The following is a 48,704-nucleotide window of genomic DNA, read 5'->3' as shown; positions in this document are numbered from 1 at the left end:
CGCTTGGCACTCACACTTATCGGTAATCTGTTCTGTTAAAGAGCGTTGCTTTCGACTGCGTTCTACTTTAAACTGTGCGTTTGTTTCGTGTCGCGTCATCAGCGAAGAAGGCGAACTATACGCCTCCTCAAATCCCCTGTCAACTCCTGCCTGCATTTATTTTTGACTTTCTCTTCACTACTCTGTTTTTCCTGAGTTTATTTTTGGTGCCTTTGACTCAGTTTGATTATTTTTCAAACTTTCATGACTTGCTTTGTCTGTGTGTTTATTAAATGAGTTGTGTATTCATATTCGTTAGTTCTAAAGATTAATACTCTTTAGTTTGCGAACAGGTATCATTGTTTATAATTTGTATTACTATAATTTGTATTACTATAATTTGTATTATTGATATAAAAATTGGTGTTTACAGATTTATTTAAATGTATGGCTTATAGATTAGGTATTTTTATACTTGTTTTTGTATTTCTATAAACAATTAGAATAGTCATTTAATTTTTTAAATGTTAATCCGGCTATTTTTATTCTCTGGATTATTGATTGATTTTTTTACTACTATTATGCCCCGTTTTTATTTACCGCCCAGTGTTTTAGTTTCAGATGCATTCTCTTTACCTGATACGGCTGCTCGCCATGTACAGGTGTTACGCTACCAGCCAGGTGAGGTAATTGAGCTTTTTGATGGGCTTGGAAAGGTCTATCAGGCTGAAATTACGTCAATGGGTAAGAAAAATGTGGATGTACTGATTCGTGAAAGTACAGATATTAATTTAGAGTCACCATTAAATATTACATTGTTGCAATCCATATCAAGTAGTGATCGTATGGATTTAACTATTCAAAAGGCTGTGGAACTGGGTGTAACTATGATTCAGCCAGTACTAACGGAACGCAGTAGCCAGCGCTTAAGTGGCGAACGGGCAATGAAAAAACTTGAGCGCTGGCTGGATATCGCTATTGGTGCCTGTGAGCAATGCGGCAGAACGGTAGTACCTCAAATTCAACCGATAATGGGATTGTCAGATGCATTGTGTGCTCTGGGTGTGGATGATTTAAAACTGCTGATGAGTTTAAACCAGCCCCGAGCATTAAATCAGTTTACACAGCCACAGGCAGTAGTATTGCTGGTTGGTCCTGAAGGCGGATTAAGCCAGGCTGAAGAAGAGCTGGCAATTAATCATGGCTTTGCTGCAATCAGCACAGGACCCAGAGTATTACGGACAGAAACAGCATCTTTGGCAGCTATTGCGGCAATGCAGTTGCTATGGGGAGACTTTCGCGGGTGAATTAGAAAAATCCGGAACTGATAATAAAACCAGCCAGTTTAGTCTGCTATCTGGCTGGTTCTGTATTAATATTCTTCTGGTATATAACGATAAGGATAATTAGGTTCCTGATAATCACCCTTATCCTGACGTTTTGGTAATTCGACCTTTTTCCGTGGTGTCTTTTTATACGGAATTTCACTCAATATATGTTTAATGATATTCAGACGCGCTTTCTTTTTATCATTAGAATCAACCACGTACCACGGTGCCCATGAGGTATCAGTTGCCATGATCATTTCATCACGAGCCCGGGAGTAATCATACCAGCGACTGTAGGACTTGATATCCATAGGAGAAAGCTTCCAGATTTTACGCGGGTCGTTAATTCGCCCAAGCATACGTCTATGCTGTTCTTCCATACTCACTTCAAGCCAGTATTTAAGCAGGATGATACCGGAATTAACTATAGCTTTTTCCATAAATGGAATAACTTCTAGAAATTCCTTACTTTCTTCTTCGGTACAGAATCCCATCACGCGTTCTACACCAGCACGGTTATACCAGCTACGGTCGAAAATAACGACTTCTCCAGCCGCAGGTAGATGAGGAATATAGCGCTGCATGTACATTTGTGACTTTTGGCGTTCACTTGGTGCCGGCAAGGCAATAGTTTGAAAAATACGAGGACTAACTCTCTCAGTGACAGCTTTAATTGCACCACCCTTACCTGCTCCGTCGCGACCTTCAAAAATAATACATACTTTTTGTCCGGAGGCTTTTACCCATTCTTGCAGGGCAACCATTTCACCCTGAAGTTTTTCCAGCTCTTTGTAGTATTTCTTTTGGGATAATTTTTTATGTTTAGTATTTTTATCTTGATTATGTTTGGTACTTTTATTCGGACAAGTGTTATTCTGGCTTTCTCTCTGCTCAGTATCAGGTATTTTGGTTTCAGATTGCTGCTGGTTTGCAGTCATAATACTTCCCCTATCTGTTGTTATTAATAATTAAAGTAAATTTAATATTAACAGATTATTAATGTTAACAGTTATTTGCAACATCAGTTACATGTTTTTACAATATTATTTTCTGTTCTGTATACATGAATAAACTTAGTTATTGCAGATTTGCGGCAGCAGTGCGCTGTTCATCTTTTACTGTAAACCACCATACGATTAAACCGATGATAGCAAGAGCAACGCCAACCCATGCTGTACTTGTCCATCCCCAGCCGGCGGCAATGGTTAAGCCGCCTAAATAGGGTCCTAAGGCATTGGCAGCATTAAAAGCACTATGGTTGAGTGCTGCAGCCAGTGTCTGAGCTTCTTTAGCTACATCCATCAAACGAATTTGTAATAATGTACCTACAGCACCGCTCATGCCGATTAGTACAACCTGAATACATATCCAGTAAGGATGATGCACTGCAAAAGGATATAAGGCCAGCATAACAGCAGACCAGGCCAGTAAGCATGCTAATCCACCCATTACATGGCGACCGGCCAGGCGTGGCACGATAATATTGCCAAGAGTCATGCCTACACCGTAAAGACACATCACTAGTGGTACGCTTTTAGGTGACATACCGGTAATATCTTCGAGTGTTGAAGCCATGTAAGCATATATGCCAAACATACCGCCAAAACCAATGGCTCCTATAGCCAGTGTTAGCCATATTTGCCGGTTGGTCAGTGCACTAAGTTCACGCAGCGCATTGCTACCGCCTCCCTGCATACAATTTGCCGGTAAAAAAAGAGCTACCAGTATCACTGTTAAAGCAGCCAGTATGGCAACGATAAGAAAAACAACCCGCCAGCCTACTGCTTGAGCCAGCCAGCTACTTAAAGGTACGCCGATGGTGGTAGCAATGGTTAAACCGATCATCATTAATCCTACAGCCTGAGTTCTCTTATCCGGAGGCACCATAGCTGCGGCAACCAGTGCACCAACACCAAAATAGGCACCATGCGGCAAGCCACTTAAAAAGCGAAATAACATCATACTGCGGTAATCTGGAGCCAGCATCGTGCCGAGATGTGTCAGAGAGAAAAATGCCATAAGCACCAGTAACAGGCTGCGCCTGCTAAAGCGTGCACCAAATATGGCAATAACCGGAGCGCCTATGACAACACCCAGTGCGTAAATGCTGATTAGATGTCCTGCTACGGGTTCGCTTATATTTAAACCACTGGCGATATAGGGCAAAACACTCATGGTGGCAAATTCTGTAGTGCCGATTGCAAAACCGCCAACAGCAAGAGCAAATAAAAGCCAGCGGGGATGAGGAATGCGATTAGGTTCTGTGTTCATAGTTGTGTGATTAGGCTGGTCAATAGTAGCCAGTAAAATTGTGTGTTTATTGTGATTTAAGTCTAACTGATTGAGAAATATTAGTAAAAATTGATTTTAGTTTTTTTGCATAAGTCTATTGCGGATAATTAAATATTGTTTAGTTTTGTGAATATAAAATTTTATTTGGTTAGGGTGCAATCTATATATTGTCAGTGAATAGCTAAGCCAATATGTTTTACACATTTTCTATTTTTAAATTAAGTGCAAAGATAATTGAATATTGAGCAGATAATGGTTTTATCAGGTTATTAGGTTTTGTTTGTTACGGTTTTGATGCTTTAGCAGGATATAATAGTATTAATTATGTACTTTTTATTAAGATGTTTTATTTTAAATGAATGGAATAAATGATGAGTAAGCCTAGTGCTCAAACACTTGTAAATCGTCCTGATGATGCACAGTTACTGGCAGATGAAGCAAAGTACTGTTCGTTTGGTGATACGGTACATTATGTGAATCCGCCAAAAATCTTTGATGGCTGCGAAGGCAGCTATATGTACGATAAAAATGGTACACCTTATCTGGACTTACAGATGTGGTATTCGGCCTGTAATTTTGGCTATGCTAATGAACGGCTGAATGCTGTGCTGAAGCAGCAGGTTGATACATTACCTCAATGCGCCAGCCAGTATCTGCATCCTACTAAAATTGAGCTGGCTAAAACCATTGCTCTGGATATGAAACGTAAATTTGGTCATGATGGTCGTGTGCATTTCAATGTTGGTGGTTCTCAGTGTATTGAAGATTCATTGAAAATTATCCGTAATGCATCTGAAGGCCGTTCATTAATGTTTGCCTTTGAAGGTGGCTACCATGGACGTACTTTAGGTGCATCTTCGATTACATCCAGCTTCCGTTATCGCCGGCGTTATGGCCATTTTGGTGATCGCGCTATGTTTATTCCGTTTCCTTATCCGTTCCGCCGACCTAAAGGAATGACGGCAGAAGAGTATGGCGAACATTTGGTGGCAGATTTTGCCCGCCTGTTTGAAACAGAATACCATGGTGTGTGGGATCCGAAAGCCGGACAAGCTGAATATGCAGCATTCTATGTGGAACCACTGCAAGGAACAGGCGGATATATTGTACCGCCACGCAACTACTTTAAAGGACTGAAAAAAGTTCTGGATCAATATGGTATTTTGCTGGTTGTTGATGAAATTCAGATGGGTTTTTATCGCACCGGTAAATTATGGTCAATTGAACACTTTGATGTAAAACCCGATATGCTGGTATTCGCTAAGGCACTGACCAATGGCATGAATCCGCTTGGTGGTCTGTGGGCGCGGGAAGAACTGATTAATCCTCAGGTATTTCCGGCTGGTTCTACTCATTCTACTTTTGCCTCAAATCCATTAGGAACAGCGGTAGGTCTGGAAGTATTCAAGATGATGGCCGAAACTGATTATGAAAAAATGGTTATGGAAAGCGGAGCATATTTCCTTGAGGGCTTAAAAACACTGGAACAGCGCCATAAGGAAATAGGTGAAGTAGACGGTCTGGGGCTGGCTTTACGTGCCGAAATCTGCACAGAAGACGGATTTACTCCGAATAAAGCTCTGGTAGACAAAATGGTGGATATTGGTATGTCCGGCGATCTGGACTGGCAGGGTCAGAAAATGGGGCTGGTACTGGATATTGGCGGTTATTACAAAAATGTCATTACTTTCGCGCCTTCATTACATATTACCAAACAGGAAATTGATCAGGGTATTGATTTGCTGGATCAGTTGATTACACGTGCTAAAAAAGAACTAATGGCTTAGGGTTGGTAATGGCAGCCGGCTGATATTCAGGCTGGCTGCCGTATTAGTAAATTATGAATTATCTGACTCAACTGGAACCGAATGAACTGGTCGATACTTTTCTGACCAGTCCGCCTCAGGATTTTACAGCATGGCAATTAACAAGCGGGGTACCGGCATTTGCTGCACGGTTTGATTTACTGACTACCGCAGAATCTGATTTTCAGCAAAAAATTCGCCATTGGCCGTTATTTAACTGGTGGCAGCAGTTTCTGAAACCTGAAACTTGTTTTATTGGTACTACTGTATCGGAATATGCGCTGTTTACTCAACAACAATCTGTGCAGCAGTTTGCTACAGAAATTAAACAGCATTATGGCAAAAAATATCCGCTGCTGATTGTGAAAGATATTCCTCAGCAATCACCATTACTGAATCATCAGGCAAATGAATATGCTGCATCGCTGATACAGGTATTGCAACAAGAAGGATTTATTGCAGTAGAAGGTCAGGCATTAGCCTGGGTACCGATAGATTTTAATGATATTGATGAATATCTAGGCCGTCTGTCTTATCAGCGGCGTAAAAACTTCCGGCGTAAATTAAAAACGCAATCGCTGGTAGAAATCGGTTGTCTGCATAGTGGTGATGCCTATTTTCAGAATAAGGCCGTTTTAGATGAGTACTATCAGTTATATTTGAATGTTTATAATCAAAGTGAAATCCATTTTGATTTATTAACCAAAGATTTTTTTGTGCACCTGCTACAGGACAGCAGCAATCAGGCCAGGATTTTTACCTACCATTATCAGCAAGAACTAATTGGTTACAATATCTGTTTTGTTCTGAACGGTATGCTGGTAGATAAATATATCGGTTTTGTTTATCCTCAGGCACGGGAACTGAATCTGTATTATCTGAGCTGGTTTTACAATCTGAATTATGCCAAAGAGCATGGACTTAAAATTTATGTCGCCGGCTGGACGGATCCGCAAGTTAAAGCATCTTTAGGTGCACAATTTACTTTTACCAAACATATGGTATATGTCCGCAATCCTGTTTTAAGAAAGCTACTGGCAAAAATCAGTACTCGTTTCGAACAGGATAAAATCTGGCAGGAAAATAGCAATCAGCCTACTCAGGATAGTAAAAAACATGAATAAAACGGTAATTCTGGATTTTGACCACAGTACAGGATCTATACCAGATGCAGTAAGAATTGAACTTGGTCAATGGCAGGAAGTTATTCGTTTTGGTTGCTCTCAGACCAGTTTTAAGAAATTACAGGCTGAACTGAATCAGCAATTACCCGAACATTATGGTACGGTATTAACCGGCAGTGGCGACTATCATCATATTTCACTATTGTTGATTAACCGTTTACAGCAATTTTTTAGTGCCTCCAATCCGATACAAATTATTATTTTTGATAATCATCCGGATAATATGCGTTATCTGTTCGGAATTCACTGTGGTTCGTGGGTCAGCTATGTGGCGCAATTGCCTTTTGTCAGCCATGTACATGTATTAGGTATTACTTCAAATGATATAGGGGTGGCACACAGCTGGGAAAACCGGCTGGCGCCATTATTTCAGGGTAAATTAACCTACTGGTGTATGGATGTGCGGATTGGCTGGGCAAGAACAATTGGTCTGAAACAGGCTTTTCGGGCATTCTCCTCACCAGAAGAACTGGTAAGCGCCTTTATCCGGACACAGCAACAAACTAATGAACCTGTATATATCTCGATAGACAAAGATGTTCTGGATAAAGACGTAGTACAAACCAACTGGGATCAGGGGCGTATGCAACTGGAACATTTATTAACTGTGATTAACGCTATGAATCAGCGGATTATTGGCAGCGATATTACTGGTGAAGTATCTCAGTGGGAATATACCAGCCTGCTAAAACGCTTACTGAGTGCAATGGACAAACAGGAACCCATTCCGGCTACTACACTGACTGCATGGCAAGAAAAACATCATGCTGTTAATCAGCAATTGCTTGCCGCTCTGGCTCAGAATCAGCGCACAGCATCCTGAATAACTTCACATATCCGGGAAAATTGAGCATCAGTAAGCCACAGGCTGTTGGTAATAGTTAACATACGTGCAGCAAAATCTTCAGCATTCGGCATGGATGAAGCTGGTACAATCGGCTGCAAATAATCGTATTGAGACAGTGGGTGAATAAATAACCGCGTTACCCCCAGCGGACTAGTCCATAGCTGTTTTAATACAGCATCGCGATGTTGGCATGCAGGCAATAACACCATTAGAAAAGGCCATACCCCCCGACCATGCTGATCGACGATCACCTCTATTCCGGAAATACTCTGCAATTGTTCAATACGCTGGTAGGCCTGCTTTTGCAACATATCTAGAAATGCCGGTAAACGCAGGAAAGCATTAGCAGCTACATGCTGACGCCAGCGACTAACCCGATGCATTGGAATATCAAAATCAAAATCATCTCCAACGGCTGCAATCCATTGCTGCCGGCGCAATGCCTTTCTCCTGCCTTGCCCATAAACAAAATGTAAACCGGCAGGATTATACAAAGCAGTGTATCCAAATAATTCGAGAGTTCTCAGCAACTCCCATTTGCACCGGCGTGGCAATAATTTTTCGGACATAGCTTGTAAATTACTGCGTAATTGCATATCACTGGCGGTTAACAAACCGCCTTCATACATAGTTAGCCCTTTACCAGCCGCCAGACTGAACAGCACAATATCGCCATGCTGCCCTACTTCTGCACCCAATGCCTGCGCTGCATCCTCTATCACACTAATCTGACAGGACTGAGCCAGTTGTTTAACGGTACTGACATCTGTCACCCGGCCGCCCAGGTGTGTAGGTATCACTGCCAATACCTGCTCATTTAACAGAGTACTTAACTGAGCGATATCCATATCGATACTACCGGGTTTTAAATCACATAACTGTAACTGTAAACCACAATGATGAACGGCCAGCGCAACCAGCGGACAGGTATATGCCGGTACAATTACGGTTTTACGCTGTGGCTGTTGCTGTGCCAGTGTTGTTAACGCAATAATCAGTGCTGCAGTACCTGAACAGGTAAGCTGTAAGGGCGGCAGATGCAATTGTTCGCTGATTCTGCTCGTAAGTGACTGACCAGCCGGCCACCAGTCAGACCACTTTAGCGGTAATCCGGCAGTGGGCGGGTTCTCATAGTAGTATGACATATATAATACTAATCTTCTGAACCGGAAAAGTTAACACGGCTCATCATCTTTACTATGTTTCTCGGTTTCCATGATCTCTTTTTCAGCCAGTGCTAAAAAGATAATACCAGCCACAATAAATATCGCGCCGAGGATACGAATGTTTGTGATGTGCTCATGAAACAGAAAAGCTGAAACCAGCATTACTGTAACCACTTCCAGATGCGATGCAGCAAATGCCGGACCAACTGGTGCTTTTTTCAACAACATCATCCAAGTAAAAAAAGCGCCAATATAACCGGCAATGGCAATATATACCCACGGCTGAGTAAATACGCGGGAAATCCAGTCCCAATCCGCAGCAAGTGGCTGCGCATGAATAGCAGTTAATTTAAAACTACTCTGCCCCAATGTATCAAACAATAATAAGAGCGCAAAACCAACTATATAAAATTTACGCATTATGACGCTCCTACCAGTACTACTCCGATGGTAATACAAAACATACCGGCTAACCGGAAACGGGTAAGCTTTTCCTGAAACAAAACCCGTCCTACCAGCATCAGCACGATAATGTTAATTGAGCCAAGTAAAATACCCTGTGACAATGGTACCTGACTTAAAAATGCCAGCCAAAGCAAAAATTCAGCGACATAGGAACCAATCCCAATCCACAACCAGTAATTACTGAACAGATCAATCCAGTAATACCAGCCATTGCGGTTATCTGGCGCAATGGCTGCATATTTAAATGCTATTTGCCCGAGCGTATCAAAACAGATATTGGCAAACCATAAAATGAATACAAGCATCGTCATATAATATTTCCTTTGCTGCGAGATAGATATTCACTTACGCTGTTTGCGCTATATGCTCGAAAAAGGCAACTGATTCATTGATTACTTCGCGCCGCTGGCGATCAATGGTAATCAGGTGATAGCTGTCATCCAGAACGATAAATTTTGTTACTCCGCTGACATACTTTTCTACCAGACGCGCATTAGTTTTGATATTGGCAATATCATCATGACCGGAATGCATAATCAGACAGGGAGCTGTAACCTGTGGCAATTGTCGCCGCACTATTTTGGCCAGTGCCTGCATTTCTGCCAGCGCCGGAAACGGATTACCGGCCAGACCGGCACTGGCACTATCGCCACTGAACATGCTGGCAGCAACAGTTGCACGAATACGTTCATCTTTCAGCCCATACGGTGGTTTCTCTATAAATGAGGTTTTCTGAAATAAATGAAATTTTTTAAAAAACGGTAATAGCACAAAAGATTGTTTTGCCCAGAATGGAATGGACCAGCCATCGTAACTGAATGTTACGCCATAGACACCTACACCCCGTACCAGCTCAGGCTGATCGGCCGCCAGTTTCAATGCTAGCAGCGCACCCATTGATAATCCTGCTACAAACAGACAATCAACTTTTTGCTTTAGAAATTGTGCAGCCTCCTGCACACTGGCATACCAGTCACGCCAGGTAGTCTGACATAAATCAGCTTCATCACCGCAATGACCAGCCAACTGCATGGCATAGACAGTAAAACCTGCCTGATGCAGCCCTTTGGCCAGAATACGCATTTCATTGGGGGTACCGGTAAGACCATGTACCAGCAGAACACCATTGCGATTACCGGGTAAAAAATAGGAAGAATCTTGAATCATAATTATAAATCAGGTATTAATGCCTTATGCTGGAATCAGGCAGCTATTCTCGGTCGGAGCTTTAAGCAACTCAGGCAAAATGGCAGTAACATCGCCAAAATTCTTGATTGGATAATACGCAATCCGCTGTTGCTGACAAAAATCAATTAATTTATCTTTGGCAAATACCATATCTACTTTATCTGCCACACAAAAATCCGATGTACCATCACCAACATAAAAAATCTTTTGAAAACCAGTCAGTTTCCGGCGGTGCTGACATTTACAATTACCACTGGCTTTAAGGCAGCGATCATTGGCATAAGGAAAATCCAGTGCCCAGTCTTGCTGTTGATTATGCAATAAGCGATTGGCAAAAACCGGTAAAAAGTTCAGATTATACCGCTTAAGGATGGACTGAATGGCATAGTCCAGTCCATCACTGACAATATGTACATTTAAATTTCTGCTTTGTGCAAAGCTGATAAACTCACTAAAAGCAGGATCAATTTTAATTTGTGCCAGCACACTGTCCAACTCAGCCTTACTGGCCTGTATATTAGCAATCTGCTGATGCATGCATTCCCGCGAACCAATAATACCTTCCTGCCACTGCTGCTCCAATAAGGCACATTTCTCATTACCAAAATGATTCAGTAAGGTATCAGTAACATCTTTTTCACTGATGGTTCCGTCAAAGTCACACAATACTGTATACTGACTCAAATCGTTAGCATAAAAAAGTGACTGATGATTTTGCGGGCTTTCCGCAACGGGGAAGAAACAACTCATATTGTTCCATATAAAAAATTACAAATGAAAACAGGCTGGCATTGTAACAAGGAAAATGAAAGATAACGCAAGATGCTTGAATATCTTAGTGTGTAAAGGCTAAACGTAAATAATTTCACTAAATTTTAGCCAATTACCCTAACATGATAATTGACTAAATATGGCTGATAGATCGGAGATTAAGGGTACTAAATATATATTCTATCAATAGAATAATACCCGTTCACTTTGAACACTAATTTCAGTTTAATATAAAATAAACGAAAATACATGTCAGAAATGTATCTTATACTTCGCTGAAACTCAGATTACCTGTCTGCTATACCAAGCCGCCAAATCTGTCCACAACAGAACTAATCTATACAGATAGCTGATATGTCTAGATATTTTAACCGAATAATTGTTCTATTTTAAAACATTTCTGCCAGAAATTAAACTGACTGGATTTAAGTATCCTTAATGCAATATCAATATTGGAAAGAAGTAAGCTAATAATTGTTATTTTTTCACAATAATTTAAATTATATAGATAATTTACTTAATTCAAATGGCATAAAATAATCAGAACGGATTCTCAGCAAAGACGATTCAGAAACAAATAATTGTTTATCCGATATTTATTATTCTGATAATTATCGGATAATAAGCATAACTGCTATTTTTAGTAGCAGAGAATTTTGATATCTATGCTTATAAAGAGCAATAGATAAAACTATATAAAATAAAAGTGCGGATATATCCGCACTTTTATTCCATTCATTTCATCAGCAATACATTTTTTACCAATATATTATTCGCTGTTTCAATTAGTGAATTTCTTTGAATGAATTGATTAGGTAAGTTGAGTCCTGTGTAACATCATCCAGATCATGACCCGGGTTCATTACTAAATCTCCTATCTGCACAGCTTGAGATGCATTAATAATAAGAGCTGAAGACAAATTATCACTTACCCGATAAATCAGTGCCAGGCCAACTTCCTCTGCCGGAATACTCAGATATTTAACCACACTGCGTGATTTCTTAGGCTCATTAGATAAATCAGCCTTAAGCTGGCGACTTTTTTTATACAGGCTAACTACGGTACCTTTATCAACTCCGTCATTAGTACCTAAATTCAAAGTAATTGTCTGGTAAGGACCTGCTTCCTGAATACCGTCCATTACAGAAACAATTTTACCTTTAATCTGAGTAGTGGGCGCATGAGGCATCATTTGGAACGGATCATGCTCATCTGTAATTTTTAACAGATAATCACCCTTATTAATTTCTGACGCTGAATTGGTAATAACCATTGGCTGAGCTGTACGCGTAGGAACCTTAATCAGTGATGTCTTACGGGTATAATACTCATCTTCGGGCAAGCTGGCTGCATCCTTTGGACTGCGTTCAGCCAGAGCAGTGTTCTGTCCGGCCAGCGTTGCTGCTTCACCACTAAAACGTACCAGCTGTCCCAGATATTTATGGGTATCAGGATCAGTAATATTCTGTTCTATACGGTAAATCAGATAGCGACCAGGCTCTAACTGACGATCCGCATAGATACGGTCACCTGTAGAATAAATAACCCGGTTATCCGGTCCGGCAATCAGACGTGGTGCCTCTCTGGTTTGTTCTTTACTAATTACTTGCGGATGCTGCATAAACATACGGAAAAAATCGACATCTATGGTACTGATGCCATAACCAGAAGACAGATTACGTATTTGTGGCTGCAGTTTAATGGTTGGAATACCTCCGCTGTTATCAAAACCCAGACGCGGCTGCCCGTTAACATAGCGCAGACTTAAAACCTGTCCCGGATAAATTTTTTGCGGATTCCGAATCTGATCCCGGTTAGAACCCCACAGTTGCGGCCATTGCCAGGGGCTGTAAAGATACTTACCGGATATGCTCCACAAAGTATCACCACTTTTCACTACATATTGTGCCGGTGCATCCGGACGTAATTTTAATTTGGCCATTACCGGTGCAGATATTGCCATACTTAGTGCACACAGCAGAGTTATAATATGTTTATGCATGTAAGGTATCCTTAGGGAGTTTGCTATTTTAAATGATTGTGATATGACATAGTATGGATATTAGTATCAGTTTACCTGAATCCATATCAACAATCTTTAAAAAATCCATATTGCCATCATGTACTCAGGTCAGATTGATTGAACAAGGAATTAAACACATAATGGCTCTCTTAAACATTTTACAATATCCTGATGAGCGTTTACATACTGTTGCGCAACCTGTTACAAAATTTGATGACAGAATTCGCACGCTGGTACAGGATATGGCGGAAACTATGTATCAGGCACGCGGTATCGGACTGGCGGCAACTCAGGTTGATGTGCATGAACGTGTAGTAGTAATGGATCTGTCTGAAGAACGTAATCAGCTGCGTGTATTTATTAATCCGGTTATTACTTACAGAGAAGGTGATACCGAGTACGAAGAAGGCTGTTTATCTGTTCCCGGTATTTACGAGATGGTGCACCGCTCTGAGCGCATTACCGTTGAAGCTTATGATGAACATGGTGAAAAATTTACACTGGAAGCAGACGGATTACTGGCCATCTGTATTCAGCATGAACTGGATCACCTTGCCGGCAAGGTATTTGTCGAATATCTGTCGCCACTGAAACAAAACCGTATCAAAACTAAGCTTAAAAAACGCGCACGCGAAAGAATGTAACAAAACCTCCTGTTGTCAGAATTTTTTATTGGCATAGCGATAGCTGTTATGCCTGTTGTGGATTTATTGCATGAAGCCTTCTGTTATTTTCGCCGGAACCCCTGATTTTGCTGCGGCTGCACTCAATGCTATTGTTGCAGCCGGTTTTAACGTACCTCTGGTACTAACCCAGCCAGACCGCCCTAGCGGCCGCGGGTTAAAGTTACAATCCAGCGCAGTCAAAAAAGCAGCACTGACACACGGTCTTACCGTAATGCAGCCAACTACATTAAAAACGGCCGAAATTCAGGCAATATTGGAAAATCAGCAGGCTGATGTCATGGTTGTAGCTGCTTACGGGCTATTACTGCCACAGGCAGTGCTTAACATTCCCAGATATGGCTGTCTCAATATTCATGCGTCTCTGTTGCCGCGCTGGCGTGGTGCCGCGCCGATTCAGCGTGCAATTGAAGCCGGCGATCACGAAACCGGGGTATGTATCATGCAAATGGATGCCGGTCTGGATACCGGCTCAGTAATCAGTCGTCATAAATATACTATTAAAACAGACGATACAGCGAGTGAAGTCCATGATGCATTAATGCAGCTGGGTGCTGATGCAATTGTTGCTGATTTACAACAAATTAACCAGCTACAGCCAATTCCACAAAGTGAAACAGGCGTTACTTATGCTCATAAATTAAGCAAAGCTGAAGCACAAATTAACTGGGCCCGGCCTGCTGCAGAAATTGTACGAAAAATTCGTGCTTTCAATCCAGTACCCGGAGCATGGACTGTCTGGCAGGATAAACCGCTTAAAATCCGGCGCGCTAAAATAGTTTCATACACAGGCATACCGGGAATGGTTTTACACAGTAATGAACATGAACTGATTGTAGCCTGTGGCAAAGACTCCATCAGTATTGAAGAAATTCAGAAAGCGGGTAGCAAAGCCATGTCTGTAAACGCATTCCAAGCCGGTAATATCTTGCAACAGGGTACATTACTCGCTTCAGCGGAGACTGATGCATGAGTATGGCTCGCGCCCAGCAATTAGCTGCAAATATCATCGGCGAAGTCCTAAACGGATGTAATCTCAATGAAATTCTGATTCAGGTAATACAGCAACATCCTGAACTGTCAGCCTCTGACAGAGCTGCCTTGCAAGATCTTACTCATGGTAGCCTGCGTTATTTAGGTCTGTTGCAACAACTTGTACAGCAAATGACCACAGCTTCACCACCGGCAGATATTCGCCATCTTCTTATCATTGCTTTATACCAATTACATTTTACTCGCAATGCACATCATGCCGTTGTGAATGAAGCTGTGAATCATGCACGCCGATTGCACGGTGGTCGTTACCAGAAACTGGTTAATGCTCTGTTACGGCGCTTTCTACGCGAGCATGAGGACTTATTAGCCAATGCACTTAAACAGGATACAGCCCGTTTCAATCTGCCTGCATGGTGGTTAAACTATCTTAAAAAGCATTATCCTCAGCATTGGCATAATATGGTTACAGCAATGGCTCAGCATCCGCCTATGACATTGCGAGTTAATCGTCGCTATACTGATGCTGAGCAATATCAAACCAAACTGGCCGCAGCCGGTATACCAGCCAGAATTCTCGATACACACAGCATTATGCTGCAACAGGCAGTAGCCGTATCAAAGCTACCGGATTTCGCTTCAGGACATGTGTCTGTACAGGATTTTGGGGCTCAGCAAGCCATTCCTTTGCTCAATCCGCAATCCGGTGAGCGCATTCTGGATGCATGTGCAGCACCGGGTGGTAAAACAGGACATATGCTTGAATGGGCAGACTGCGATGTAACCGCACTGGATATAGATTCGCAGCGTTTTGAGCGCGTACAGGAGAATCTGCAACGCTTGCATCAGCAGGCTCATTTGCATTGTGCCGACGCAAAAGATCTGCACTCATGGTATGATGGCAACACTTTTGATGCCATTCTTGCTGATGTACCCTGTACAGCTTCAGGTGTAGTAAAACGTCATCCTGACATCAAATGGTTACGTCAGCCTCAGGACGGACAAAAAACTGCACTACAGCAGGAAGCTTTACTGGATAATCTGTGGCTTACTTTAAAATCAGGTGGGCGCCTGCTTCTGGCCACCTGTTCGATTTTTACAGAAGAAAACCAGCAACAAGTAACCCGTTTTTTAACCCGACATGCGGATGCCCGCGAGCGTCTCTCACGTATTTTATTACCGAACAGCAGACAAGATGGCTTTTTTTACGCGCTTATCGATAAAATCTAGTCTACTTTTTGCCTGTCTCCTCTGCCTGAGCATTACTGCAGCACTGGCCGAAGGCATAAGCACCACCCGTGCTCAGGCTAATATTACCAGTAATGGTCAGCTTTCCATCAATACACGTTTTAATACCCAGCTGCCCGACCAACTGAAACAGGCTCTGACTCAAGGCGTACCATTAAATTTTGATCTGAACTATCAGTTAACAGCCCCCACGCTCGCTTCTTACCGTAATCGGATTAATAACCTGATTGGCGGTGATAACCTTATACAGTACAAACTCGCTTATCACCCGCTGACTAACCGCTACCGTGTCAGCATGGGTTCCACGTTCTCTACCGAATACAACAGCCTTGAAACCGCACTTAGAGCCGTTGGTGCTGTAGCCAACTGGCGCGTCCTGAGCAATGGCACACTCAGTGGTGTCTCTGCGAATGAAGTGCGTGCTGATGTTCGCCTTAGTCTGAGTATCAGCCAGTTACCCAAGCCATTTCAGATTAATGCTCTCACTTCCCATAGCTGGCAATTGGATTCCGGCTGGCATCGTCTAGTCATTAACGCGGACTGACCACAATGAGACGGCTGATTCTGGTCATGGCAGTACTCTGTGTAGTGACCCTGTATGTTCTGGCTGTCGCTACCGGCAACACTAATGTTTTCTCAAAATATTTCTGGTTTGCTTTTGGATTTGCTTCACTACTGGTACTGGCACTGATGCTGATGGCCGGTTCTTATTGGTGGAAATTGCTGCAAAGCCGGCACAGACAGGAGTTCGGTTCCAAAATTGCATTGCGTTTGGCTTCCATGTTTACCCTGGTAGCTGTATTACCCGGTTTATTTCTGTTCGGAGTATCTGCACAGTTTATCTCGCACAGTATTCATTCGTGGTTTGGTAACGATACAGAAGAAGCACTAAACCGCAGTATCAGCCTGAGTAAATCGGCTCTGGATTATGAGCTGGACAACACAGTTCGCCGGGCGGCCAATATTCAGATCGCCCTGATTGCAGCCAATGGTCTGGAACAACCACTAGTACCCGTTCTAGAGAAAAATGGCAAAAGCAGACAGTTCAGTCAGTTAGATATTTATAATTTAAACAATAAACGGCTTGAAGCCGAATATAATCCTCAGCACCTGTCCACTCCTGAACTTAACCCGAATCTGATTCAGCAGTTGCATAATTCAGGCTCTGTCCGTGAGATTGAAAGTATCAATAATATTCTTTATGCACAGGGCTGGTTGCTTTTACCCGGACACAATAGCGATAAAGCCCTGTTTTTCCGCCAGCCAATTCCGGCCAAAGTAGCACGGGATGCAACTCTGATTGAAGCGGCACGGGCAAAATATGGAGAGCTGAGCTTTACTAAACAAAGTCTGCAAACCTTTTTTCTGGCTACTTTACTAATGGCTACCCTCCTGTCCATTATTCTGGCTCTGTTGGTAGCGTTATATTTTGCCCGGCAATTTGTTGCCCCTATTCTGTCACTTGCCGATGGTGCCCGTGCAGTGGCCAAAGGTGATCTGGACGTACAACAAACCATTTATCGCAATGATGAGCTGGGAAAATTAACCGGTCTGTTTAATCACATGACAATACAGCTACGGCATTCACGTGAACAACAGGAAGCGGCCAGACATTATCTGGAATATATACTTAATAGCCTGACCACTGGTGTAGTTACCCTCAATCCAGAAGGATGCCTGATTACCTTTAATCAAATGGCGGAGAACATCCTTGGCCAGAATCTGAATCCGATACTCGGGCAAAATATCAGCCAGCTTACAGAACAAAGCCCGCAAACAGCAATGCTGGCTGATGTATTTCAACAGATACTGACTACAGAATATCAGAACAAACCGGCGCAAATTACCTATAATCACAAAGATGAGGCTCTGATATTACTAGGGAAGGCCACACCTCTGCCCGAAGACAGCGGTGGCGGTACTGTACTGGTGTTTGATGATGTTACAGCTCTGGTAAGTGCTCAGAAAGAAGCAGCATGGGGTGAGGTTGCCCAGCGGCTGGCACATGAAATCCGTAACCCGCTGACACCAATTCAACTATCTGCCGAACGGCTGGCGTGGAAGCTCAGTGATAAATTAAACGAAGCGGACAGACAAATTTTAAGCCGTGCTACTAATACCATTATCCGTCAGGTAGCAGCAATGAAAGATATGGTTGAAGCATTCCGCAATTATGCCCGTTCACCGGCATTAAAATTCACAAACCTTGATTTAAATGAACTAATACGCGAGGTTTTGGTACTTTATGAAGGTAGTAATTGTACATTTACAGTTAATTTGAGTAAGATAGTAATGAATGTTAACGCTGACAGCGGAGCTTTACGTCAGGTTATTCATAATCTGCTGAAAAATGCAGTAGAGGCAGCTGCAGCATCTGACTCTCCTGAAGTAAGCATACAAACTGAATTAAATAGCGAACATATTCTTTTCTACGTAAGTAATAATGGTAAAACATTTAGTCAGGAGATGTTATTACATGCATTTGACCCTTATGTAACAGACAAACCCGGTGGTACCGGACTGGGATTGCCGGTAGTAAAAAAAATCATTGAAGAACACGGCGGGCGGATCCAAATCAGTAATCAGAAAAACGGACTGGCTTGTGTCAAAATAACCTTACCATTACAGGTGAATAGAAATGCGAAGCAGTGATATTTTAATTGTTGATGATGAAATAGGTATCCGCGATTTATTATCGGAAATCTTGCAGGACGAAGGTTATACCGTCACCACAGCCGAAAATGCCGATACTGCCCGCCAACTACGCCAGCAAACACGCCCTGCGATGGTATTACTGGATATCTGGATGCCTGACTGCGATGGGATTACCTTACTTAAAGAATGGGCAAAATCCGGGCAGTTAACTATGCCGGTAGTGATGATGAGCGGCCATGCCAGCATTGACACTGCCATAGAAGCCACAAAAATTGGCGCACTGGATTTTCTGGAAAAACCTATTTCCCTGCAAAAACTGCTTAGTACTGTAGACCGTGCTTTAAAATACGGGCAAATGCAGGCTGCTTCTAATCTGACACTGGATAAGCTCGGTCACAGCCCTGCAATTAAAGAATTAAATCAGCAACTGGAACGTATAGCTAAATTCAGTACTCCGGTATTACTAACCGGTGAACTGGGCTCTCCTTTTGAACTGGTAGCACGCTCATTTCATAAAAGCTCAACCCCCTGGGTAGAACCCTCCAAAGTAGAACAAATCGTTGACGCTCCTATTGAATTATTGCAGAAAGCCACAGGTGGCATACTTTATCTGGGCGATATAGCCCAGTATGGTAAAAGTACCCAGCAAAGTATCGGTTTCATTCTGACTAAAGCAGACCGCTACAACGCACGCATTATCTGCGTTTGCAGCAGATCAATTAAAGAAATGATTACCGATCCGTTACAGGATAACAAGCTGCTTAATACCTTGTCATCACTAATTGTTGCCATTCCTCCGTTGCGTTCGCAGCTGGATGATATGGTATTTCTGGTGGAACAAATAACAACCGAACTGGCAGAAAGCCAGAAAATTCCGCCAGTAAAATTCACTACTGCTGCCTTGAATGAATTGCGTCAGTACGACTGGCCGGGTAATCTGGAACAGTTGCGCAGTGTTGTTAAAAGCCTGATGCTCACAGCAGAAAATAACGAAATTGACGTTAATGTTGTCAGTACTATTCTGAATCAGTTCAAACATAACCAGCCTCATGAAACCATGAACGGCTTCAATTTTGATCTGCCTCTGCGTGAACTGAGAGAGGATCTGGAACGACGCTATTTCGAATACCACATAGCTCAGGAAGGACATAACATGAGTAAAGTGGCTCAGAAAGTAGGGCTGGAACGAACTCATCTTTATCGCAAACTTAAACAGCTTGGTATTCAGTTTTCGCGCCGGCAAGCTGAAAAATAAATCAGATAAACCGGATAATAAATTCTCTGCAAATTTTATTATGAATTTTATTCATATTATTTAGCGGATTTTTCAAAGAAAATCTGCAATAAAACATTGATTGAGCATGTCTGAAACGTTATGGTTAGATATCTAACCATAACCTACGGAGAAACTGTTTAATCATGAGTTTTACCCAGTTGAGCTTTGAATTTTTTCCGCCGCGTACTGAAGAGGGACGGCGCAAACTGGCCATCACCCGCAAACAGTTAAGCCAATATCAACCTGAATATTTTTCATGTACTTATGGTGCAGGTGGAACTACACGAGCCGGTACATTGCAAACAATTACCGATATTATGAATGATGGAGTAGCAGCCGCTCCTCATCTGGCCTGTATTGGCGCCAGCCGTGAAGAAATGATCAGCCTGCTCCAAACCTACAAAGACATGGGCATCCGTCATATTGTAGCCTTACGTGGTGACGTTCCGTCAGGCGTGGGCTTCGGACATCAGGGACTGCGCTATGCAAATGAGCTGGTTGCTCTTATCCGCCAGGAGTTTGGTGACTGGTTTCATATTGAAATTGCTGCCTATCCGGAGTTTCACCCTCAATCACGCAGCGCTGAAGATGATATCAATCATTTTGTACGTAAATGTCAGGCTGGTGCCGACTCAGCAATTACCCAATATTTTTTCAATGCAGACAGTTATTTCTGGTTTGTGGACGAAGTACAGGGCAGAGGAATAGATATTCCCATTATTCCCGGCATCATGCCTATTGCCAGCTTTTCCAAATTGGCACGCTTTTCAGAAACCTGTGGCGCAGAGATTCCGCGCTGGTTACGCCTAAAACTTCAGTCTTATGCAGATGATACAGCATCAATTAAAGCACTTGGGCTGGATGTAGTAACTGAAATGTGCGACCATTTGCTTCAGCAGGGAGCACCCAGCCTGCATTTTTATACTCTGAATCAGGCCGGACTTGTATCGACTATATGTCAGCGATTAGGTTACTAAAACTGAATAATAAATAAAATTAAAATATAAATTTGTTAATACAATACAAATGAAATAAGCCCTTATCGTCTTAATGATAAGGGCTGTAAAATCTGATTACTTTTTTATCAGCGAAATTATATGACTGTCTAATTTAAATTAATCACAGCAAAATAATTAATAGCTAATGAGTTAACAACTGATTAAGAAACTGCTGAGCTCTTTCATGTTGCGGACGCTGGAAAAATTCTTCCGGAGTAGCCTCTTCAACAATTTCACCATGATCAATAAATACTACCCGATCAGCTACTTCACGGGCAAAACCCATCTCATGCGTGACCACCATCATTGTCATACCACTAAGCGCCAGATCTTTCATAACTTTCAGCACTTCACCTATCATTTCCGGATCCAGAGCAGAAGTCGGCTCATCAAACAGCATTACTCTTGGTTCCATAGCCAGACCGCGGGCAATGGCGACCCGCTGTTGCTGACCGCCCGACAACTGCTGCGGAAAAGCATCGCATTTATGCGCCAGCCCTACTTTAGCCAGCAGTTCCTTAGCTTTGGCTTCAGCCTGCGCGCGACTTTCTTTTTTCACCTTCATCGGTGACAAAATAATATTTTCCAGAACTGTAAGATGCGGATATAAATTAAAATGCTGAAATACAAAACCAACCTCAGTTCGTACCAGATTTAAATCAGCTTTCGGATCAGCAACATTAATCCCGTCAACCCAGATTTCACCCTGCTGGATTTTTTCCAGCTGATTTACAGTACGAATCAGCGTAGATTTACCGCTGCCAGAAGGACCGCATACCACTACCACCTCCCCCTGACTAACAGTGAGATTCACACCATTAATAACATGCAAATCTTTAAACCATTTATGGACATTCTTAAATTCAATCATGTATTCCCCACATCCTGTAACTGTCTGCATTAATCATTCAGACAGAAGCGCCATTGTGCAACAAATGATTACTTAATGCCACATAAAGCTCTGGCGTAACCCGTTCTGGCCGACTGCCGGGATCAATACCTACAGCCATCAATGCTGCATCATCTACAGATTCTTTCAGATTATTATGAATAGTTTTACGTCTCTGTTGAAAAGCCTGTTTGACCAATGCAGCAAAATGATTAAAATCCTCAGCAATACCAATGCGACCACACTGCGGAATCATTCGTACCACAGCTGAATCTACCTTTGGTGCAGGTATAAAGGCCTGAGGCGGCACATCAAGTAAATTTTCCATCTCAAAAAAATACTGCAACATAACACTTAAACGCCCGTAATCATTACTGCCTGCTACTGCCACCATACGTTCAACCACTTCTTTTTGCAGCATAAAGTGCATATCTATAATATCATCAGCATACTGACCAAAACGAAATAACAACGGCGTGGAAATATTATACGGCAAGTTACCAACAATCTTTTTTTTACCGGGTACAGTATTAAAATCAAATTGCAGGACATCACCCTCATGAATTAATAGCTTTGATGCAAATGGCAGCGTACGTAATCGGGCTACAATATCACGATCAATCTCAATCACATGCAGTTTATTGACAGCCATTGCAAGAGGTTCCGTAATTGCGGCCAGACCCGGACCAATTTCAATTACCGTATCCTCAGGCTGAGGACGAACCGCACGCACAATATCCTGAATAATACTTTTATCCTGCAGAAAATTCTGACCAAAACGTTTGCGGGCACGATGTTCTTTCATAATACTTCCTTCAATTTTGCCCAATTATAAAATAAAATCACCATTCTCAATTTACCAGACTAATCAGTACAACGTACCTGTTAACATCTGCTTTCAGTAGTCTGACGCTAATTTGACAGATAACGTAAAGGATTAACCGCCTTACTATTCACCCGAACCTCAAAATGCAGTTTTACACCAGTGGTTCCGCTATCTCCCATTGTTGCGATTGTCTGTCCGGCCTGAACTTTCTGCCCATTAACAACTTTCAGGGAATCATTGTACGCATAGGCCGTCATCGTACTGTTACTATGCTTAATCAGTACCAGTTTGCCATATCCGCGCAGTTCCTCTCCGGCATACTCTACGATACCCGCTGCAGCTGCTTTAACCGGCGTACCCCGGCTACCGGCAATATCAATACCCTTTTGCGTCTGACCATTAAATGTACTGATTACTTTGCCCTGCACCGGCCATCGCAAACGAATATCAGGAGCAGCTGTTGTAGTCGTTCCGGTATCCGGTTTAGGTGCAACCCGACCAGGCTGTCGTTTTACTCCCGCAGAACCACCTGATACAGAATTTGGTTTACGTACCCGAATCAACTGCCCCACTTCAATAGCATGAGGATTAGCCAGATGATTCCAGCGAACAAGCGTATTCACATCCTGATTAAATCGCAAACCAATGCGATATAACGTATCTCCGCGCTGTACCCGGTAATAACCATTTTGTGCCTTGCCATTCATTACCGGCGCTTTAGCCGGATTATTATTGGCACAGCCACCTAGCAACAAACAGCCGCCTAGCAACACGCTTAAACCGGAACGCCATAATATCCCGCTCAATTTCCATATCTGTATCATTGATTTACCAAAATCTTAACAAGAATCTGTATAGCATAGCTTGTTTAGTTAATCTTAGCTTGATATTAACATAGCTTTTCCCGCCTCATTGACTAGTAAGCCCCTCTTTTCAGACAGGCAGAGAAATCCATTTCACAACTGCTATATTGAATTCTTCGATCCTGCAACCATCTGTTAAAAATGTTATAGCTTAAAAGGGTAACTTACATGCGTTACATAGGTTGGGCATTACCGATACTGGCAGTACTGGAAGTCCTTTCCATTATTCTGGTTAGCAATCTGATTGGTGGTGGCTGGACACTGCTTATCATCTTACTGTCAATTGCCTGCGGTATTTTTATGCTGCGTAATATTGGCGTGTCTGGCTTATTTCTTGCAATGGCTACCATTCGTACTGGTAACAATGTATCGCTTTACCAACTATTATGGCCAGTGCGCTACATATTCGCCTCCATCATGCTTATTAGCCCCGGATTTGTCTCAGATATATTTGCTGCCTTGTTATTACTACCTATTAGCGGCAAGCCTCTGACCGGCACAACCCAATCCTTCTCCCGTTCAACACAACCAGAACAGGGGGACATTATCGAGGGTGAGTACACTGTAGAAACCGATAACGAACAAACAGCTCACTCCGGCACACAATCAAATCTTCCACATAAATAACCGAATAACAAAACCAAAAGCCGCACAGAATTAATCTGGCGGCTTTTAAATTACAGAAAGGCGATTCTGACTACTCTAAACGCATTTGCGGAAACAGAATAACATCACGTATTGTTTGAGCATCTGTCAGCAGCATAATCAGACGATCCATGCCAATACCGCAGCCGCCGGTTGGCGGTAAACCATATTCCATAGCACGAATATAATCCGCATCGTAATGCATTGCTTCATCATCACCAGCATCCAGCTGTGCTACCTGTGCTTTGAAACGCGCAGCCTGATCTTCAGGATCATTTAATTCCGAATAGCCGTTAGCCAGTTCGCGTCCGACCACAAACAACTCGAAACGCTCGGTTAAACCCGGTTTAGTATCCGATGCACGTGCCAGTGGTGATACTTCTACCGGATAATCCACAATAAATGTAGGCTGCCATAATTGCGCTTCCGCGCACTCCTCAAATAAAGCCAGCTGCAAACTACCCAGACCCTGAGCCATAGGTAAAGCTCCGCCCAGTTTTTTAATTTCAGCCTTCAGCCAGGCCTCATCCGTCAGCTGTTCATCCGTATACTGCGGATTAAAATGTTTAATTGCTTCTACAATAGTCATACGAGCAAACGGCTGGCTTAAATCTACCTCCTTACCGTTATAACTCACCACAGCACTGCCTGTTGCCTCAATAGCAGCAGCACGGATTACCTTTTCTGTCATGTCCATCATGCGCTGGTAATCACCATAAGCCTCATAGAATTCCATCATCGTGAATTCCGGATTATGGCGTGTACTCATGCCCTCATTGCGAAAATTACGGTTAATTTCAAACACACGCTCCAGACCGCCCACAACCAGCCGTTTCAGATAAAGCTCAGGAGCCACACGTAAAAATAAATCCATATCCAGAGCATTATGATGCGTAACAAACGGCTTTGCTGTAGCTCCGCCCGGAATCGGATGCATCATCGGTGTTTCCACCTCCAGATAGCGCTCACCTACCATCACATTCCGTATCGCCTGAATAATCCGACTCCGTTTCACAAAAGTGTCACGCGTTTGCTCATTGGTAATTAAATCTACATAGCGCTGGCGATATTTCTGCTCCTGATCAGCTAAACCGTGAAACTTATCAGGTAATGGTCGCAAAGACTTAGTCAGCAACCGCAGACCAGACACCCGTACCGTAAGCTCACCGTGATTGGTTTTCATCAGTTCACCTTCAGCACCCACAATATCACCCAGATCCCAGTGCTTGAATGTATCATGAACTTGCTCACCAACACCCTGATTGTTGATATACAGCTGAATACGGCCGGTCATATCCTGAATGGTCGCGAAGCTGGCCTTACCCATATGACGTTTCAGCATAATACGTCCGGCTACCTTTACTGGAATTGCCTTTTCTGCCAGCGCATCCTTATCAAACTCATCATAAAGCTGATGCAAATCTCCGGCAAAAGCATCCCGCTTAAAATCATTTGGAAAAGCAATTCCCTCAGCACGAATCGCCGTCAGCTTCTCACGGCGGTGTGCCATAATCTGGTTTTCATCCAGTTGTTCTTCTTGCGCGGCAGCTACCGGCGCATTCTGCTGTTCACTCATATGCATCCTCATACTATATGCAATTGTTATCAACTAACAACTGCCCGCCTGACACCATTGAGCATAGTATTAAATTCAGGCAATAAAAAATTAAACATAACCGCCTATTTTAAGTCAAAACAGCCAGTTTGACATCTAAAACACCTGATTCAGTTACAGCAATCCCATATTGCCATAACAAATTTCTTCAACCAGCAGCAATAACTTAACACCATCCGGCAGCAAAAACTTTAAACATCATCCCAAAGAAATAAATTATTACCAAACTGTAACCAAAGCACATAAACCTGCCCGGGTAAATTAATGATAGCAATATCTCTGATATCAGCTAAACAGAAGAGCAGACTTGAGCATAAATTTATCCGTAGCAATCTATAAACAGCCAATATTGAATATATATTTCTTGATTATTTATTAAAATAGCATAAAAATAACAATAAAATATTAACCGTCAACCTGTGCCATATCCGTTAGCGCATACGAAAATACCAACAGTCTATTATTTGTTTTAACAACAATTACATTGAAATACAACTCATTAACCCATTACCAGCGAATAATAATTTTAATATTAAATTTAACAACCTTATCGCTGTATCACCAATAAAACCCAGATATATCTTTCAGGAGATGAACATGTATCAGTTACATCTTTATGACACACCTATTGCGATGAATACAGCTCTGGCTACAGCTATTATTGCCAACCTGCAAAATGCAATTAATCTGCGCGATTGCGCTTCTCTTGCCGTTTCAGGCGGTCCGAATCCGGTAGAGCTGTTTCAGATACTAAGCAAAGCGCAACTGGCATGGGAGAAAGTTTATATTACTCTCGTGGACGAGCGCTGGGTTGATAAACACCACGAAGACAGCAACGAACGGCTGATTCATACCCATTTACTACAAAATAAAGCTAAAGCAGCACACTTTATCAGCCTAAAAACCGTAGCTGAAAATCCATATGATGGTGTGGATGAAATTCAGGCACGTCTGGAGCAACTATTACCCTTACCCATAGATGTACTGGTATTAGGTATGGGAGACGACGGGCATACTGCATCGCTTTTTCCTCATGCTGAAAATTTATCCAAAGGCCTGGATATGCACTCCGAGAGAATGGTAATAGACATGAAACCCCTGACTGCACCGCATGATCGTATTTCCCTGACTTTACCGGTAATATTAAACAGTAAACATTTATATCTGCAACTTTCCGGCAAAAAACAACAACAGGTACTACAACAGGCACTGGCCGGAATCAATAGTAACGATATGCCAATCAGAGCTGTTCTGCATCAACAGAAACTGCCATTACAGATTTATCTGGCTCAATAAAAAATGCGCCGGGTAAAACCGGCGCATTGACAAAATTCAGCATAATTACCAGGAATAGCGATAATTAAAATTAATGCCAAATTTCTGCTCTGTATGCTGCCCGCTCGCATAATCAAGCTTGAAATCAGCGTGATTATTTGAATTAAAATCCACACCCAGCCCTGCTTCATACAGACCACTGTTACCAGCTCCGGTAATACGCATATTGCTATCATCAACAATAGCATGTCCCAGACTGTTTTTATCATGTAACCAGTAAGCACCTGCATACGGATGCAGATTCACCTTATTCAGTGCCAGAGTAGTTTTAACTGCCGCACCTAACTGACTACGATAAAAAGTCGTACTCTTCGTATAATCATCACCGGATAAACGACCGGCAGTTATACCAGCTTTAGGTGTGATTACCCATTTATCAGAAAGGCTGAAATCTTTACCCGCATCAACACTCAGACTATTACTATGCCATGTAGCCTTATCCATTTTGTTGGCATTAGCTTTCAGATGGCTGTAACGATAAGCCGCATCGGCAAACCAGCCTGCTGTATTATACCAGCCGACATAAACACCAGTAGTAAGTGCTTTCAGATTACCGTCCTTATAATTACCATTAAAATCTACACTAGAATGCCCCTGTCCTACAAAAGCACCCAAATAAGTCTGATTACTGTCATTACCCAGCGGTAACAAATGATCATAACCTAATTGCAAACTATATGATTTTTGCTTAAAACCAGAGGTAGTCAACCCATAGCTTGAGCCAGTACTGTCAAAATGATTATTGGTATAATTACTGTCCAACCACATATTATTAACATGTGACTCATTTTTCAGACTGTTGAAGCGTGCATTTAAAGGTTTTTGCATCTGATATACAAACTGGCTGGCCGCCTGACGCATACTGATAAGTGAATTGGCAAAATCACTGATTTCATGCCGAGGGCCATAATGACCGCCTCCTGCTGATGCGGCACCATTATCATTACTTAGAATCCAGTCATTTCCGTTCTGATGGAAGAAATAGCGATATCTGCCAACATCAACATAATTCTGAACCATAGAGAATGATCCGTCACCACCTTCAGACTCAACCAAAGTTATCTGAATATTCGGTTTTTTGGGCTGTTTACGACTATCTGCCACACTGATTTTATGTTCACCATGAACCTGACCATGAATTTTAATCTTATCAGATTGTCCATCGGCCAGACTGGTATTCATATTAAACAGACTATTGCTACCATTTAAATCGCCATTTATTGTCAGAGTTTTAAATTTACCACCCTGACTGAAAGAAACAACTGAATCATGAATATTCAGCTCATCCAGTACACTATCACCATTGATTGTCCATGAAGAACCATTATTCAGATTAAAAGTTATTTTAGGCGCCCGCTTCGGATCCTGATCAATATAAATACGTCCTGCCAATTGAGAATGATCTGCAGTTAAAGTAAATGGCTGTAATGCAGCAACCTGCTCATCTCCTATAGCATCATCATCCTCAGCATCTTCAACATAATAACGATGATCATTGACACCCAGTAAAGCATTCTGCCCGATTAACTTGCTGTCTTTAATTGTAAATTTATGTTTATCCGCTTCCGTCTGAGTAGTTGCCAGCATAATGCCAATACCTGACTTTATAGTACTATTTTTAACATTTACTTCACTTCCGTTATTCAGATAAAAACCTGAACTGAGCGGATTAGTAAGATTTATTTCTGTGTTGCTAACATTGGCAACAGCATGATTCTCTGAACTCTGATTCACTATATCTATGCCAAAATTAATATATCCATCACCTTGTATTTTCATATTATTGACATTGACGAGTGCATTATTATTATCCGAAACTTCTATAGAAATTGCAGCTGAATAATCACTATCTTTACCTAACTTTATTTCTGAATCATGAATATTCGCTGTGCTGGCAGCTGTACCAGCCCCAGTAGCCGCTATATAATATGCATCAGAATGAGGAGCAGTGATTGTAAAATCAGCCTGTGAATCCAGATATCCTCCGCTAAGTTCAATTCCTTTAATACCTTCGTCAAATTCTTTTGGCTGCCCCTGCAAGCTAAAATGAACACCCTTAGGCATCACAAACCGTGCATTGCCCGTTTCTGATTCAAAACTGACACCTGTATGGTCTATATCCTCCCGATGATCTCCGTACTTTTTATTATTTAAATACGAGGTATCTATTGTAATTTCAGTATTTGGAGAAAATTCTGCCGTTAATGAATGTGCAGTATTATTTGATTCATGAATCCGGAACATCGACAAGTTATGACCATCTTCTCCGGGAGCTCCGGTAAACAACTCTTTAAATTCACTCTCAGTAGGAATGCCATTATAATATTGATCAGCTGTAATAATAATTTTATTATTTTCCGGATCTGGCACCTTACATCCGTCTATAGCATGACAAGTATTAGCAGCTACACTATAAGCTGACAATGATCCCAGAACAACTAGCAGAATAGTTTTTAACTTTAATGGCGGGTGTATTGATTTCATCATATAAATTAATCTTTTAACACAAATAAAAAATAATATCACAATATTTATAAATTAAGTTAATATTTGTTTATTACAATTAAATTATTTTTTATCATATAATAAATTTAATTACACTCTTGCCTTAAAATTCCATTGTATTAATTTATTCATTTAAATTAATTACATTATCTTATAATTTTATTCAAATAAATCCTGTTTATCTTTTACTTTATTGTTGATAGCAATATACCCCTCATGTTGTGGGTAAATAATCTATTAAATCATACCTTAATAACATTTGATCTAATAATATTTTGCATCGTTTGGCGGTAGTACAGAATCCTTAGTAATCAGCTTATTCAGGTAAAGTCTGTTCATCATAATTATTCAGAGAGTATAGAAGTAATAATTTTTATAAAAAAAAGTCTTTAATTTAAAGTATTAATAAAAAAACAGGATTGAATCATAAACGATCAACCCTGTTTTGATTAAATTATCACAACTTTATTACCAGTTAACCTTTAATCCTACAGAACCATTTACAGGTGATTTCACATGTGAATCTCCGCCATTAGACCATGTATGGCCAATTTCACCATAAGCTTTCACCTTGTCGGTAATATCATAGCTACCACCAATAGCCATTTCAGTATTAGCATGCGAAGCACCGGCATTCAATGTAGTTGATGCAGCCTTTGTTTTAAAGGTAGTGTGATTTGCACCATTTGGTGAGTAGAAGAAATTAACCCGGGCATAAGGATGGAGCACACCTTTATTTACCTGATAATTACCTTCCAGACGACCGCCCAGACGGAATAACCACGCATTATCATGATCCTGTTTAACTGTGGTATTACCACTGATATCAGTATCATTTAAATCCAGCCATTGATGAATAATCTGTGCCTGAGGTTCAAATTTCCAGCTGCTGCTACCAATAGCAAATGGCTGACCGACCTCAACAGAAGCAGTAACACCATGGCCTTTTTGCTTACTATTTGAGGTGCCATCAGGTTTGATATCTACATTATGGCGTGCACCCTGTAATACAACATCCATATAGGCACCATTATCTCGGGTGTAATTACCATAAGCACCAAGGAAATAAGATTTAGTACTATTTTTACCAACCTTACCATTAATGCCGCTGGCAAAACCGTTTACATCAAGATTTCCATGTAAATAACCTAAGTAGCCACCAATACGCAGACCATTATTGCTCCAGATATCGCTACCAACCTGCAAACCGGAATAGTTACCTTTACTACGGGTATTAGCTGTTCCATTCTGACGAATATCGCTACGATTAGCAATTACTCTGCCCCAGCTCATCCGTTCATCAGGAGTAGGAGTAGCACCAATACGCTTATGCATATCACCGAGCATCAGACTGTCTGCCTGATGTAACTGGGCACTAACTGCACTATATAAAGGTACTTCTCTACGATAAGTTGTTTTTGTACCGGTTTCCTGCATTTTTTCAGAGTAAAGATTCCATTTATTATCTTCACTCTTTTGCAGCCTGTACTCATATGCACCGGCGTCAACATGATCGCGCAGTAATGTGAAAATATCGCCATCAGCAGTACCATCAACGGAGACAATTTCAATGCCATTTGTACCGGCTGTACTTGCACCCAAACCACTAACTTCAGTTAGATCAATGGCTGTCTCACCACTCGCATTTCCACCGATATGTAATTTATCAGCATTATTTTGCTCAGGTGTTACTTCCAGAAGCAGTTTACTACCCTTTTCACCATGATAGTCACCCTGAATGGTCAGACGGTCACCAACATTATCGTTAACCAGATTAATATTACCGGCATTGTTTACATTACCTGAAATAGCAACTTCGTTCTTACCGGAAGAATTGTCAATCTTATCAAGTTGTACTTCCGCCCCAGATCCGATATTCAGGTTTTGTGTATTAAGGTCACCGGTTAGAGTTAGTCTGGCTGATTGTCCGAGATGGATATTTTCCCAGTTAATAATACCAACATCACCTGCACTATTACTGGTGGAAGAACCGCGAAGATTAGTATTAAGGTAGAGTTGGTCATTACTGTTGTCTTTACCATCATCTATATCATTGCCGCCGTCCAGCATAGTAAGACCAGTAATATCAGCACCATTATTGATAGTGAGAATATCACTACCATGACCCAGATTAATATTACCGGTTACTTTTGCTCCGCTATTAATGGTAACCAGAGAATTGCTATCGCCATCTTCAATCGCATTACCTGATGCAGCAGAAACATCTGCTCCCTTATTAAGGATAATACTACTGTTTGAAGCAGGTAAACCATTGGTAGAGATGCCTGCACCGGTACCACCAGCTACCTTACCTGACGTTTCTATTGACACAGCACCGCCGGTCGTATTTATTGCACTGATACCATCAGTACCGCCTGTAATGCTTCCTCCGGTCTGATTTACTGCTATGCTGTTTTTCTCACCAGAATCCGTCCAGTCAATATTAGTTGCCTGTATACCAGCACCACTAGTACCCGTTACATTACCTCCGGTTGTGATTTTGGTATCACCTTTACCTAAATTTGTCGCAACAATTCCGGTTTCTTTACCTTCAATACTACCTGTTGTCTGAGTAATATTGATTGCATTCGCTGTTTCGCCATTGTAAGCAGAAATGCCTGTGCCATTTATTCCCAGTCCGTCTGCAGCACTCACTGTACCTGCTGTGGTAATAGTTGTAGATCCGGTACCGGAATTTACAGCACTGATGCCTGCTGCACCTCCCTGAATTTCACTGTTATCTTTTTGATTAATATTGATATCAGTTGTATTAGCACCATTTGAAACAATAATTCCGTTACTAGTATTGTATTTGTTACTATTTAAATCCTCAGGATCTTCTAATACTGTTTCAGTACTGGTTGCCTTTACCTTTCCGTTAATTTCAATATTTGTAGCACCTGATCCATGATTATTAACTTCAATACCATTGTTAAAACCAGTTATATTTCCACCATTCTGGGCAACCTTAATTCCCTCAGATGAAGCCAGGCTACTATCTGCAAGGTTTTTACCGGCTAATTTCTGACTATTGTACCAATCATCTATGCTTACATTATCTGCGTTTTCATCAACCTCTGAAACAGGAGCTGTACCTGAAACCGCCAGAATACCTGCACCTGCATTACCAGTTACCTGACCGGATGTTTCCACTGATACTGCACCGCCGGTCGTATTTATTGCACTGATACCATCAGTACCGCCTGTAATACTTCCTCCGGTCTGATTTACTGCTATACCTCTTTTCTCACCAGAATCCGCCCAGTTAATATTAGTTGCTTGTATACCAGCACCACTAGTACCCGTTACATTACCTCCGGTTGTGATTTCGGTGTCACCTTTACCTAAATTTGTCGCAGCAATTCCGGTTTCTTTACCTTTAATACTACCTGTTGTCTGAGTAATATTGATTGCATTCGCTGTTTCACCATTGTAAGCAGAAATGCCGGTACCATTTATTCCCAGTCCGTCTGCAGCACTCACTGTACCTGCTGTGGTAATAGTTGTAGATCCAGTACCGGAATTAACAGCATTGATGCCTGCTGCACCTCCCCGAATTTCACTGCTGTCTTTTAACTGACTAATATTGATATCAGTTGTATTAGCACCATTTGAAACAATAATTCCGTTACTAGTATTGTATTTGTTACTATTTAAATCTTTAGGATCTTCTAATACTGTTTCAGTACTGGTTGCCTTTACCTTTCCGTTAATTTTAATATTAGTAGCACCTGATCCATGATTATTAACTTCAATACCACTGTTAAAACCAGTTATATCTCCATCTCCATCTTTATCTTTATCTTTCTGGATAACATTAATCCCCTCAGATGAAGCCAGACTACTATCTGCAATGTTTTTGCCAGCTAATTTCTGGCTACTGTACCAATCATCTATGCTTACATCATCTGTATCTACATCAGCTGTACCTGAAACCGCCAGAATACCCGCACCTGCATTACCTGTTACCTGACCGGATGTTTCCACTGATACTGCACCGCCGGTCGTATTTATTGCACTGATACCATCAGTACCGCCTGTAATGCTTCCTCCGGTCTGATTTACTGCTATACCTCTTTTCTCACCAGAATCCGTCCAGTTAATATTAGTTGCTTGTATACCAGCACCACTAGTACCCGTTACATTACCTCCGGTTGTAATTTTGGTATCACCTTTACCTAAATTTGTCGCAGCAATTCCGGTTTCTTTACCTTCAATACTACCTGTTGTCTGAGTAATATTGATTGCATTCGCTGTTTCACCATTGAAAACAGAAATGCCTGTACCATTCTTCTCCGGTCCATCTGCTATCACTGTACCCACTGTGGTAATAGTTGTAGATCCGGTACCGGAATTAACAGCACTGATGCCTGTTGCTGTACCCCGAATTTCACTGCTGTCTTTTAATTGATGAATATTGATATCAGTCGCATTTTCATGATTTTCAGCAATAATTCCACTACCAGTATTAAATATGTCACCATTCGGATTCATCGGATCTATGGTATCATCAGTATCCACAGGTACTGATCCGGTTCCCGTTCCTTTACCTGTAACATTTCCGCTAATATTGATATTGATAGCCTCAATACCCTGATTATTCACCACGATTCCATTAACTGAACCGTCAATATTGCCTGTTTCAGCCTGACTAATATTAATTGCTTTTGAGTTTTGCCCATTATCTGCATAAATACCCACCTTAGCGTGTACCTTACCAGCAACATTTATATTGGTAGATCCTTTACCGCTATTAGAAGTTGTAATACCAATATTTTCACCCTTAATAGTACTGCTGCTTGCAGTCTGGTTTACAGTCAAATTGGTAGCATCTTCAGAATTGGTTATTGAAACAGCATCGTCAAATTTTGGCGTATCTGTATCACCTGGTATCATTTCATTTCCTGATGAAATGACATTTCCGGAAATATCAACTGTTGTTCCGCCTGTTCCGGAATTTATTCCCCAAAGACTGCCTTCCCGGTCGGTACGATCAACTTCAACTCTTATATTTTGACCATCTGCCAAACCAAGAATGTCAAAAACCCCTTCCTGTGAAGTAATTGGATCAACAGAAGGAATACCAATGAATGCAATATCCTTGCCATCAGGTCTGTCCCGATCTGAAATGACAACTTCCCCTGCTGCATTAGTACATATTTGATTTTGCTCCGAAGTAGAAACACACTGAGCCTGAGCTACATTTGCAGTTAAAGCCAGTGCACCAATCACTGTTGTGACAACCTTGGCTCCCACTACTTTCCCGCTTTTGCGAGCCAACTCAGAAGTCACAACATAAGCCTGTTCTCTGGCATTCCAAATCAGTTTGTATATTTTATTCATTTGGCAATCAATCTTTAATAAATTAAATTAAGTTAAGTTAACGAAACTCAAATATAATGCATTTTAAATTTAACACTTTATTACTTTAATAATCAATTATCCTATATAGACAAAATTAGGTATTTTTTTGTCATAGGTCAAATTATATTGTTTTAAAATATTTATATTTATTAAGTTGTATTTTTATGTTAAATGACATTATATTTATCTCATTGAAAATAATTTCACCGAATAAAGAATAAAATAGTGGAAAATAGAGAGTAAAATGTAATTTACATCATTAATTTATTGAATTTAATAAATTTAATTATAAATTTTGATAAATGAAATTATTTTATTGCTTAGTAGTCTATAATTTTATAGATACTCATTATTTTTTAATAAGAAAATTATTTATGAAAAATTTTGAGATTTATTGAACAGAAAAGGTAAAATATTGTGTTGAAATATTAGAAAAGATTTTAATGAATTTAAATGTTCTATAAAATATATTATTAACTTAACATTCATTACAATTGCTGGCTTAAGTAAAAAAATTTTACCATCAAATAATAGCCAATCATCAAACTGACAATTCAAAAATAAATAGTCATTGATAAATTAAGAAAATTATAATAATAAATTTATATTATAAAATATTTAGTTAAATCTTTAATATAATAGATAATTGATGGGTCATGAGCAATTCGAACGCTCGACCAACGAATTAAAAGGTATACATGATCAACTCAATTGCTCCAGCCGGAACGATGAAGCAGACGTGGAAAATCAGAATGAAGAGAAACTTCAAAATAAAAGAAATACGTCATCAGATAGATAATTTATTACAGGAAGCAACCTAAAAGACCGAGCTCAGCAAAAAGCGTGAAGTACTTAATATTGTACTCTCTATATCCGCCAGAGCACTGCCAAATACCATCAAGAATGGCAGTAAAATAATTTTACAGTTAAAGATCATCATTATTTATTTGCCTTACATATGTAGGAATATCGAACAGATGAACTGCCATTTCACATATACATCATTGTAATTTTATGGTACATGAATTTTATTTATAGGTTTAATCTACATAAAAATGATTTATATGTATAGCATTTTCACTTTGCAGAAAAATGCGTGAACAAGTTATACCCTGTGCGACTACGCACTGCCATCATAGAGAAGTAATCTTTAAAGAAAAGAATCTATATCATATTCCATGCATAAATATGGATACGTAAGCAATGTTCCTAAATAAATAGTAAAATAGCCTATTGAGGCGATACAACGCAATGGGAGACCAGCTCACACTTTCTAAAGGAAGCTGTCACAATTCAAACTTAAATCGTCAGCAACGATCTGCCCAAATAGCCAGAAAATTGTATAAGAATTAATATAGAACAGATCCAGAATTATCAGTAAATTAACATCTAAAATCTCTAATATTGAATTTACTACACAGGCGCAAGCAATTTTTGATAAATTTGTGCAATGATTTAATTCAACATCAATCACACAATAATATCGTTTATAATATTGAAAGCTAAAAATTAACAATGATATTTATTTACCAGGTAGTCAATGGTAAAAATGAATCCACATTAAATCAGCTTTAGATGTACTTTTAATTAAACTTATCAGGATTTAAATTTCTTTATACTTTTATACAATTACTTTGGTTGCACAGGCAACCAAAGTAATTGTATAAAAGCGGCAGTAGCCTTTCTTAAAATTAAATATTTTTAAGTGCAGAATACTACTTTAAAAATATTATTCTCACACTATTGCTTAAATTTCTATCGTGCTATTCCACCGTGTCGCGAACAAGCCCCTTTTCCTGCTTTAGTTGAAGTTCCATCATTACATTTAATAGTATTTTTAGGTTGTTCAGTTTTTGGTTTTTTATTTGATTTTCTTCTTGTTGGCAAATCATCATAAACAACCCCGCCATGATGAGAACATGTACCCTTTCCGGTTGAAGTTGAATATGTGCCATCTGCACATTTTGACTTCACTTCCGGATCATTTGCATTAGTTGTGATTCTTGCAAATCCTGATTGTGAGAAAAAAAAGCATAAGAAAAGCATGGCAAATCTGCTACTGATTTTTATCATAACTTTCCTGCAATTTATATAGTTAAAATATAAATAATTTTTAACATATATTTATTCTAAAAATCAAATTTTCAACTAAATTATCTATGTAATTTTGCATTTTAATCATTAAAAAATTATTTATACAACGTTCTGTCTATACTTGGTATATTTAATATTATTATTCTTATTAATAAATTTTACGGTTTTACTGCTCTGTAACAACGGTTCCAATTTTCTAGTCAAAGTAGTAGCTAATAAAATTAATCATTCTTAATCATTCCAACTACTGTATTAATTAAATCAGAACCATATTCCAGCAGAAACCTTCAAATAATAAAAAAACCAGTAATTTAGCCTTCTCCGGCTCTTCAGCATAAGCAGTATCTGGCAAATAGCCCTGCTTTACTGGCTGTTGCCCATCCGGAGCGGGAGCGGATTTAGTTTAAAAGTCCTTATTCTTAATTTGTTTTTTAATCATTTTTCAAAATACTCAGGAAATAAAGACTTAAATCAGCAAATTTTTTGAGTTCAAATCAATTTAATTATCTTATCTATTTTAACGATATATTTTTTAAATTTTTATAACTGAGAATTAGGTTATGGGGATTTCAGCTGAAGAATTTATAAAATTACTATGAAAAAATCTTTTAAATTTTAGCGATTTAAAGGTGATATTATTCAATTAATACAGACTAAAGTATCTAATGTAGACATATCTGGAATTAAACGGCCTACAAACAAGAGTAGCGAATTTTGATTATTACTTAAAAAATACAATATGAGCTTAAATAGCTCGGATCTAGAAATACTATTACTGGTAGCACTGAAATCAGGAATACATGAACAGCAGAAGCTTTGAGTGAGAATTCAGTCAGCATGATTCATGACATACATGGGCTACCAGGCTAGTTGAAGATAGTGTTTCAATGCATGGCATTAGATATGAGCGGCTGGAAATCTCTAGAGATAGGTACAAAGATATGCTCATTTAGCACTGAAGCATTTAATCCAGCCTGCATTAAAGATTAACAACATCATGACATCAAAATGGCACAGTTTTGTCACAACAGATAATACAAGGGAAGAAATGATAAAATGCGTAGAATATTAGAATATATGGAGGAGAAATGGTGGGTCGTGAGCGATTCGAACGCTCGACCAACGGATTAAAAGTCCGCTGCTCTACCGACTGAGCTAACGACCCAAGAGCGCGCATTTTAGGCAGGAGTGCGGCTGCTGTCAAGTACTTTGCTATTATTCATTTGCGGTAATATGGCACTAAAAGTGCTGCCTTTCCCAGTAATACTTTCAATCTGTAATTTGCCGCCATGTTCTGCCAGAGCGTGTTTGGCAATGGCCAGCCCAAGACCTGTACCCCCGCTTTCGCGTGAGCGGCCTGAATCTACACGATAAAAGCGTTCGGTAAGATGAGGAATATGCTCCGCAGCGATACCGGGGCCCGTATCGCTCACTTGAAATACAGTCTGCTGATAGTTGTTTTCGTCTTGTTCACTATAGAGCCGGATAGTTATAGTTCCACATTGCGGAGTATAGCGTACAGCATTAAACAGAAGATTACTGAATGCATTATATAAATCCTGCTGAATCCCCTCTATCCAGATATCTGCAGCTATTTCACAAATAAAATGATGTTTATTTTCAGACAAAATTTCAGCTTCATATACTACCTGCTCAACCAGAGTACTCAGGCACAATGATTGTTTACGTAAAGATGCAGTAATCTGATTTTCCAGTCGTGATAAGGTTAATAAATCTGCCAGAAGGTGATTCATGCGGATTCCTTCTTTACTCATCAGTGCAATAAATGACTGACGCTGCTCCTGCGGCAAATCCGGCATATCCGTTAAGGTTTCCAGAAAGCCGTTAATTACAGTTAAAGGAGTACGCAGCTCATGCGAAACATTGGCCACAAATGCCGTTCTGGTGGCATTCAATTGTTCGGCAGCAGTAATATCCTGAGTAATAATCAGTGTTGCCTGTTCGTCAAACGGAGTACGGATAATATTCAATACTCGTGGTAATCCGCTATTTATATTTTCAAGTGTAAGCTTTATATTCACTGACTCTGTTGCCGGCTCATCCAGAAATCGCCGGAAATCACTATTTTCAATCAGATCAGCTAGCATACTGTTATTGTCTTGTTCAGCAACCAGATTCAGATGGATTGCAGCCAGATGGTTCAGCCACTGAACATGTCCATCCTGCCCGAGGATTAATACGCCCTCTGGTATAGTTTCGGCAATGCGGTTAAAGCGTAACAAGGCGACACCCAGTTTCTGCTTGCGCTTTTTACGGCTACGTGCCTGTAGCATCAAAGTATTGAAAATATTGTTCCAGATCCCGATCCCCTGTGGCACATTACGTAATTTCGGTCTTTCCAGCCACCGGACCAGTTTAAATAAATGATACCAGTAACCCGCCAACCATAAAAAAAACAGGCAGCACAAGCTAATCAGCATGAATTGCAGGCCGCCAGCCAGCAATGACGCTACAACAACCACAATCACGGTTGCCAGTATTAAATATAAATGATGGCGCAGTTCAGACAGAAGCATGTCATTTCACAGAAGATAAATTTAAGAAGTAATTCCGGCTATGGTGAAAAGCGATAACCGCTGCCACGCACTGTTTGTATAAGGTGGTCATGCCCCACTGTTTCAAGTCCCCGTCTTAACCGGCGGATATGAACATCTACCGTACGCTCCTCAACAAACACATGATCACCCCATACAAGATCAAGAAGCTGGCTGCGGGTGTATATCCGATCCGGATGTGTCATAAAGAAATGTAATAACTTAAATTCACTGGGTCCGAAGGGAATGGTTTGTCCGTTTACTTGTACACGCTGCTGCTGCGGATCGAGTTCCAGACCATAAATACGCAGTGGTACACTGGTTTTTTGCGGAGCACGCCGGCGCAAAAGTGCATTAATTCGCGCAATCAGTTCTCGTGGTGAAAAAGGTTTAGTAATGTAGTCATCTGCACCCAGATTCAGCCCCTGCTCTTTATCTGTTTCTTCACCGCGTGCTGTTAATAGAATAATGGGTAAATCACGACTGCGAATATCATTGCGCAGCTGCCGGATAAAATCAAGACCGGAAAGTCCGGGTAACATCCAGTCTAGTAACAGTACATCAGCCAGCCTGGCCTGCAATAACGGCTGTGCAGCTTCTACACTGGGTACACATTGCACAACAAATCCCGCCTGTTCCAGCGTAAATTGAATCAGAGTAGAAATTGCAGCTTCATCTTCCACAACCAATACCATAACTTCTGTCATATACATTTCCTGACCAGATAATTATCTATTGTGACAGATTAAGAAGAAAAACAGAAAAATACAAAGTCAGCTATCAAGAAAAAACCTGTGCCGGAACATTTTTTTGCACAGGTTCAGAATCGGAGTAACCACAGTAATGCTAACACAATATAAATTGATATCATATCAGGAAATATCTGATATACAGACATACAGTATTAATTTTAGCTGGTAAGTTGTATTTTCAGTTTTGTATTGCATTTATCAGTGATTAAATAATTTCTGATTGATTATTATTAGCAAATCAATTGGTGAGATGAGACAAAATTTCGTATGTCTGATAATACTTATGTCTGATTAAACTTAAATCTGTTCTCTTATTTATTCTCACAAAACTCTCCAGCAGACCGTTACTTCATTTTGAAACAGCTTTTCCATATTATTACGTGCCTTAATTAATTTTTTATAAACTATCAACAATCCGCACTTACCAAATAATGTACAAGAAAATAATTTTTCTGCAGATGTCTTTATAAAATTATTAAATATATTTTCGCCAATTTTGAAACTAATTTACAACAGGTTAAAAAAATTAAATCATCTGATTATTATTTTTATTTCATTCCATTTTCATAAAATATAGCTATTTGGTCTAAAATTTTCTTACCAAAGCATACATTTGGATGATAATACCGGCATAAAAAAATATTCTAAAGGTATAAAATTGTCTGGCTAACGCTTTTGCAGCCTGCCCTATACTGTTTGAATTTCAAACAGCATTAATGCCATTCAGATATTATTAATATAATAATATTTTACAATTGCTAACATTTAAATTCTAATTTTCATATAGTTAATTTTTTGACTTCATCAATTTTTTATAGTCGAATAAAAAAAAAGATATATCTTATTTATATGTTTATAAGTTGATTTAAAAATGTATATATCTAACTACGGTGTTTGACTGAAACATAATTCTCATTTACCTGATTATCTTAGCCAATATGAATAAAATCTACAAACTTATCTGGAATGCGCAAGTACAGGCATATATCGTTACATCAGAATTAGCCCGGAAAGGGGGTAAAACTGCACGGCTCAGGCTGGTTAGCATTATAGCTGTCAGCATGGCAACTACCGGACTGGCTTATGCACAATGTCCGCTTTCAGCACCAGAAAACAAAGTTTGCACAACTTTTCGAGAAAACACGCCTGTTATCAGTACATATGCTGACACTACCATCAGCGATAATCGCATTGAAAACAGAGATCCTTCCAATCAGACCATCAATACACCCGACACTGACTTAAATCAGTCGCTTACAATTATCAATCAAAATGGTGCCGGGGATTTAACAGTAAACGCAAATAATAGAAACATAACGGATATCGATGCAACAAATAACAGCCAGAATGGTGCGATTACAATTAACACCACACAAGATATGTTAACTCCTGATACTAAAGGTATTTACATTAACAGCGCAGGAACAGATGTCACACTCACAACAGCAGCCGTCCATAGCAAACAACGCAAAGGTATTAGTATCGAAAATAATGGCAGCGGTTCCACAAAAATAACAGCGAATGATGATATCATATCTGATACTGATGATGCCATTTATGCTGTCAATAATGCCGGATCAAAGGATTTAACTATTAATACTCAGGCTGTTATTGGTCAGGCACATGGTATTTATGCATATAACAATGGTACAGGGTCAACGACACTTATCGTTAATAAAGGCATTGAATCACACACTACCGATGCTATATGGGTTAATAATGCAAATATATCATCAACAAATTTAAATGTAACCACCCACGATACCGTTCTGGGACATACCAATGGTATTTATGCAATCAATAATGGTACTGGTGATACAACCATTGAAACTATCCAAAATGTGCAAGGAGAAGATGGCGATGGAATTTTTAGCGAGAATCACGGAGGGCAATTAACTATTACAAGTGACAATATTATAGGTACAAGTAACGGTATTTACGCTATGAATTCTGGAAACGGTTCCACTGACATTACATCAACTGGTAATGTTACTGCTTCATCCGGTAATGGTATCTTTGTTAATAATGGCAATAATACAAACGGCCTGACTATAACTACTAACGTTATATCCGGTACAGATAACGGTATATATGCAACCAATAATGGAACAGGCGAAACCAGAATTGTCAATCAGGCATCAGTAACAGCAGATAAAAATACCGGTATCAGCGTAACCAATACAAATCAGGCTAACGGGCTGAACATCAAATCACTTATTATCAATGCCGGTACTAATGGTATCGTTGCAAATAATCATGCTCTCGGTGACACAGAAATTACTTCTAACGGGCCAATTACAGCCACAAGGGGATACGGAATCTGGGCTGAAAACGGGGAACAGGCTGGAGGTATCATCATTCGATCGGGAGGTGCAATTAGCGGAGGAACCAGCGGCATTAAGGTACACAATTCTGGTTCAGGTAGTACTACACTTACCCTGGTCAATCCAATAACTGGGGGTACGGAAGCAGGTATTTTTGTTGATGATAAACCAAACAGTAAAACAACTATTACCCTTAAGACCGGTACCAAAGTTTCAGCAGCTTCTGGTCTGGCTATTCGTGATGGTGATGGTAATGCCAATGTTACGCTGAATAGCGGTTCAAACGTCATCGGACGAATTGAGCTGGGTAACGGTAGTGATACTCTTTTCATCAATCGCGGAGCCAATATCAGTAATATTACTGTAGTCGATGGTGGGGACGATACCAGCAGTAATGACGGAATGACTGATACACTGAATATTAATCAGTCTCTGACTGGTTCTACCACGGGTAATAATAATGGTGTTGCCGGAAATATTGCCATTCTTAACTGGGAAAAAATCAATCTTGCTCAAAACAGTACCCTCACCCTGAGCGGAGATTTGAATACTAATCAGCTTAATATCGGGAATGGTACCACAGTCAATCTTATCGGCTCCCTAAGACAGGCACAGATTAATGGCGATGTGTTTAACTCAGGCAATATTAATCTCAATAGTAATTTCACCGGAGACAATTTAACGATTAACGGAAATTATCAGGGTAATGGCGGTAAACTGACTCTGGATCTGAAACTTAATTCTGCTTTAAAAGATAATGACAGCATTGCTGACAATACTGCCGATAAACTGACTGTTCAGGGTAATGTGACAGGTAAAACCACCATCAGATTTGCCAGCATTGATGGTCTTGGCGGCGATACCGGAAATACCAATGGCATTGAATTGGTAAAGGTTAATGGTAACAGTACCGGAGATGCTTTTGCACTGGAAGGCGATCATTTAGACAGAGGTGCATATGAATACCATTTGTTTAAAGGTGATTTGCAGCAAAACGGGAATAACTGGTATTTACGCTCTCAAAAGCAAACAAACCCGGGGGATGATAACTCCGGTGGCGATAACTCTGGTGGCGATAACTCCGGGGGCAATAACTCCGGGGGCAATAACTCTGGTGGTAACAACTCTGGTGGTAACAACTCTGGTGGTAACAACTCCGGTGGTAACAACTCTGGTGGTAACAACTCCGGTGGTAACAACTCCGGTAACGGCAACTCTGGTGATAGTGGTACGACAACTAAACCATCAAAACTCAGACCACTATACCGTAAAGAAGTACCATTATTTGCCGCAGTTGCCTCTCAGTTACGACAGGCCGACAGCCTTATGCTCGCTAATATGCATCAGCGTATCGGTTCCACTCCTCTGCCTGATGAACGTATGAGTTGGGGCAGAGTGATTGCCAGCCGTACTGATACTCAGCAAAACGGGCCGGCCAATGCCCGTACTACCGGTAATTATGCCGGTTTACAACTGGGCAGTGATATCTGGAGCAGCAACGGCTGGCGTGCCGGCGGATACGTCGGCTATCTGCACGGCAATCTCGATGTTGACGGCTTTACCAGCGGTATTGATACCAGAGCAGGTAAAAACACAACCAAATCTTACTTTATCGGCGCATATGGTAATTACACCCGTGAAAATGGTGCTTATGCAGATTTTGTAATACAGGGTGCCCGCCATCATGTTGATATTAAACCGGATAACAATCCGACCGGCAAACAGAAAGGTCATGGCGTTACGGCTTCAGTAGAAATAGGTCAGCCGTTTACTCTGGGCAGCAGCAACTGGAAGCTTGAACCGCAGGCTCAGATTATTCATCAGTGGCTGGATTTAAATGATTCTGATATCAGCGGACGTACTACAGTCAGTCACGGACACAATAATGCCTGGCTCTTCCGTCTTGGCGGAAGACTCGAAGGCAGCTATCAACTGAATAAAGGAAGTCTGCGACCCTATGCCCGGGTAAATTTCTTTTACTCACCTGATGGTGCCGACCATACCAGTTACGTTACTAATGTAGCCACAACCAGATTAAATGCCGGTGCCTCTCGTGCCAGCACTGAGCTGGCAATTGGTGGTACTTACGATATTACAAACAAAGTAAAAGCTTATGGTGAAATCGGCCATACATGGTCTAATGGTGGTGATGCACATACCAAAGCGCCGGTAAATGGTTCTGTCGGATTAAAGATTAACTGGTAAATATTATTAGTAAAAATTTATTTATCATTAATTACATTCAATTCCAGGATATATGTTTGTTTCAATTAATTAAAATTATTATATATTATTGTTTTGTCATTATTTATAAACCAATCTAATTTTTATTTCATTTAAAAATGTAGGAGATAAGCAGGATGAACAAAATATATAAACTAATCTGGAATTTAAGATTACAGACTTATACAGTTGCATCAGAACTAGTACACAGTTGCGGTAAACAAAAACTGATTAAACTGACTGCTTGTTTCAGTATGTTGGCAGTCATCAATCTCGCTCATGCGCGGTGTCCGGTATTATCAACAGCAAATATAACCTGTACACAAAACAATCCCGCAAAAATCGCTACGGCGTTGACTGGTGATTCTATTCAGAATACAAACAATCGAATCCATATTTACAATAATGGAAATAGTTCAATAAATATCAATGTTACTAATGATATAAATATTGACCCATCCACAACTACAACCGATATTTCTCCAGCTATTCTGGCGGAAAACGAAGAAACTGCTACTGATATCAATATCAATACTCAAAATATCAACAGTGCAGTTGATGCCATATCTGTTTCGAATAAGGGTAGCGGTTATACTGTAATTAACACAGGTGATATCACTTCAGATAACCTGCCTGTCTATATTGATGTTGGCAAAAATGCAAAAGATATTACTGTTGCTACTAATAATTTAAAAAGTCCTGTCGGAGGTATTGTCATAGCCAATCATGGTATTGGCTCAAGTTCTGTTTATGTTAATGGTAATATTAATACTCAAAACAATGCGATCTCTGTTAATAATGATGTCTCGAGTAAAAACGTATTGATTAATGCTAATAATATCAATAGTGTTTCAGAGAGCATTCTTGTTAATAATCAAGGAACTGGATCAACCACTATTACAACAGGAAATATTAATTCAAGTAACAGTCAGGCACTTGTAGTTAAAAGTGGAAAAAATACACAAGATATATATAGTTACAATGGTAATGTTGCAGGTCTTACCGGTGGTATTGATATTAATAATGGCGGTACCGGTTCAGTCACGGTCAATACAGGCAATGTAAAAAGTGACTTGGGATCGGGTATCCGTGTTTATAACGACCTTGGTTCAAAAGATATAAATATTTATGCTCACGATATTGAAGCATCTAATTTCGCTACCCAAGCTTTCGGTATTACAGCAAATAACTATGGTACCGGTTCAACTACTATTGTGGTTAACGGTTCAATAAAAACTGGTGAAAGAGGTACTGGTATCTGGGCAGTAAATGGTCGAAAAACTAAAGATTTAACAATTATTGCTGGTAATATCAATAGTAATACTCTTGGGGGAATTTTTGCGGTTAATGCCGGTGCGGGTTCAACCACCGTAATTGCCAAAGACATTACTGCCGATAGCGGTCTAGTAGTAGCAAATGGAGTTATTGCCAAAGATTTAATGCTTCAAGCTAATAATGTCACGGGTGGTGTTGAAGTTGCAAATGAAGGTATAGATGGTTCAACTACTGTTAATGTAAATAATATTTATAACGAAAAAGGTACTGCTCTTAGTGCTATCAGCAGCAACAAAGCAAAAGATTTAATTATTCATGTTAATGATGCTATCGGATCTTTTAACACTATCGATATTTTAAATTCTGGTACCGGATCAACTTTCCTGACCACTACAGGAAATGTTATTACGACTAAAATAGATAATGTGGAAGATGCCCAACATACTACCTATAATGGAATTGAAATTCGTCATTCTAAACCTGCTTATGAACTCAATATTACTCAGCTAGCCGGTAATATTACAGGGATAAATAATGGCATTTATACTGATAATCAAGGAAGTGGTGACACTAATATACATATTGCCGGTAAAGTAAGCGGAGGAGTAGGCGCCGGTATTAAAAATACTGATGCAAGCGGTATAAATACTAATATTACATTGGAAAACGGAGCTGAAATTACCGCAAATTCTGGTATAGCAATTATGAATAATGATTCTAATGCCAATATTATAGTCAATAAGGGCGCTAGAATTTCCGGACAAGTGCTACTGAATAATGGTAGCGATACTTTCACTATTAATCAGGCTGATACGTCTGCCTTAACTCTACTCGACGGAGGAAAAAAAGATGCAGACGGATTAAATCCTGATGGACAGAAGGATATCGACACCCTCAATATCAACAGTCTGCTTACTGGTTCTTCTGCCAGTAATAGTGATATGAATAATACTGCATTACGTAACTGGACTATTATTAATGTTGGTCAGCAAGGAAATTCACCGTTATTCGGTAATTTAGCATTAACCGGAGATCTAGAAACCAGGCAATTAAATATTAATACGGGGAGCATACTAAATTTTGCAATACCTAAAAGCACTTCCCTGCAGACAGGTACTGTGGATTTATCCCGTCAGATAAATATTACTGCCGACGTAAATAATGCAGGCACAATCAGTTTTAATAACAATTATAGTGGAGATATCCTGACAATCAATGGCAACTACAACGGTAGCCCGGGTAGTCAGTTACTAATGGATATTGATTCTCATGAAAACACCGCCGATAAATTGTTGATTACGGGAGATGCTACTGGCAGAAGTACCATTAAAATAACGGACATTAATGGACTGGGAGCAGATACAACCGGCACCAACGGAATTGCTCTCATTACTGTTAAAGGAAAGAGTAATGATGCCATTTTTAGTCTGTTTAATGGCCATATTGATGCAGGTGCTTATGCATATGAATTGGTAAAAAATAATGATGACAGCAGCTGGTATCTGCGCTCAGATAAACAAACATTCTCCAGCGCCGCAAATCTTTTAAAGTCATATGATATACCTGAAGAAATTACAACCAGATCCAGACCACTATACCGTAAAGAAGTACCATTATTTGCCGCAGTTGCCTCTCAGTTACGACAGGCCGACAGCCTTATGCTCGCTAATATGCATCAGCGTATCGGTTCCACTCCTCTGCCTGATGAACGTATGAGTTGGGGCAGAGTGATTGCCAGCCGTACTGATACTCAGCAAAACGGGCCGGCCAATGCCCGTACTACCGGTAATTATGCCGGTTTACAACTGGGCAGTGATATCTGGAGCAGCAACGGCTGGCGTGCCGGCGGATACGTCGGCTATCTGCACGGCAATCTCGATGTTGACGGCTTTACCAGCGGTATTGATACCAGAGCAGGTAAAAACACAACCAAATCTTACTTTATCGGCGCATATGGTAATTACACCCGTGAAAATGGTGCTTATGCAGATTTTGTAATACAGGGTGCCCGCCATCATGTTGATATTAAACCGGATAACAATCCGACCGGCAAACAGAAAGGTCATGGCGTTACGGCTTCAGTAGAAATAGGTCAGCCGTTTACTCTGGGCAGCAGCAACTGGAAGCTTGAACCGCAGGCTCAGATTATTCATCAGTGGCTGGATTTAAATGATTCTGATATCAGCGGACGTACTACAGTCAGTCACGGACACAATAATGCCTGGCTCTTCCGTCTTGGCGGAAGACTCGAAGGCAGCTATCAACTGAATAAAGGAAGTCTGCGACCCTATGCCCGGGTAAATTTCTTTTACTCACCTGATGGTGCCGACCATACCAGTTACGTTACTAATGTAGCCACAACCAGATTAAATGCCGGTGCCTCTCGTGCCAGCACTGAGCTGGCAATTGGTGGTACTTACGATATTACAAACAAAGTAAAAGCTTATGGTGAAATCGGCCATACATGGTCTAATGGTGGTGATGCACATACCAAAGCGCCGGTAAATGGTTCTGTCGGATTAAAGATTAACTGGTAA

At 40.5% G+C, this 48,704-nt stretch carries 32 protein-coding genes and 1 tRNA gene; 15 read left to right on the top strand and 18 right to left on the bottom strand.

Going from position 1 to position 48,704, the window contains the following annotated elements; translation table 11 throughout:
• The first annotated feature begins 560 nt into the window (after nucleotides 1-560).
• Complete coding sequence (locus GYX91_RS00595) at nucleotides 561-1,286, top strand: 16S rRNA (uracil(1498)-N(3))-methyltransferase (RefSeq protein WP_078474375.1); 726 nt, start codon at nucleotides 561-563, stop codon at nucleotides 1,284-1,286.
• A 65-nt stretch (nucleotides 1,287-1,351) separates the two neighbouring features.
• On the opposite strand, the gene ppk2 is transcribed toward GYX91_RS00595, so the two are convergent.
• Together ppk2 and GYX91_RS00585 are read right to left on the bottom strand one after the other, a co-directional pair.
• On the bottom strand, nucleotides 1,352-2,245 hold the full coding sequence (gene ppk2 / locus GYX91_RS00590; protein ID WP_078474376.1) for a polyphosphate kinase 2: 894 nt from the start codon (nucleotides 2,243-2,245) through the stop codon (nucleotides 1,352-1,354).
• Between the two features lie 139 nt (nucleotides 2,246-2,384).
• Entirely contained in the window at nucleotides 2,385-3,578 is a 1,194-nt protein-coding gene (locus GYX91_RS00585) for an MFS transporter (RefSeq protein ID WP_037392836.1), read from the bottom strand.
• A gap of 389 nt (nucleotides 3,579-3,967) precedes the next feature.
• Here GYX91_RS00585 and GYX91_RS00580 point away from each other — a divergent pair, with 389 nt between their 5' ends.
• From GYX91_RS00580 to GYX91_RS00570, 3 genes are read left to right on the top strand one after another with little or no spacing between them, the layout of a single operon-like run.
• A complete protein-coding gene (locus GYX91_RS00580) occupies nucleotides 3,968-5,386 on the top strand; it encodes an aspartate aminotransferase family protein (protein WP_238791293.1) in 1,419 nt (472 codons plus the stop codon).
• A gap of 53 nt (nucleotides 5,387-5,439) precedes the next feature.
• Nucleotides 5,440-6,528: a GNAT family N-acetyltransferase gene (locus tag GYX91_RS00575; RefSeq protein ID WP_100125671.1), complete on the top strand. Its 1,089-nt coding sequence runs from the start codon at nucleotides 5,440-5,442 to the stop codon at nucleotides 6,526-6,528.
• A complete protein-coding gene (locus tag GYX91_RS00570) occupies nucleotides 6,521-7,411 on the top strand; it encodes an arginase family protein (RefSeq protein ID WP_174829683.1) in 891 nt (296 codons plus the stop codon). Before GYX91_RS00575 ends, GYX91_RS00570 begins: the two co-directional genes overlap by 8 nt.
• Here the strand turns inward: GYX91_RS00570 and GYX91_RS00565 are convergent.
• From GYX91_RS00565 to GYX91_RS00540, 6 genes are all read right to left on the bottom strand, one after another.
• Nucleotides 7,393-8,580, bottom strand: a complete 1,188-nt coding sequence (locus GYX91_RS00565; protein WP_174829682.1) for a DegT/DnrJ/EryC1/StrS family aminotransferase — start codon at nucleotides 8,578-8,580, stop codon at nucleotides 7,393-7,395. The two genes, GYX91_RS00570 and GYX91_RS00565, sit on opposite strands and share 19 nt — an antisense overlap.
• A gap of 30 nt (nucleotides 8,581-8,610) precedes the next feature.
• Complete coding sequence (locus GYX91_RS00560; RefSeq protein ID WP_174829681.1) at nucleotides 8,611-9,021, bottom strand: multidrug efflux SMR transporter; 411 nt, start codon at nucleotides 9,019-9,021, stop codon at nucleotides 8,611-8,613.
• The gene (locus GYX91_RS00555) at nucleotides 9,021-9,377 is read right to left on the bottom strand and encodes an EamA family transporter (protein WP_037392850.1); all 357 of its coding nucleotides are present in this window, start codon (nucleotides 9,375-9,377) and stop codon (nucleotides 9,021-9,023) included. The genes GYX91_RS00560 and GYX91_RS00555 overlap by 1 nt, the downstream gene beginning before the upstream one ends.
• 34 nt (nucleotides 9,378-9,411) lie before the next feature.
• Complete coding sequence (locus tag GYX91_RS00550) at nucleotides 9,412-10,233, bottom strand: carboxylesterase (protein ID WP_084550153.1); 822 nt, start codon at nucleotides 10,231-10,233, stop codon at nucleotides 9,412-9,414.
• 24 nt (nucleotides 10,234-10,257) lie between these two features.
• On the bottom strand, nucleotides 10,258-11,004 hold the full coding sequence (locus GYX91_RS00545) for an MtnX-like HAD-IB family phosphatase (protein ID WP_084550151.1): 747 nt from the start codon (nucleotides 11,002-11,004) through the stop codon (nucleotides 10,258-10,260).
• An 806-nt stretch (nucleotides 11,005-11,810) separates the two neighbouring features.
• Nucleotides 11,811-13,028, bottom strand: coding sequence for a LysM peptidoglycan-binding domain-containing protein (locus GYX91_RS00540; protein WP_084550149.1), 1,218 nt, complete (start codon nucleotides 13,026-13,028; stop codon nucleotides 11,811-11,813).
• A 161-nt stretch (nucleotides 13,029-13,189) separates the two neighbouring features.
• On the opposite strand from GYX91_RS00540, the gene def reads away from it, so the two are divergent.
• From def to metF, 7 genes are all read left to right on the top strand, one after another.
• The gene (def, locus tag GYX91_RS00535) at nucleotides 13,190-13,693 is read left to right on the top strand and encodes a peptide deformylase (RefSeq protein WP_025329805.1); all 504 of its coding nucleotides are present in this window, start codon (nucleotides 13,190-13,192) and stop codon (nucleotides 13,691-13,693) included.
• A 70-nt stretch (nucleotides 13,694-13,763) separates the two neighbouring features.
• Nucleotides 13,764-14,705: a methionyl-tRNA formyltransferase gene (fmt, locus tag GYX91_RS00530; protein WP_174829680.1), complete on the top strand. Its 942-nt coding sequence runs from the start codon at nucleotides 13,764-13,766 to the stop codon at nucleotides 14,703-14,705.
• On the top strand, nucleotides 14,702-15,955 hold the full coding sequence (gene rsmB, locus GYX91_RS00525) for a 16S rRNA (cytosine(967)-C(5))-methyltransferase RsmB (protein WP_037392863.1): 1,254 nt from the start codon (nucleotides 14,702-14,704) through the stop codon (nucleotides 15,953-15,955). Before fmt ends, rsmB begins: the two co-directional genes overlap by 4 nt.
• A complete protein-coding gene (locus tag GYX91_RS00520; RefSeq protein ID WP_174829679.1) occupies nucleotides 15,921-16,517 on the top strand; it encodes a DUF4390 domain-containing protein in 597 nt (198 codons plus the stop codon). The genes rsmB and GYX91_RS00520 overlap by 35 nt, the downstream gene beginning before the upstream one ends.
• A 5-nt stretch (nucleotides 16,518-16,522) precedes the next feature.
• The gene (locus GYX91_RS00515) at nucleotides 16,523-18,625 is read left to right on the top strand and encodes a PAS domain-containing sensor histidine kinase (RefSeq protein WP_084550136.1); all 2,103 of its coding nucleotides are present in this window, start codon (nucleotides 16,523-16,525) and stop codon (nucleotides 18,623-18,625) included.
• Nucleotides 18,612-19,883, top strand: coding sequence for a sigma-54 dependent transcriptional regulator (locus tag GYX91_RS00510; RefSeq protein WP_025329800.1), 1,272 nt, complete (start codon nucleotides 18,612-18,614; stop codon nucleotides 19,881-19,883). The genes GYX91_RS00515 and GYX91_RS00510 overlap by 14 nt, the downstream gene beginning before the upstream one ends.
• A 164-nt stretch (nucleotides 19,884-20,047) precedes the next feature.
• Nucleotides 20,048-20,881: a methylenetetrahydrofolate reductase [NAD(P)H] gene (gene metF / locus GYX91_RS00505; RefSeq protein ID WP_025329799.1), complete on the top strand. Its 834-nt coding sequence runs from the start codon at nucleotides 20,048-20,050 to the stop codon at nucleotides 20,879-20,881.
• 163 nt (nucleotides 20,882-21,044) lie between these two features.
• On the opposite strand, the gene GYX91_RS00500 is transcribed toward metF, so the two are convergent.
• The 3 genes from GYX91_RS00500 to GYX91_RS00490 form a co-directional block, all read right to left on the bottom strand.
• The gene (locus GYX91_RS00500) at nucleotides 21,045-21,773 is read right to left on the bottom strand and encodes an amino acid ABC transporter ATP-binding protein (protein WP_174829678.1); all 729 of its coding nucleotides are present in this window, start codon (nucleotides 21,771-21,773) and stop codon (nucleotides 21,045-21,047) included.
• A 37-nt stretch (nucleotides 21,774-21,810) separates the two neighbouring features.
• The gene (gene rsmA / locus GYX91_RS00495) at nucleotides 21,811-22,596 is read right to left on the bottom strand and encodes a 16S rRNA (adenine(1518)-N(6)/adenine(1519)-N(6))-dimethyltransferase RsmA (protein ID WP_041880532.1); all 786 of its coding nucleotides are present in this window, start codon (nucleotides 22,594-22,596) and stop codon (nucleotides 21,811-21,813) included.
• Between the two features lie 107 nt (nucleotides 22,597-22,703).
• On the bottom strand, nucleotides 22,704-23,441 hold the full coding sequence (locus GYX91_RS00490) for a peptidoglycan DD-metalloendopeptidase family protein (RefSeq protein ID WP_238791292.1): 738 nt from the start codon (nucleotides 23,439-23,441) through the stop codon (nucleotides 22,704-22,706).
• Between the two features lie 207 nt (nucleotides 23,442-23,648).
• Between GYX91_RS00490 and GYX91_RS00485 the strand changes: the two genes are divergently transcribed.
• The gene (locus GYX91_RS00485) at nucleotides 23,649-24,107 is read left to right on the top strand and encodes an FxsA family protein (protein ID WP_078474390.1); all 459 of its coding nucleotides are present in this window, start codon (nucleotides 23,649-23,651) and stop codon (nucleotides 24,105-24,107) included.
• 70 nt (nucleotides 24,108-24,177) lie between these two features.
• On the opposite strand, the gene lysS is transcribed toward GYX91_RS00485, so the two are convergent.
• The gene (lysS, locus tag GYX91_RS00480) at nucleotides 24,178-25,701 is read right to left on the bottom strand and encodes a lysine--tRNA ligase (RefSeq protein WP_084550130.1); all 1,524 of its coding nucleotides are present in this window, start codon (nucleotides 25,699-25,701) and stop codon (nucleotides 24,178-24,180) included.
• Nucleotides 25,702-26,337: 636 nt separating this feature from the next.
• Here lysS and pgl point away from each other — a divergent pair.
• Complete coding sequence (gene pgl, locus GYX91_RS00475; RefSeq protein ID WP_051506363.1) at nucleotides 26,338-27,036, top strand: 6-phosphogluconolactonase; 699 nt, start codon at nucleotides 26,338-26,340, stop codon at nucleotides 27,034-27,036.
• Between the two features lie 45 nt (nucleotides 27,037-27,081).
• Here pgl and GYX91_RS00470 read toward each other — a convergent pair whose 3' ends face one another.
• From GYX91_RS00470 to phoB, 6 genes are all read right to left on the bottom strand, one after another.
• Nucleotides 27,082-29,562, bottom strand: coding sequence for an autotransporter outer membrane beta-barrel domain-containing protein (locus tag GYX91_RS00470; protein ID WP_174829677.1), 2,481 nt, complete (start codon nucleotides 29,560-29,562; stop codon nucleotides 27,082-27,084).
• A gap of 486 nt (nucleotides 29,563-30,048) precedes the next feature.
• Nucleotides 30,049-34,923, bottom strand: a complete 4,875-nt coding sequence (locus tag GYX91_RS00465) for an autotransporter outer membrane beta-barrel domain-containing protein (protein ID WP_174829676.1) — start codon at nucleotides 34,921-34,923, stop codon at nucleotides 30,049-30,051.
• A gap of 1,776 nt (nucleotides 34,924-36,699) precedes the next feature.
• Complete coding sequence (locus GYX91_RS00460; protein ID WP_174829675.1) at nucleotides 36,700-37,017, bottom strand: hypothetical protein; 318 nt, start codon at nucleotides 37,015-37,017, stop codon at nucleotides 36,700-36,702.
• A gap of 1,110 nt (nucleotides 37,018-38,127) precedes the next feature.
• A tRNA-Lys gene (locus GYX91_RS00455) sits at nucleotides 38,128-38,203 on the bottom strand.
• Between the two features lie 13 nt (nucleotides 38,204-38,216).
• Entirely contained in the window at nucleotides 38,217-39,575 is a 1,359-nt protein-coding gene (gene phoR / locus GYX91_RS00450; RefSeq protein WP_078474190.1) for a phosphate regulon sensor histidine kinase PhoR, read from the bottom strand.
• Between the two features lie 38 nt (nucleotides 39,576-39,613).
• Nucleotides 39,614-40,300: a phosphate regulon transcriptional regulator PhoB gene (phoB, locus tag GYX91_RS00445; protein WP_078474191.1), complete on the bottom strand. Its 687-nt coding sequence runs from the start codon at nucleotides 40,298-40,300 to the stop codon at nucleotides 39,614-39,616.
• Nucleotides 40,301-41,283: 983 nt separating this feature from the next.
• Between phoB and GYX91_RS00440 the strand changes: the two genes are divergently transcribed.
• Nucleotides 41,284-44,874, top strand: coding sequence for an autotransporter outer membrane beta-barrel domain-containing protein (locus GYX91_RS00440; RefSeq protein WP_174829685.1), 3,591 nt, complete (start codon nucleotides 41,284-41,286; stop codon nucleotides 44,872-44,874).
• Between the two features lie 155 nt (nucleotides 44,875-45,029).
• Complete coding sequence (locus GYX91_RS00435; protein WP_174829684.1) at nucleotides 45,030-48,704, top strand: autotransporter outer membrane beta-barrel domain-containing protein; 3,675 nt, start codon at nucleotides 45,030-45,032, stop codon at nucleotides 48,702-48,704.

This window comes from Snodgrassella sp. ESL0304, from assembly GCF_013344995.1.
Taxonomy (GTDB): Bacteria; Pseudomonadota; Gammaproteobacteria; order Burkholderiales; family Neisseriaceae; genus Snodgrassella; species Snodgrassella alvi.
The sequence above is the reverse complement of the archived record's forward strand: the minus strand, read 5'-3'. Positions and strand labels throughout refer to the sequence as shown.

Coding starts and splice junctions, on each gene's coding strand:
- GYX91_RS00595 (WP_078474375.1), top strand. CDS start 561: ATGCCCCGTTTTTATTTACCGCCCAGTGTTTTAGTTTCAGATGCATTC.
- ppk2 (WP_078474376.1), bottom strand. CDS start 2,245: ATGACTGCAAACCAGCAGCAATCTGAAACCAAAATACCTGATACTGAG.
- GYX91_RS00585 (WP_037392836.1), bottom strand. CDS start 3,578: ATGAACACAGAACCTAATCGCATTCCTCATCCCCGCTGGCTTTTATTT.
- GYX91_RS00580 (WP_238791293.1), top strand. CDS start 3,968: ATGATGAGTAAGCCTAGTGCTCAAACACTTGTAAATCGTCCTGATGAT.
- GYX91_RS00575 (WP_100125671.1), top strand. CDS start 5,440: ATGAATTATCTGACTCAACTGGAACCGAATGAACTGGTCGATACTTTT.
- GYX91_RS00570 (WP_174829683.1), top strand. CDS start 6,521: ATGAATAAAACGGTAATTCTGGATTTTGACCACAGTACAGGATCTATA.
- GYX91_RS00565 (WP_174829682.1), bottom strand. CDS start 8,580: ATGTCATACTACTATGAGAACCCGCCCACTGCCGGATTACCGCTAAAG.
- GYX91_RS00560 (WP_174829681.1), bottom strand. CDS start 9,021: ATGCGTAAATTTTATATAGTTGGTTTTGCGCTCTTATTATTGTTTGAT.
- GYX91_RS00555 (WP_037392850.1), bottom strand. CDS start 9,377: ATGACGATGCTTGTATTCATTTTATGGTTTGCCAATATCTGTTTTGAT.
- GYX91_RS00550 (WP_084550153.1), bottom strand. CDS start 10,233: ATGATTCAAGATTCTTCCTATTTTTTACCCGGTAATCGCAATGGTGTT.
- GYX91_RS00545 (WP_084550151.1), bottom strand. CDS start 11,004: ATGAGTTGTTTCTTCCCCGTTGCGGAAAGCCCGCAAAATCATCAGTCA.
- GYX91_RS00540 (WP_084550149.1), bottom strand. CDS start 13,028: ATGCATAAACATATTATAACTCTGCTGTGTGCACTAAGTATGGCAATA.
- def (WP_025329805.1), top strand. CDS start 13,190: ATGGCTCTCTTAAACATTTTACAATATCCTGATGAGCGTTTACATACT.
- fmt (WP_174829680.1), top strand. CDS start 13,764: ATGAAGCCTTCTGTTATTTTCGCCGGAACCCCTGATTTTGCTGCGGCT.
- rsmB (WP_037392863.1), top strand. CDS start 14,702: ATGAGTATGGCTCGCGCCCAGCAATTAGCTGCAAATATCATCGGCGAA.
- GYX91_RS00520 (WP_174829679.1), top strand. CDS start 15,921: ATGGCTTTTTTTACGCGCTTATCGATAAAATCTAGTCTACTTTTTGCC.
- GYX91_RS00515 (WP_084550136.1), top strand. CDS start 16,523: ATGAGACGGCTGATTCTGGTCATGGCAGTACTCTGTGTAGTGACCCTG.
- GYX91_RS00510 (WP_025329800.1), top strand. CDS start 18,612: ATGCGAAGCAGTGATATTTTAATTGTTGATGATGAAATAGGTATCCGC.
- metF (WP_025329799.1), top strand. CDS start 20,048: ATGAGTTTTACCCAGTTGAGCTTTGAATTTTTTCCGCCGCGTACTGAA.
- GYX91_RS00500 (WP_174829678.1), bottom strand. CDS start 21,773: ATGATTGAATTTAAGAATGTCCATAAATGGTTTAAAGATTTGCATGTT.
- rsmA (WP_041880532.1), bottom strand. CDS start 22,596: ATGAAAGAACATCGTGCCCGCAAACGTTTTGGTCAGAATTTTCTGCAG.
- GYX91_RS00490 (WP_238791292.1), bottom strand. CDS start 23,441: ATGATACAGATATGGAAATTGAGCGGGATATTATGGCGTTCCGGTTTA.
- GYX91_RS00485 (WP_078474390.1), top strand. CDS start 23,649: ATGCGTTACATAGGTTGGGCATTACCGATACTGGCAGTACTGGAAGTC.
- lysS (WP_084550130.1), bottom strand. CDS start 25,701: ATGAGTGAACAGCAGAATGCGCCGGTAGCTGCCGCGCAAGAAGAACAA.
- pgl (WP_051506363.1), top strand. CDS start 26,338: ATGTATCAGTTACATCTTTATGACACACCTATTGCGATGAATACAGCT.
- GYX91_RS00470 (WP_174829677.1), bottom strand. CDS start 29,562: ATGATGAAATCAATACACCCGCCATTAAAGTTAAAAACTATTCTGCTA.
- GYX91_RS00465 (WP_174829676.1), bottom strand. CDS start 34,923: ATGAATAAAATATACAAACTGATTTGGAATGCCAGAGAACAGGCTTAT.
- GYX91_RS00460 (WP_174829675.1), bottom strand. CDS start 37,017: ATGATAAAAATCAGTAGCAGATTTGCCATGCTTTTCTTATGCTTTTTT.
- phoR (WP_078474190.1), bottom strand. CDS start 39,575: ATGCTTCTGTCTGAACTGCGCCATCATTTATATTTAATACTGGCAACC.
- phoB (WP_078474191.1), bottom strand. CDS start 40,300: ATGACAGAAGTTATGGTATTGGTTGTGGAAGATGAAGCTGCAATTTCT.
- GYX91_RS00440 (WP_174829685.1), top strand. CDS start 41,284: ATGAATAAAATCTACAAACTTATCTGGAATGCGCAAGTACAGGCATAT.
- GYX91_RS00435 (WP_174829684.1), top strand. CDS start 45,030: ATGAACAAAATATATAAACTAATCTGGAATTTAAGATTACAGACTTAT.